This window comes from Pantoea sp. sgz302252 (genome assembly GCF_042610525.1).
Lineage (GTDB): Bacteria > Pseudomonadota > Gammaproteobacteria > Enterobacterales > Enterobacteriaceae > Erwinia.
In genome coordinates, this window is sequence record NZ_JBHDVM010000001.1 from 630,631 (window position 1) to 688,301 (window position 57,671).

General features: G+C 55.6%; 39 protein-coding genes and 1 riboswitch (2 of these 40 only partly in view). Of the genes, 21 read left to right on the plus strand and 18 right to left on the minus strand.

Annotated elements, in window-relative coordinates; translation table 11 throughout:
* Positions 1–1,126, plus strand: partial view of an AAA family ATPase gene (locus tag ACETPC_RS02875; RefSeq protein ID WP_380178393.1) — the 3' portion only. Its footprint begins 1,382 nt before the window's first position; 1,126 of the gene's 2,508 nt are visible here — the last part of the coding sequence; its start codon lies beyond the left edge, outside the window; the stop codon is at positions 1,124–1,126.
* 52 nt (positions 1,127–1,178) lie between these two features.
* Here ACETPC_RS02875 and ACETPC_RS02880 read toward each other — a convergent pair whose 3' ends face one another.
* From ACETPC_RS02880 to ltnD, 5 genes are all read right to left on the minus strand, one after another.
* Positions 1,179–2,531, minus strand: coding sequence for a GntP family transporter (locus tag ACETPC_RS02880; RefSeq protein WP_380178395.1), 1,353 nt, complete (start codon positions 2,529–2,531; stop codon positions 1,179–1,181).
* An 81-nt stretch (positions 2,532–2,612) separates the two neighbouring features.
* The gene (locus ACETPC_RS02885) at positions 2,613–3,398 is read right to left on the minus strand and encodes an HPr family phosphocarrier protein (protein ID WP_380178397.1); all 786 of its coding nucleotides are present in this window, start codon (positions 3,396–3,398) and stop codon (positions 2,613–2,615) included.
* Complete coding sequence (locus ACETPC_RS02890) at positions 3,398–4,024, minus strand: aldolase (RefSeq protein ID WP_380178399.1); 627 nt, start codon at positions 4,022–4,024, stop codon at positions 3,398–3,400. The genes ACETPC_RS02885 and ACETPC_RS02890 overlap by 1 nt, the downstream gene beginning before the upstream one ends.
* A complete protein-coding gene (otnK, locus tag ACETPC_RS02895; protein WP_380178401.1) occupies positions 4,021–5,286 on the minus strand; it encodes a 3-oxo-tetronate kinase in 1,266 nt (421 codons plus the stop codon). The genes ACETPC_RS02890 and otnK overlap by 4 nt, the downstream gene beginning before the upstream one ends.
* 2 nt (positions 5,287–5,288) lie before the next feature.
* A complete protein-coding gene (ltnD, locus tag ACETPC_RS02900; RefSeq protein WP_380178402.1) occupies positions 5,289–6,188 on the minus strand; it encodes an L-threonate dehydrogenase in 900 nt (299 codons plus the stop codon).
* Positions 6,189–6,444: 256 nt separating this feature from the next.
* Here ltnD and ygbI point away from each other — a divergent pair, with 256 nt between their 5' ends.
* From ygbI to mqo, 6 genes are all read left to right on the plus strand, one after another.
* A complete protein-coding gene (gene ygbI / locus ACETPC_RS02905; protein ID WP_380178404.1) occupies positions 6,445–7,206 on the plus strand; it encodes a DNA-binding transcriptional repressor YgbI in 762 nt (253 codons plus the stop codon).
* Between the two features lie 186 nt (positions 7,207–7,392).
* Positions 7,393–8,004 (plus strand): N-acetylmuramoyl-L-alanine amidase, encoded by a 612-nt coding sequence (locus tag ACETPC_RS02910; protein ID WP_380178405.1) that lies wholly within the window; start codon positions 7,393–7,395, stop codon positions 8,002–8,004.
* Positions 7,998–8,426, plus strand: a complete 429-nt coding sequence (locus ACETPC_RS02915) for a hypothetical protein (protein ID WP_380178407.1) — start codon at positions 7,998–8,000, stop codon at positions 8,424–8,426. The genes ACETPC_RS02910 and ACETPC_RS02915 overlap by 7 nt, the downstream gene beginning before the upstream one ends.
* A gap of 180 nt (positions 8,427–8,606) precedes the next feature.
* On the plus strand, positions 8,607–10,391 hold the full coding sequence (gene treZ / locus ACETPC_RS02920) for a malto-oligosyltrehalose trehalohydrolase (protein WP_380178409.1): 1,785 nt from the start codon (positions 8,607–8,609) through the stop codon (positions 10,389–10,391).
* Positions 10,388–12,901 carry a malto-oligosyltrehalose synthase gene (gene treY, locus ACETPC_RS02925; protein ID WP_380178411.1) on the plus strand — a complete coding sequence of 838 codons (2,514 nt, stop codon included), beginning with the start codon at positions 10,388–10,390 and terminating at the stop codon, positions 12,899–12,901. Before treZ ends, treY begins: the two co-directional genes overlap by 4 nt.
* 515 nt (positions 12,902–13,416) lie before the next feature.
* A complete protein-coding gene (gene mqo / locus ACETPC_RS02930) occupies positions 13,417–15,069 on the plus strand; it encodes a malate dehydrogenase (quinone) (protein ID WP_380178413.1) in 1,653 nt (550 codons plus the stop codon).
* A 263-nt stretch (positions 15,070–15,332) separates the two neighbouring features.
* On the opposite strand, the gene ACETPC_RS02935 is transcribed toward mqo, so the two are convergent.
* Together ACETPC_RS02935 and ACETPC_RS02940 are read right to left on the minus strand one after the other, a co-directional pair.
* Positions 15,333–18,185 (minus strand): RHS repeat-associated core domain-containing protein, encoded by a 2,853-nt coding sequence (locus ACETPC_RS02935; RefSeq protein ID WP_380178415.1) that lies wholly within the window; start codon positions 18,183–18,185, stop codon positions 15,333–15,335.
* Between the two features lie 262 nt (positions 18,186–18,447).
* A complete protein-coding gene (locus ACETPC_RS02940) occupies positions 18,448–20,622 on the minus strand; it encodes a TonB-dependent siderophore receptor (RefSeq protein ID WP_380178417.1) in 2,175 nt (724 codons plus the stop codon).
* Positions 20,623–20,902: 280 nt separating this feature from the next.
* On the opposite strand from ACETPC_RS02940, the gene fes reads away from it, so the two are divergent.
* From fes to ACETPC_RS02960, 4 genes are all read left to right on the plus strand, one after another.
* On the plus strand, positions 20,903–22,252 hold the full coding sequence (fes, locus tag ACETPC_RS02945; protein WP_380178419.1) for an enterochelin esterase: 1,350 nt from the start codon (positions 20,903–20,905) through the stop codon (positions 22,250–22,252).
* Positions 22,227–22,427 carry an MbtH family protein gene (locus tag ACETPC_RS02950; protein ID WP_380178421.1) on the plus strand — a complete coding sequence of 67 codons (201 nt, stop codon included), beginning with the start codon at positions 22,227–22,229 and terminating at the stop codon, positions 22,425–22,427. Before fes ends, ACETPC_RS02950 begins: the two co-directional genes overlap by 26 nt.
* Positions 22,428–22,448: 21 nt before the next feature.
* Positions 22,449–30,845 carry an amino acid adenylation domain-containing protein gene (locus ACETPC_RS02955; protein ID WP_380178423.1) on the plus strand — a complete coding sequence of 2,799 codons (8,397 nt, stop codon included), beginning with the start codon at positions 22,449–22,451 and terminating at the stop codon, positions 30,843–30,845.
* A 409-nt stretch (positions 30,846–31,254) separates the two neighbouring features.
* Entirely contained in the window at positions 31,255–31,746 is a 492-nt protein-coding gene (locus tag ACETPC_RS02960) for a hypothetical protein (protein WP_380178424.1), read from the plus strand.
* Between the two features lie 42 nt (positions 31,747–31,788).
* Here ACETPC_RS02960 and ACETPC_RS02965 read toward each other — a convergent pair whose 3' ends face one another.
* Positions 31,789–34,110, minus strand: coding sequence for an FdhF/YdeP family oxidoreductase (locus tag ACETPC_RS02965; protein WP_380178426.1), 2,322 nt, complete (start codon positions 34,108–34,110; stop codon positions 31,789–31,791).
* Between the two features lie 139 nt (positions 34,111–34,249).
* A riboswitch (TPP riboswitch) is annotated at positions 34,250–34,352 on the plus strand.
* A gap of 61 nt (positions 34,353–34,413) precedes the next feature.
* On the opposite strand from ACETPC_RS02965, the gene tenA reads away from it, so the two are divergent.
* The 5 genes from tenA (at position 34,414) to ACETPC_RS02990 (ending at position 38,827) form a co-directional block, all read left to right on the plus strand.
* Positions 34,414–35,091, plus strand: a complete 678-nt coding sequence (gene tenA, locus ACETPC_RS02970; RefSeq protein WP_380178428.1) for a thiaminase II — start codon at positions 34,414–34,416, stop codon at positions 35,089–35,091.
* The gene (locus ACETPC_RS02975) at positions 35,088–35,804 is read left to right on the plus strand and encodes an ABC transporter ATP-binding protein (RefSeq protein ID WP_380178430.1); all 717 of its coding nucleotides are present in this window, start codon (positions 35,088–35,090) and stop codon (positions 35,802–35,804) included. The genes tenA and ACETPC_RS02975 overlap by 4 nt, the downstream gene beginning before the upstream one ends.
* The gene (locus ACETPC_RS02980; RefSeq protein ID WP_380178432.1) at positions 35,801–36,550 is read left to right on the plus strand and encodes an ABC transporter permease; all 750 of its coding nucleotides are present in this window, start codon (positions 35,801–35,803) and stop codon (positions 36,548–36,550) included. The genes ACETPC_RS02975 and ACETPC_RS02980 overlap by 4 nt, the downstream gene beginning before the upstream one ends.
* 14 nt (positions 36,551–36,564) lie before the next feature.
* Positions 36,565–37,491, plus strand: a complete 927-nt coding sequence (locus ACETPC_RS02985) for an ABC transporter substrate-binding protein (protein WP_380178434.1) — start codon at positions 36,565–36,567, stop codon at positions 37,489–37,491.
* A gap of 115 nt (positions 37,492–37,606) precedes the next feature.
* On the plus strand, positions 37,607–38,827 hold the full coding sequence (locus ACETPC_RS02990; protein WP_380178436.1) for a diguanylate phosphodiesterase: 1,221 nt from the start codon (positions 37,607–37,609) through the stop codon (positions 38,825–38,827).
* A gap of 56 nt (positions 38,828–38,883) precedes the next feature.
* On the opposite strand, the gene ACETPC_RS02995 is transcribed toward ACETPC_RS02990, so the two are convergent.
* Complete coding sequence (locus tag ACETPC_RS02995) at positions 38,884–39,744, minus strand: DMT family transporter (RefSeq protein ID WP_380178438.1); 861 nt, start codon at positions 39,742–39,744, stop codon at positions 38,884–38,886.
* A 120-nt stretch (positions 39,745–39,864) separates the two neighbouring features.
* Here ACETPC_RS02995 and ACETPC_RS03000 point away from each other — a divergent pair, with 120 nt between their 5' ends.
* Positions 39,865–41,265, plus strand: a complete 1,401-nt coding sequence (locus ACETPC_RS03000; RefSeq protein ID WP_380178440.1) for a PLP-dependent aminotransferase family protein — start codon at positions 39,865–39,867, stop codon at positions 41,263–41,265.
* A gap of 114 nt (positions 41,266–41,379) precedes the next feature.
* Positions 41,380–42,018: a LysE family translocator gene (locus ACETPC_RS03005; protein WP_380178442.1), complete on the plus strand. Its 639-nt coding sequence runs from the start codon at positions 41,380–41,382 to the stop codon at positions 42,016–42,018.
* Between the two features lie 61 nt (positions 42,019–42,079).
* On the opposite strand, the gene ACETPC_RS03010 is transcribed toward ACETPC_RS03005, so the two are convergent.
* Both ACETPC_RS03010 and ACETPC_RS03015 read right to left on the minus strand, forming a co-directional pair.
* Positions 42,080–43,099, minus strand: coding sequence for an Rpn family recombination-promoting nuclease/putative transposase (locus ACETPC_RS03010; protein ID WP_380178444.1), 1,020 nt, complete (start codon positions 43,097–43,099; stop codon positions 42,080–42,082).
* A 147-nt stretch (positions 43,100–43,246) separates the two neighbouring features.
* Positions 43,247–44,023: an ABC transporter ATP-binding protein gene (locus ACETPC_RS03015; RefSeq protein WP_380178446.1), complete on the minus strand. Its 777-nt coding sequence runs from the start codon at positions 44,021–44,023 to the stop codon at positions 43,247–43,249.
* A 276-nt stretch (positions 44,024–44,299) separates the two neighbouring features.
* Between ACETPC_RS03015 and ACETPC_RS03020 the strand changes: the two genes are divergently transcribed.
* Both ACETPC_RS03020 and ACETPC_RS03025 read left to right on the plus strand, forming a co-directional pair.
* Positions 44,300–45,238: an ABC transporter permease gene (locus ACETPC_RS03020; protein ID WP_380178851.1), complete on the plus strand. Its 939-nt coding sequence runs from the start codon at positions 44,300–44,302 to the stop codon at positions 45,236–45,238.
* A 49-nt stretch (positions 45,239–45,287) separates the two neighbouring features.
* On the plus strand, positions 45,288–46,331 hold the full coding sequence (locus ACETPC_RS03025) for a PLP-dependent cysteine synthase family protein (protein WP_380178448.1): 1,044 nt from the start codon (positions 45,288–45,290) through the stop codon (positions 46,329–46,331).
* A 275-nt stretch (positions 46,332–46,606) separates the two neighbouring features.
* On the opposite strand, the gene ACETPC_RS03030 is transcribed toward ACETPC_RS03025, so the two are convergent.
* Positions 46,607–47,659: an ABC transporter substrate-binding protein gene (locus tag ACETPC_RS03030; RefSeq protein WP_380178853.1), complete on the minus strand. Its 1,053-nt coding sequence runs from the start codon at positions 47,657–47,659 to the stop codon at positions 46,607–46,609.
* A gap of 187 nt (positions 47,660–47,846) precedes the next feature.
* On the opposite strand from ACETPC_RS03030, the gene ACETPC_RS03035 reads away from it, so the two are divergent.
* Complete coding sequence (locus ACETPC_RS03035; protein WP_380178450.1) at positions 47,847–48,983, plus strand: acyl-CoA dehydrogenase family protein; 1,137 nt, start codon at positions 47,847–47,849, stop codon at positions 48,981–48,983.
* Here ACETPC_RS03035 and ACETPC_RS03040 read toward each other — a convergent pair.
* The 6 genes from ACETPC_RS03040 to ACETPC_RS03065 form a co-directional block, all read right to left on the minus strand.
* Positions 48,980–50,308, minus strand: coding sequence for an HlyD family type I secretion periplasmic adaptor subunit (locus ACETPC_RS03040; RefSeq protein ID WP_380178452.1), 1,329 nt, complete (start codon positions 50,306–50,308; stop codon positions 48,980–48,982). The two genes, ACETPC_RS03035 and ACETPC_RS03040, sit on opposite strands and share 4 nt — an antisense overlap.
* A complete protein-coding gene (locus ACETPC_RS03045; protein ID WP_380178454.1) occupies positions 50,305–52,410 on the minus strand; it encodes a type I secretion system permease/ATPase in 2,106 nt (701 codons plus the stop codon). Before ACETPC_RS03045 ends, ACETPC_RS03040 begins: the two co-directional genes overlap by 4 nt.
* A 602-nt stretch (positions 52,411–53,012) precedes the next feature.
* Positions 53,013–54,401, minus strand: a complete 1,389-nt coding sequence (locus tag ACETPC_RS03050) for a purine-cytosine permease family protein (RefSeq protein ID WP_380178456.1) — start codon at positions 54,399–54,401, stop codon at positions 53,013–53,015.
* Positions 54,402–54,557: 156 nt separating this feature from the next.
* Positions 54,558–56,024: an aldehyde dehydrogenase gene (locus ACETPC_RS03055; RefSeq protein WP_380178458.1), complete on the minus strand. Its 1,467-nt coding sequence runs from the start codon at positions 56,022–56,024 to the stop codon at positions 54,558–54,560.
* A gap of 11 nt (positions 56,025–56,035) precedes the next feature.
* Complete coding sequence (locus ACETPC_RS03060) at positions 56,036–57,073, minus strand: LLM class flavin-dependent oxidoreductase (RefSeq protein ID WP_380178460.1); 1,038 nt, start codon at positions 57,071–57,073, stop codon at positions 56,036–56,038.
* A gap of 8 nt (positions 57,074–57,081) precedes the next feature.
* Positions 57,082–57,671 carry the 3' portion of a flavin reductase gene (locus ACETPC_RS03065; RefSeq protein ID WP_380178462.1) on the minus strand. Its footprint extends 340 nt past the window's final position, so the window shows 590 of its 930 coding nt (coding positions 341–930); its start codon lies off the right edge, out of view; its stop codon occupies positions 57,082–57,084.

Below are 57,671 nucleotides of genomic sequence, written 5' to 3' on the forward strand. Positions count from 1 at the left end.
GGCAAAAGTGACAGTGTCACGTACTGCGCCCTATCTTTTCAACAGGCAACCTGTGGGCCTGCGAGAGCATCGCGCGCCCGGAAGCTGGCTCAGACTGGAACAGGTTAGCTGCAATACGCTTTCGCTATCTGAGGTTGCTTTTCCGCTGGAAAGAATGACCGTTATCACAGGCGTCTCAGGCGCGGGTAAATCGACGCTGCTGGCCCGCGTGCTGCCGGAGTTACTTGAAAAACTGGATAAAACGCGCGAGGACGAAGAAACCACCGAAGAAGACGAAGCTTTGCTGGTTCAGGGTAAAATCCGCTCCGGCGGCGACCAGCTTAATCGGCTGATCCGCATCGATCAGCGGCCTATCGGACGAACGCCGCGTTCGAACCTGGCAACCTATACCGGCTTTTTCGACACGGTGCGCAAGCTGTTTGCCGCAACCGATGAGGCAAAGCGCAGAGGCTATAACGCCAGCCGTTTTTCTTTTAATTTGCCTGCCGGACGCTGTGCCGCCTGTGAAGGTCAGGGACAAATTACTATCGAGCTGATGTTTATGCCGGAGGTCAGCGCGCCCTGCTCGGCATGCGGTGGCGCCCGCTATAACGACGATACGCTTAAGATTAAATGGCGGGATAAAACGATTGCCGACATTCTCGATCTGACGGTAGAGGAAGCCGCAGAAGTTTTCACAGATAATGACACCATTCAGCGCTCGTTAACCGCGCTTGCCTCGCTGGGCCTGGGCTATCTGAAACTGGGCCAGCCCGCGACGGAGCTATCCGGCGGCGAATGTCAGCGTATCAAGCTGGCCTGGGAGCTACAGCGTCCCCAGCGAGGCAATACGCTTTATCTGCTGGACGAGCCTTCCTCGGGACTGCACCCTTCCGATACGGACAGATTAATGGGCGTGCTGGATCAGCTCGTTCAGCGCGGCAATACCGTTATCATGGCGGAACATGATATGCGCATCGCCGCAGCAGTCGACTGGATCATTGATCTGGGGCCGGGTTCAGGCGTTAACGGCGGCAGAGTTGTGGCGGCGGGCACGCCAGAAGAAGTTAGCAGTGTGGCGGAGAGCCCGACCGCGCCTTATCTTGCTAAAGAGCTGGCAAAAAGGGCCGCCGCTTTGCAACAATAGCGCCGTGTACAGCAGGGAGAAGCTGGCTTCTCCCTGTTCATTTCCAAAAGGCTCAGATCAGCGCCCATACCAGCCAGGTCAGCGCGAAGCCGGTCAGGCCCATAATGGTGGTTAACACTGTCCAGGTTTTCAGGCCGTCGCCTACCGAAAGGCCAAGATAGCGCGTTACTACCCAGAAGCCAGCATCGTTTACATGCGACAGGCCAAGCCCGCCAAAACACGCTGCCAGCGTTACCAGTACGCGCTGCATATCGCCAGCGCCTGCTACGGCTGAGGTCAGCAGGCCACTGGTGGTCAGGATCGCCACTGTAGCGGAACCCTGCGACGCGCGCAGCGCCAGCGAAAGGATAAAAGCGGCCGGGATCAGCGGCAGGTGCAGCGTTTCCAGCGTTAGCGCCAGCGCTTTGCCCACGCCGGACTCTACCAGCACTTTACCAAAGGCGCCGCCTGCTCCGGCAACGAGGATTACGCTGGCGGATCCAGGAATAGCGCGGCCGGTCAGATCCTCCAGCTTCTCCTTGCTCCAGCCGCGACGCACGCCCAGCAGCCAGGCGGCAAGCGCCAGCGCGATCAGCAGCGCGATCGGTGGCGTACCTATAACCATCATCACCTGGCGCAGCAGGCTCTCTTCGCCCAGCAGCGAGTGCGCCAGCGTTCCCAGCACGATTAAGGCGATCGGCACCACAATCAGGCCGGAAATCATCAGCGCGCCCGGCGCGGCCGGTTCGTTCTTTTGCGTGCCTTCGGGCTTCGCCATTTGCAGACTTTCCAGCACTTCAACCGACAGCTGATAGTTCTGGCGGTTCATCGCCTTAGCCACAAAGTAGCCAACCACGCCGACGGGAATGGAAATCAGAATGCCCAGCATCATCAGCCAGCCCATATCGGTTTGCAGGATCCCCGCCGCAGCCGCCGGGCCGGGATGCGTTGGCAGCGCTACGTGCACAGTCAGCATCACGCCAGCCATTGGCAGACCAAACTTTATCGGCGAGACGCGGGCGACTTTAGTAAAACCGTAAATCAGCGGGATCACGATAATAAAACCGACTTCGAAAAAGACCGGAATACCGAGAATAAAGGCCGCCATGGTCAGCGCCGCCACGGTGCGTTTGATGCCCAGCGACTTGCTGAAGCGCTGCGCCAGCGATTCCGCGCCGCCCGAGGCTTCGATAACCGCGCCGAGCATGGCGCCCAGCACGATAATAATGGCGATATGGCCGAGCAGCCCGCCCATGCCGCTCATAATCACTTCCATGATTTTTTCAGACGGAATGCCGGTGGCGATAGCGACCAGCAGGCTCACAATCAACAGCGCGACAAAAGGATGGACTTTGGCTTTAATGACCAGCAGCAGCAAAATAACGATGCTGGCGGTCGCGATGGCTAACAGCATAGCGGTGGACATGGTGATCCTCAGATATTTTTATCGTTTTAAGAGACCTGGTGCAGGGAGAAGTACCGGCGCCCTAGCGCCGGGTAAAACGGGCTAGCGCTGTTTCGCCCAGGGTTTGAACCAGCCAAGCCCTGCCAGCGTGTTGTTGCGCGGAATATATTCGCAGCCTACCCAGCCGTCGTAGCCCACTTCGTCCAGCAGGTTAAACAGCCACGGATAGTTGATCTCGCCCTCGTCCGGCTCATGGCGATCCGGCGCAGAGGCGATCTGCACATGGCGATAGCGGCCCAGGTTAGCCCGGATCAGATGGCTCAGGTTGCCGTCCACCATTTGGGCATGAAACAGATCGAGCTGGGTAAAGACGTTGGGACGATCGATACGCTCCATCATCTCCAGCGTTTGATACTGGCTGGCATAGAGGTAGCCGGGTTTGATTTTTGGGCCGAGCGCCTCCAGCAAAATGTTGATGCCGTGCGGCGCAAAGCGATCCGCCGCATAGTGGATATTACTGATAAAGGTCTCGACGCAGGCCGCGCGATCCATGCCTTCCTGCACCACGCCAGCCATGATATGAACCTGGCTAACGTTCAGCGCCAGCGCATACTCAAGTGCGCTATCGATATCGGCGCGCGCGTCGGCTTCACGGCCCGGAATAGCCGTAACGCCCCATTCGCCAGCCTGCACATCGCGTGGGGCTGTATTAAACAGAACCAGCTTGAGATTATTTTCCTCCAGCAGCTGTTTAAGCTGTTCCGCCGGATACTCATAGGGAAAAAGAAACTCAACGGCTTCAAACCCGGCGTTGGCGGCCGCGGCGAACCGCTGCAAAAAAGGCACTTCGTTAAACTGGGTCGAGATATTGGCTGCAAACTTCGGCATTAGCGGTTCCTTAACTCTTCGACTTCGGCCTTGCTGAGGTAGCGGATCGCCCGATCGCCCAGCGTGAAGATCAGGCGCGCCGTCTCTTCCAGCTCTTCGGTATTGTCGGCTGCCTCGCGTAGCGATTTCCCTACTACGACCGAGCCGTGGTTAGCCAGCAGAAAACCGCGATAGCGGCCCGCCAGCGCGGCGAGATCTTCCGCCAGCCGCTGGTCGCCGGGCTTGTAATAAGGCACCACTGGTACATCACCGACGCGCATCACCACATAAGGCGTAAATGGCCGGATGCAGTTATGCGGATCCAAATCTTCCAGGCAGGAAAGCGCGGTCAGATAATGACTGTGCAGATGTACCACCGCTTTACATTCCGGATCGTTCAGATAAAGCGCACGATGGAAAGCGATCTCTTTCGAGGGCTTGTCGCCGGAAAGCCATTCGCCCTGCGGCGTAACTTTGGAGAGGCGCTCGGCATCCAGCTCGCCAAGACAAGAGCCGGTCGGCGTCGCCAACAGGTTGCCGTCTTCAAGCAGTACGGAAAGGTTGCCCGCAGAGCCGGTGGCGTAGCCGCGCTGGAAAAAAGAGGCACCCAGCTTCACCATCTCCTGGCGGGCCTGTTGTTCGGTCATTGGGAAAACTCCGTTTGTGCGCGGCGGAAGAACTGTTCATCGCCAAAGTTGCCTGATTTCAGCGCCAGCGACAGCGGCTGATGAATATCGCGTACCCAGGGCACGCCGGGCGAAATAGTCGGCCCGATATGGAAAGCGGTGACGTCCAGGCTTTGCGCCACCACGCCGGAGGTTTCACCGCCCGCCACGATAAAGCGCTGCCAGCCGCGGCTTTTCAGCTCGCGCGTGACGGCTGCAAAGAGTTCCTCAACGGCGGCGCTGCTGCGCTCTGCGCCGTACTCCTGCTGGATAGCCTGTAGCTGCTGTGCATCGGCCGTGGCGTAAAGCATCGGTGCCAGCGGCTGGCTGCTGTTGGCCGCAACCCAGTCGCAAAGCTGCTGCGCATAGCCACCCGCGTTTTCCAGGCAGAGCCTGACATCTACTTCCTGCGCGGGCGCAAGCTGGCGATAGGCGTTAACCTGTTTATTCGTCATCTGTGAACAGGAGCCGGAGATCACTACTGCCCGATCGCCACGCGGACGCCCTGCCGTTTCGGCTTCTTCACGTCCGGCTTCCGGTTGCGCCCATTGCCGCGCCAGCCCAATCGCCAGGCCGGAACCGCCGGTGACCAGACGCATATCGCGCAGCGCTTCGCCCTGGGTCAGCAGATGGCGTTCGCTGGTGGTATCCAGCACCACATAGTTGACGCCCTGCGTTTTCAGTTCGCTGAGCTTTTCACGCACGGCATCGGCGCCTTTATCCAGCGTGGCGGCGGAAATCAGCCCTGCTTTGCCCTGCGACTGACGTTCCATCAGCCTTAGCAAATTACTGTCGGTCATCGGCGTAACCGGATGGTGCCGCATGCCAGACTCTGACAGCAGCTGCTCGCCGACAAACAGATGGCCCAGATAAACGGTACGTCCGTTAACCGGCAGCGCCGGACAGATTACCGTCTGCGTTTCGCCAAGTGCTGCCAGCAGCGCATCCGTTACCGGGCCGATATTGCCCTTTTCAGTACTGTCGAAAGTCGAACAATATTTGAAGTAAAAGCGATCGCAGCCCTGTTCCTGAAGCCAGCGCAGCGCAGCCAGCGACTGGTCTACCGCCTGCCCAACCGGACAAGAGCGTGATTTCAGGCTAATAACGATTGCCTGCGCGGTAATGCCTTCCTGCTGCTGAGGCACGCCGTTGAACTGGATAGTGGCAAGGCCGTTTTGCGTCAGAAAGCTGGCGATATCGGTCGCGCCGGTAAAGTCATCGGCAACCACACCTAAACGAGCCATGTTCACTCCTTGCCCTGCGGCAGCGTAATACCGCTAAAGATTTTAATGACCGCGCTGTCGTCTTCGCGGCCATAACCGGCATTGCTGGCTTCGGTAAACATATTCAGCGCGGTAGAGGCTAACGGCAGCGGGAAATGCAGCGATTTAGCGGTCTCTGCAACCAGATTGAGATCCTTAACAAAAATATCGACCGCAGATTTCGGGCTGTAATCGCCGTCCACCACGTGGCGCATACGGTTTTCAAACATCCATGAGTTGCCCGCCGCGTTGGTAACAACCTCATACATAGTTTCCAGCGGGATACCTGCGCGCGCAGCCATCGCCATTGCCTCTGCGCCTACGGCGATATGCACGCCAGCCAGCAGCTGATGGATGATTTTTACCGTCGATCCCAGGCCGATTTCTTCGCCAACGCGATAGACCTTTGCCGCTACCGCATCCAGAACCGGCTGTAGGCGCTCAAAGGCCGCGTCGCTGCCGGAGGCCATCACCGTCATTTCACCGACGGCGGCTTTTGCTGCACCACCGGAAACCGGCGCATCCAGCATTAACAGCTGATGCTGCGCCAGCTTCTGCTCGATCTGCTGCGCATCCTGCGAAGAAATGGTGGACGACACCATGACCACGGTGCCGGGTTTAAGCTTCGCCGCCAGGCCGTTATCACCAAACAGAATGGCGTTTACCTGCTTAGCGTTAACCACCAGCAGCAGCACCGCTTCCAGCTGGTTGACGAAACCGTCGGCAGAAGTTTGCGCATCGCGGGCACCTGCCTGGCGCAGCTTTTCCAGCGCGGCAGGATTAAGATCGACGCCCCAGGTGTTCAGTCCGGCAGCTATACAGGAAGCGGCTGCACCCATGCCCATCGACCCTAACCCGATCACGCAAACGTTTTGAATTGGCACGCTGGCCTCCGTTGTTAAATTAAGTGATTATTTGTTCAATGTTGTTAATCGTGCCAGCTTATCGGCGGAATAAATGTGTTGGGCATCACAAATCTGGCGGAATGCACAAATCATCACATTTCTTCACAGTGCGCGTCGTGGCTGGATAGTTCATGGTTTTCCAGGGCAATATCCCTGTTAAAATTACGATTTCCTGTTCGCGCGGCGATCGCTTTCCATTACAATGTGAAAAATTGATAAATTCACAGGAGCAGAAGTGATCCCGGTTGAACGACATCAGCAAATCCTGGCAATGGTGGCCGAACGCGGCGTAGTGAGCTTTTCCGAACTGACCGAACGGCTTGGCGTCTCGCATATGACCATTCGTCGTGATGTACAAAAACTTGAAGAACAAGGCGCGCTGCTGGCGGTATCCGGCGGCGTCCGTTCGGCGGAACGGCTGGCTGCCGAGCCTTCGCACCTCACTAAAACCTCGCTCTATAACGCTGAGAAAAGCGCTATTGGCCGCCTTGCCGCGCAGCATATTCCACGCAACAGCTGTATTTACATCGATGCGGGCACCACTACGCTGGCGCTGGCGCGTGAGCTGTTGGAGCGCGACGATCTGCTGGTCGTCACCAACGATTTTATGGTGACGAACTTGTTGATGGAGAGCAGCCATTGCCGGGTTATCCACACTGGCGGTACGGTGTGCCGCGAAAATCGCTCCTGCGTGGGCGAAAGCGCGTCGCGCAGCCTGCGTCATCTGGCTATTGATATCGCTTTTATTTCCGCTTCCTGCTGGGGGCCGCGCGGGTTGTTTACGCCGGATGAAGACAAGGTTACGGTCAAACAGACGGTATGCGACGTAAGCAGCAAGCGCGTGCTGCTGAGCGACAGCTCCAAGTACAACAAAATCGCTACTTTTATGGCGCTGCCGCTGGAGAGTTTCGCTACCATCATTACCGATAGCGGGCTTGGTCTGGCCGCGCAGGAGGCGTTAAGCGAAGGCAACTGGCAGCTGCTGCTGGCGGAGTAAGACCAGCCAGCCTTTTACGATTCGGGGATGGGCGAATATCTGATATTTTTGCCCGGATCGTAATAATTCAGAGTGGATATTGTCATTATGGCAACGATGGGGTATCACTCTCTTTTGCGATCGGGCATCAGAGCAGGCCCGGCCTCATTGCAATCCGGAAATTTCGCTTATACAAGGATGAATATAATGCTGCTTCTCGATCAAAATGGCATGGTGAAATCATCACGCATCACTAAAAAGAGATACACAAATATAGAGCGGGGCAAGCTGGAAAAAGTTAATGGTATCGTGGTCCATCAAACCTATTCAAAAACGGCGGAAAGCGCTTTTAATAGTTACCAAAGCAAAGGCGCAACGGGCGCCCATTTCCTGATTGATAAGGACGGAACTATTTATCAAACCGCCTCGCTGAGCAAAACAACCTGGCATGTGGGGCAAATGAAATCCCGCTGCTATCTGGAAAAAAAATGCAGCGCTGCCGATCTCACGACCATCATTAATCTGGAAAAGTCCTGGAAAAATTATAAAAAGATTTCCGATCTGGAAAAAGGCAAAGCCTTCCCCGACCGCTTTCCGGCTAACGTCGACAGCATTGGCATTGAGATAGTGGGCATGGCCTGGCCGGAAGAGAATAAAAAAGAAGAAGTTTATGAAGAAGTTAATGAAGCGCAAAATAGTGCGCTGCAATGGCTGATCGGCGAACTGACCGCAACGCTTGCGGTAGCCCGCTCTGAAATCTACCGGCATCCGGAAATAGCCAGAAAAAACTCCACGGAAGCGAGAACGGCAAAATGGTAACTAAAAAATATCTGGCTATAGCCCTGGCTTTTATTTGCTGGCCAGGGATGACGGCGCTGGTAAATCATATTGAAATAACCGAATCGGGCATAGCTTATGAGGGAAGGAATCAGACCGAGCAGGAAGGATGCAAACTCTTTAAACCCAGCGAACAAGAAGTTGCCGACTACTTTTCTCAGGCTGCCAGCATGAAAGAAGGTGGACAGGCCGGGAAAAAATACTTTTCGCCCTGCATAACCACAGGCAAGGTCGCTTTTGCGGATGACCGCTCGGGCAGCTTTACTCTGCAGTCGAGCGGCTTTGCCTCCGTAACCTTCGGCGATAAAGAAGTTACCTATTTTTTCCGCAAAAACAATCCGTGGGTTGACCCTTTCCAGTGTAGTTATGCCATGGGCGACGAAGCCGAACCGGGCTGTGAGTAACCCGCACGCCAGGTCAGTGACTGGTCACCGCCTGGCGGCAATGCTGAAATCCCTCATTTTTCACCCTTTTCCGCTGTCGCAGCGCCCTTCGCTTTCCACGCCATAGTCTATGATTTAAAGCCTGTATCGCCCCACGCGATGTCATCGATTGCTCACCGCAGTGCTAAACGAGGCTATTGAATGGAATCCAGAACATTTAGTAAAACCTGGGGGGCTGAATACGTGGCCGCCGGAACGGTTCGTTTTCGTCTTTGGGCAACCGGGCAGCAGAGCGTAACGCTCAGGCTTGCCGGTAAAGATATAGCGATGTCTGCCAGCGGTGATGGCTGGTTTGAAACAGAAGCCAGCGATGTTGCGCCCGGCGCGGAATATAACTTTGTGCTTGCCGACGGGATGGTAGTGCCCGATCCGGCCGCTCGCGCACAGAAAGCGGATGTAAACGGCCCTTCTCTGGTTATCGATCCTGAACAATATAGCTGGCAGAACGCCTGGCGCGGCCGTCCGTGGATTGAAACCGTGGTCTATGAGATGCATATCGGCACCTTTACGCCAGAAGGCACTTTCCGCGCCGCTATTGAGAAACTGCCTTATCTTGCCGAGCTGGGCGTAACCATGCTGGAAGTGCTGCCCGTTTCGCAATTCGGCGGCAATCGTGGCTGGGGCTACGATGGCGTGCTGCTTTACGCGCCGCATGCCGCCTACGGTACGCCGGATGATTTCAAAGCCTTTATCGACGCGGCACACGGCTACGGTTTATCGGTGGTGCTGGATATCGTGCTCAACCACTTCGGCCCGGAAGGCAACTATTTGCCGCTGCTCTCGCCCGACTTCTTTCACAAGGAGCGCCATACGCCCTGGGGCGCAGGTATTGCCTACGATGTGCAGCCTGCCCGCGACTATATAGTAGAAGCGCCGCTTTACTGGCTGCGGGAGTACAATCTGGACGGCCTGCGCTTCGACGCCATCGATCAGATCGAAGACAGCTCGGAAAAGCATGCGCTGATTGAAATTGCCGAGCGCATTCGGGCGGAAATCACCGACCGGCCGGTTCATCTCACTACTGAAGACAGCCGTAACGTTATCTTTCTGCATCCGCGCGAAGCAGACGGCAGCGTGCCGCTGTTTACCGGTGAATGGAACGATGATTTCCATAATGCCATCCACGTTTTCGCTACTGGTGAAACTCACGCCTACTATCAGGATTTCGCCCGCGAACCGGAGAAGCTGATAGCCCGTATTCTGACGGAAGGCTTCGCTTATCAGGGTGAAGTCTCGGCACAGTCCGGCAAAGCGCGCGGCGTTAAAAGTTCGGGCCAGCCGCCGGTTGCCTTTGTCGATTTTATTCAGAATCATGACCAGACCGGCAACCGCGCCCAGGGCGACCGGCTGATCCAGCTGGCCGGAGCCGACCGTACTAAAGTGCTGCTGGCTACGCTGCTCTGCTCGCCGCATATTCCGCTGCTTTTTATGGGCGAAGAGTATGGCGAAACCAATCCTTTTCTCTTCTTCACTGATTTTCACGGCGAGCTGGCGAAAGCGGTGCGCGAAGGCCGCGCCCGCGAGTTTCAGGGGCACGCGGGCCACGAAGATGAAAGCGTACCCGATCCAAACGCTGCGAGTACCTTTGCAGCGTCAAAGCTGGACTGGAACAAAACGCACGAACAGCAAGGCAAAACCTGGCTCGCCTTTACCAGAGCGTTGCTGGCGCTGAGGCAGCGCCATATAGTGCCGCTGCTGGCCACGGCTGGCGGCAACAGCGGCAAAGTGCTGCAAACCGCACCGGGCTTTATCGCCGTTAGCTGGACTTTCCCTCAGGGCACGCTGTCGCTGGCGCTGAATATTGGCGAAAAAACCCAGCCGCTGCCGGAAATGCAGGGAGAAACGATTTTTAGCTGGCCGCAGGCGGCAGCCGATTTGCCGCAGCATGCCATTGTTGTTCGCCTTGCTCCAGGAGACGCAGCGTGAATATTCCAGCTTCTACCTACCGTATTCAGTTCCGCAACGGCATGACTTTCGATCGCGCCGCTGCGCTCGTTCCCTATTTGCAACAGCTTGGCATCAGTCATCTTTACGCCTCGCCAATTTTTACCGCGCTTTCTGGCTCAACGCATGGCTATGACGTTACCAACGCCAATGAAATCGATCCGGCCATTGGCGGGCGTGAAGGCTTCGATCGCCTGGTGAAAAAATTACAGGAAGCCGGACTGGGATTAATTATCGATATCGTACCAAACCACATGGCTTCCTCGCTGGAAAATGCCTGGTGGCGCGACGTGGTAGAAAATGGCGAGCAAAGCCGTTACGCCCGTCATTTTGATATCGACTGGTCGCGCCGCCTGACGCTACCTTTTTTGGGGGATGACTTTGACCAGGAGCTGGCAAACGGCGCTATCGCCGTTAAGCCCGATCCGCACAGCGGCAAGCCAACGCTGGCTTACTATGAGAGCTTTTATCCGCTGGCGCCTGCTACCTGGCAAGATCGGCAGGAAGCCGTGCTGCAACTTACCGATAAAGCAAAAATCGCCGAGCTGCATGAGCGCCAGCCTTATCGCCTGATGTCCTGGCGGGATGCGCCGCGCGACCTCTCTTTCCGGCGCTTCTTCGAAATCACCGGGCTGGCTGGCGTGCGGGTAGAAGATCAGGCGGTTTTCGATGAGTCGCACCGGCTGATCCTCGAACTGGTGCACAGTGGCGCTGTACAGGGATTACGTGTCGATCATGTGGATGGTTTGGCCGATCCCAAAGGCTATCTGGAACGCCTGCGCCAGCAGGCCGGGCCGGAATGCTATATCACGGTAGAAAAAATTCTGGCTAAGGGCGAGCATCTGCCTGCCGACTGGCCGATTTCCGGCACCACGGGCTATGAATTTATCGCCTCGCTTTCGGAAGCACTGGTGGACGGCAGGCATCTGCGCCAGCTGCGTCAGGCCTATGAATCGCTGCTGGGCAAGCCTGTTGATGTACCAAAAGAACTGCGGGCCGCCAAAATGTTGATGGCGACCCGCAATTTTGCTGGTGAAGCAACAAGGCTGCTACAGCTTGCCGTGACGATCGCCGCCGCCGACAACGAGCCGCTGGCGGAAGAGGCGTTGCTGAAGGCGCTGCGGGAGCTGCTGGTCGCCTTCCCGGTTTATCGTACCTATGGCACTACCGAAGGCTTGCCGCCAGAAGATGCCGATCTGCTGCTGAAAGTAGCGGATGAGGTAAGCCAGGGCGATAAAGCGCCGGATCCGGAAGCGCTGGCTTTTCTGACGCGCATTCTTGCCGGCGAAGTTTCCGCCGCCGCGCTGGCGGATGCCGCCAGCTTCCGCACCCGCTTCCAGCAGCTGACCGGCCCGCTGATGGCGAAATCGGTGGAGGATACGCTGTTTTTCCGTCTGCATATGGCGCTGGCGCTGAATGAAGTCGGCGCGGAGCCGATGCCGGAAAGCTTTTCGCCAGAGCGTTTTCACCAGGAGATGCAGGAGCGGCTGGAGCGCCAGCCGGATGCCCTTTCCGGCACTTCCACGCATGATACCAAACGCGGCGAAGATGCCCGCGCGCGTCTCTACACGCTGAGCGAAGCGCCGGAAAGCTGGGCAGAATGCGTTGCACGCTGGCGGCTAAGTAATCAGGCGCAGGTCGTAACGCTGGAGGATGGCCCGGCACCGAAGCCCGCCGTGGAGTGGATGCTGTACCAGGCGCTGGCGGGCGCCTGGCCGACCACGCTGAAGCCGGAAGATGCCACAGGCCTGAAGGCGCTGGAAGAGCGCTTTACCGGCTTTGTCGAAAAGGCGCTGCGCGAGGCGAAACTGCGCACCGACTGGGCCGACAGCAACGAAACCTACGAAAATGCCGTACTGGACTATGTTCGGCATCTGCTCTCGCCCGACAATCAGGCTTTCCTCCAGGATTTTGTCGCTTCGCTCCAGCCTTTTATCCGCGCGGGTCTGGTCAATAGCCTGACGCAGACGGCCATTAAGCTGACTGCGCCTGGCGTGCCGGATATCTATCAGGGCAGTGAAACCCTGGATCTGAGCCTGGTGGATCCCGATAACCGCCGTGAACCGGACTTTGCCGCGCTGCAACAGCTGCTGCATTCTTCCGCTCAGGCAGATTTTGCTGACGAAGCGCACTGGCTGGATGGAAGACTTAAGCAGCGACTGATTGCGGCTGTGCTGCCGCTGCGTCAGCAGTTGCCGGATCTGTTCCGTCAGGGTGATTACCTGCCGCTGAGCGCCACTGGTCAGCAGGCGGAAAACGTACTCGCTTTCGCGCGAATCAGTGAGTCAGCGGCGCTGATTGTTGTCACGCCTCGCCTTGTGTTGCAGAGATTGCAGCAGGAAAATTGGGCGACGGCAGAAATCGCGCTGCCGGAAAACCTGGACGGGCGTCGCTATCTGAATGTGCTGAGCGGCGAAGAACTGGTTATTGAAAACGGATTGCACCTTACCGAAGAGAACAGGCTTGCGCCGATGATCCTGTTAAGCCGCTAAAGCTAAAGCACAAGGATGTGCTGAGGTTGATGACAAACCCCAGGTCGCGTTTAAATCAGTGACAGAGCAGCAGAGGCAGATCGAAACACGGACACGCCGTAAATACTTCCATGTAGGCTCGGTTGGCGCGTCCATGCGCCAAACGGTCCGCTTATCCGCTCAGCCTCTGCCGCCATAAAGCTGCGGAGTTACTGTAAAAAAAACAGATGTTCACCTGGGCTTTTTTAGCTTTGTCAGCAGTCTGAGCACAAGGATGTGCTATGCCTGGTTACGCAGCCTTAACCCTACAGTTAACACTGGTATCACCTCTTTCCTGCCTGAATAAGCCGCCCGAAGCGTTTTCTAAACCGTTCCATAACAAGTGACATGGTTTTGCTTGGCTATTTGTAACTAAATTAACTTAAATATGACATTTTTTAGTTTTGTAACTAAAAACACATACAATTGAGGGTAACAATATTTTAATATTTACAACCACTTTTTAACTAATGTCAAATCCCGACTAGTGACCTGCCATGAATAAATCAAAAAAGCTTCTTACATCGCTTTCGCTGTCCACTTTACTGATTTCTTCAGCGCTCCACGCTGAAACTACACCAGAGAAAACCGACGTCCTGCTGATCGGCGGCGGCATCATGAGCGCCTCGCTGGGCACCATGCTGGAAGACGTACAGCCAGACTGGAAACAGATCATGGTTGAGAAACTTGACGGCGTCGCGCTTGAGTCCTCTAACGGCTGGAACAACGCCGGTACCGGCCACTCCGCCAACATGGAGCTGAACTACACGCCTGAGCGTGCAGACGGCACCATTGACGTCAGCAAAGCGCTGGAAATCAACGAAGCCTTTATGATTTCCCGCCAGTTCTGGACTTCCCAGGTGAAAAATGGCGTGCTGAATAACCCGCACTCCTTTATCAATTCTACGCCGCACATGAGCTTTGTCTGGGGCGACGCTAACGTTGAATACCTGAGCAAGCGCTATGCCGCGCTGCAGAAAACTACCCTGTTCCAGGGCATGAAATTCTCTACCGATCAGGATCAGATCAAACAGTGGGCGCCGCTGATTATTGAAGGCCGCGATCCTAAGCAGAAAGTAGCTGCAACCTGGACGCCGGTCGGCACCGACGTCAACTACGGTGAAATCACCCGTCAGCTGACCGCCAGCCTGCAGAAAAACAGCAACTTCAAGCTGGAAACTTCTTCTGAAGTCACCGATTTCAAACGTAACGGTGATAACTCCTGGCACGTAACCATTAAAGACGTAAAAAGCGGCAACGAGCGCGCTGTTGATGCGAAATATGTCTTTATCGGCGCTGGCGGCGGCGCGCTGAAGCTGCTACAGAAAACCGGTATTCCGGAAGCTGACAACTATGCAGGCTTCCCGGTTGGCGGTTCTTTCCTGGTTACTGAAAACCCGGCGATCACCAGCCGTCACCTGCAAAAAGTTTACGGTCAGGCTTCCGTAGGTGCGCCGCCGATGTCCGTTCCGCATATCGATGCGCGTAACCTGGACGGCAAGCGCGTGGTGCTGTTTGGGCCATTCGCTACCTTCTCTACCAAGTTCCTGAAAAACGGTTCGCTGTTCGATCTGCTGAGCACCACCACCACCAGCAACTTTATGCCGATGACCCACGTTGGTATGGATAACTTTGACCTGGTGAAATACCTGATTGGTCAGGTAATGCTGAGCGACGATGACCGTTTTGCCGCGCTGAAAGAGTACTACCCTGACGCGAAGAAAGAAGACTGGAAACTGATCCAGGCTGGTCAGCGCGTACAGATCATCAAGAAAGACGCGGATAAAGGCGGCGTGCTGAAGCTGGGTACGGAAATCGTGACCGATCAGCAGAAAACCGTTGCGGCTCTGCTGGGCGCATCGCCAGGTGCTTCTACCGCTGCGCCTATTGCCATCAACGTGATGAAGAAACTGTTCCCGGAGCAGTTCAACTCGCCAGAATGGCAGGAGAAGATCCACAAGGTCGTTCCTACCTATGGCCAGACGCTGAACGGCAATACCGAGCTGACCCAGCATGTTTGGGATGACACTGCGGCCACGCTGCAGCTGACCAAGCCGCCGGTAATCAATATGCCTGCCCAGGAGCCTGCGCAGTCTACCATCACCGGCCAGGCTGAGAAAACTCCAGCCCAGCACGATATGGCGCTGTAAGTTCCCCATAAGAAGCTAATGATCATAAAGCCTGCCATCGTGCAGGCTTTTTTTATAAGGCCGATTTAGCTTAATACGTTATGGCGGCTCGACAACAATCCTTAAGCATGTCCCTGCTGCAGCACAAAAATAATGGCAGATTTCACAGGGCTGCCGCAACCAGACATTTTATAAAGAAGCTGCTTCTGATTAAAAAGCCGCCTTAAATATCATTGACCCACCAGTTAACTGGTGGGAATGTTTCCTTCCTTACTTAACTCATATTACACAGAACGCATGGGACTAAATGATATTTTCCCTTTTAATGTTTTTAGTATATCAATGTTATTTATTGTGCTCATTATTTTATCTAAGTCATGAGCAGGTATCACATCTTCAGAAAGAACATTATCTATATCATCACCAGTTAAAGCCTCATTGAGCTTTAAGCGCACCAAATCCTTAATCCTGACTAACTCCCCAGGTGAGCTGGCCGCTTCCAAATAGCCATCTTCATAATCAGCGTGTAAGCTTTTCAGCACCTCATTCAAATGAGTGTCATGAGGATTCTTAATTCCAATTGCATCATAAAAATCAACATTTACAATTGAGTTTTCAATGGAAAGGTGCGTCCTGAAATCAGAGCTTCCAAATAATTCCCCAACGCTGAACTCTTCTTTTATAACCACATCGGCATCCAAATACAGCCCGCCATATTCATATAGCGCTAACAGCCTGGATAAGTCAGAAAGGGATTTTTCCTTACCTTTTGTTTCACTTGCCTCGATTTTTGAAAAGATACCACTGATATTGCCGAAAGATTCATCACCCTCTTTTGATTTTATATTCTTAAGTTCATTCCAGTCAATGACCTCAAGATTTTTAAACTCACCAGTCAAGTTAATAAAATGCTTGCTTGCTCTATCATCACTCCACAACTTCACTTGATTACGCGGGTTTTTATTAATTGTATTTAATATATTATCATATATGTGATTAGGGATTTCCCCATGGTAAAAAATATGAATTATTAATGGCTCATGCCGATCCGGGGACAATCCATCTTCATCCTTCAGCGTAACAGGATTATTTCTACAGAACCGGAACAGATTCAGCCCGTCCACTCTGCCCGCCGGATCCGCGCTCAGCCAGCGGCCCGACCACGGCTGGTAGTACCTATAGCCATAGTAGTATAGCCCCGTCGTGTCACGCTCCTTGCCCGAGTAGCGCACCGTTTTATACTTCACTTCGGTCCGGCTGCGCGCTGTCAGGATCGCCGTCCCGCCGTACGGGTAATACTCCTCCGTGCTGATAACCCTCCCATCACCATCCAACTCCAGGCCGCTGCTGGCCGTGAGATTATCGTAGCTGTAACGTAGCTGATCGCCGGTCATTTCGTCCGGCCTGCCTGTTATCCAGTGCAGCACCCGCACCTGCGCCCGGCCCGCTTCGCCCGCCGTAATCACCTCCAGGCCTTCCGTCTCAGTGTAACCGTTATGGGTGGAGCGCAGCTCCAGACCCGGCAGGTACAGCACCCGCTGCGTCTGCGTGCCGGCTCCGGTTTTCTGCACGCTGACCTTCAGCACACGCTGGCTGCCGCTGTCATAACGGTAGCTTTCTCTGTCGTCCGCACTATCGTCGCGTACCACCGGCGTCACCTTCAACAGCTCGTTACGCGGCGTCCAGAGCAGGCTCTGCCCAGGTTGTAGCTGTTTCTGCTGGCCACCCGCCGTGAAAAGCGCGTCCACGTCTGCGGGGTTTTCCGTCAGCGTGCTCAGTACCCCCCGGTTGCTGCGGTCACTAATAATGATTCTGGTTGTGTAGCCGCTACCCGTTGCAGGTGTATGGCGCACTTGCGTCAGGTTGCCTGCTTTGTCGTAGTGATAGGTGCGGGTGTATTTTGTGTATGCGGCGCTGTCGGTGGGATGGGGAACGGTGGCAGAAGGCAGATGACTGCTCTGCTGGCCTGCGCCAGCCATCTCGCGCCCGGTAGCGCTGACTAGCTGGTACAGGCTGTCATATATGTACGTGTTCTCCGGTACCACTTTCTGATTACGCCAGAATCGGGTCTCTTCCGCATCGTTATTAATTTTTAATACATTGCCCACCGGGTCGTACTCATAGCGTAAGTCCTGTAGCACTCTCGCTCCTGAAGGATGTCCGGCAGGACGTTCCGTTTTAATCCTGATCAGGCGCTGCGTCTCTGCTTCATATGTGTATGTGGTCACCACGCCGTTGCCGTGCACCTCGCGCAGTTTCTGTCCGGCGGCTGAATACGTCAGGGAGGCTACGATAATCTGCTCTATACCGCCCTTCAGGGTCAGCCAGCTGCCCGATAGCAGGCCCGCCACGTCGTATGCCACGCGCTGCCGGTTGCCTTTCGCATCGGTAATGGTCAGCGCCGCGCTGGTGGCGTCCACAGTAGTCAGAGTGGTATGCCCTTCGCCCTCCTCGGCGAGAAGAGTGTTCCAGGCAGACACATCCTCGCCCTGCCAGTCTGTCCCGGCCGCCGGGTTGTCTGCATCCTTCAGCAGGCGGCGGGTAACGGCGAGCGGTACGCCGGTAAGCGCCACGCTGCCCGTCTGCATCAGGCCGGCGGTGTCGTAGTGGCTGACGCAGGTACCTGCCAGGTTCAGAACCTTCTCTTCTGCAGCGTTGCCAGCATACATGAAGCGCTCCGTAATGCGGGCGGCCTCACCGTTAAGCTGCTCCGTGATGCTTACCGGACGGCCCTGCAGCGCTGCGTCCTCATACTGCCATGTACGGGTCACGGCCTGGCTTCTGTCCTCCGTGCCGTCGTCTACGGTACTGATGTTACTGACCGCGATAAAGAGGCGTCCTGCGGCGTCGTTCAGCGCTACTGTGGTTCCGGCATCGGTGCTGACTGCGCGCAGGACGCTGCCGGACAGGTCTTTGAGATAAGTGAAGTTAGCCCGTCCGACCTCAGACAGCCGTGGGTCAGTGCTCTGTATTAGAAAGCCGCGGGCGTCGTACTGATGGCGGGTGATGCGCACGCTGGTCACTTCAGGAGCATCCGGGCGGCGGTGGTACGCGATATCGCGTGCTGTCAGACCACGGTTATCGAGGATTTTGACTGAAGGGGTTTTACTGTTAACAGCAAATTCTGTATTACACATGGAATTCTCCTTTTTTAACGTTCAAAAGAGAATAACAGATGCTTTGACGGGGCTAATTAAATCTAATTTAAACTGTAGGGTTAATAAAATGCTCGCATGTATATAACGACCGTTTCTGAACTCCCCATCTATATAAATGACAAAATGCCGGTGCAGGCGGACGCAAAAAGCGCCATCCATGGCCCGTAGTGTTTTGTGCAGCCACGGGCCGGTTAATCAGCAGTCTGAAACCGGCATTGAGCCATTTTTTACAACTAAGCGGCTACCAGCTATAACTCACCGAACCCACAATAGTGCGGCCGCTGCCGTAGAAGCAGGCGGAGGTATTGCTGCACGAGGAAACGTAATGCTTGTCCGAGATATTATTCACGTTCAACTGCACGGTTGTGCCGCGCAATGCAGGCAGCGCTTCGTCCAGTTCGTACTTCGCCATCGCGTCATACAGCGTGTAGTGCGGCACTCGCATTTGGCCCACGTAGTCGCCTGCCGCCGTGCCGGTGTAGCGAACGCCGGTTCCCAGCGTCAGCCCTTTCAGTGCGCCGTCCAGGAAACTGTAGCTGCCCCAGCCGGAAGCGGCATGGCGCGGAATGTTCGGCGGCGTATTGCCGGTCTGCCCTGCAATGTTGCTGGCCTTGGTAACTGAGTCGGTATAGGTATAGGCCAGGATCGCTGCAATCTCTGGCGTTAACTGGGAGTGGAGTTCGGTTTCCACGCCTTTGGAACGCACTTTGCCGATCTGCTCGTTATAGCCGGTGACGCTGTTATATGAGCTGATGTTTTTCTGATTGATATGGAAAGCGGAAAGCGTCAGCACGGTATCCGAGCCGGTTGGCTGAAATTTGATCCCCGCTTCGGCCTGCTCGCCTGTGGTTGGCTTAAAGGGATCGCTGCCAGGCGCCCCGCTGTTCAGGTTCGGCTCAAACGAGGTGCTATAGCTGATATAGGGCGAAATGCCGTTATCAAAAGCGTAAAGCAGACCCGCGCGGCCGGTTAGCTTGTTGTCGTTCTGCTGAATATCGGTTGCCGCCACGTGATCCTGGGTGCGCACTTCCGTCCAGTCGTTGCGGCCGGAAAGCAGCAGATTCCAGTTTTCCCACTCCAGCTGATCCTGCAAATAAACGCCGATCTGATCCAGTTTGGTTTGCGTGCTGGTGGTCAGCGAAAAGTTGCTTTCATTAACGCTGACGCGCGTCGGGTTTGTCCAGTCGAGGGTATAACGCGCCGTATTGTTATCGCGCCATAATTTGCTGTCGATGTCGCTCCATTTATAGTCCAGCCCGGCCAACATAGTGTGCCCAATCTGGCCGGTTGCGAACTGCGCTTTTAGCTGATTATCAAGGCCCAGCTCTTCTGTCTGAACTTTATCATGCTGTGGCCGACGGTTAATTGAATGGTCGTTGTTACGGTTATTCGCCGTGGTAAAGACCAGATACTTATAGGATTCGTCAATATTGGTGTAGCGCAGGTTCTGCTGGAAGCTGAACACATCGTCAAAGGTGTGCTCAAAGATATAGCCGATCGAAGCCTGCTTGCGCTTCGACTCATGATAGCTGGGATCGCTGACGTTAAAGTCATAGGGAATATAGCCAGCGCTGGTGCCGTAAAGCGTGCCCTGCGCCGGTAAAAAATTGCGGTATCCCGCTTCCGGCTCGTCCTGATAGCTGGTCAGCAGCGTAAAGCTGGTATCAATGTTCGGCATCCAGGTCAGCGCTGGCGCAATTGCTACGCGCTGCTGCTTCTCGCCCCGTACAAATTCATGTTTGGTGCTGGCCGTGCCGTTCAGGCGATAAAACAGCGTGTTGTCATCGTTGAGCTTGCCGCCCAGATCGAATGCCGCTTCGCCATAATGCTTATTGCCGCCGCTGAGCTGCACTTTATGCAGGCTTTGCGCCGTTGGCCGCTTGCTGGTCATGCTCACCAGTCCGCCGGGACTGACCTGGCCGTAGAGCACGGAAGCCGGGCCGTGGATCATTTCTACACGTTCCAGCAGCCAGGGATCGATCTGTCCCGATCCGCCGCCGCTGCGAGCGGAAAGCCCGTAGGTTAATCCATCCAGCACTTTAGGCGCGTAGCGGAAGCCGCGGCTGATGATCTCATCGTTACGGTTGGAGTTGCCGCGATAGTTGGTGACGACGCCGCTGGAATAGCTCAGCGCATCCGCCACTGACGGCACGGCCTGGTCGTCCATTTGCTGACGCGTTACTACGGAGATTGACTGCGGCGTTTTGCGTAGCGGCGTGGCCGTTTTGGTACCGGAGGCGCTCTCTTTCGCCACAAGGCCCTGTCCCGGCGCGGTAACGCTTTCCTGCGCTTCCGCACTTACGGTAATCGTCTGTTCCGCCCCTGTCGCCGCGCAGGCGGCCAGCATCAACGCAATCTGCAAAGCGGATTTTTTGAAAGGTAAGGTTGCTAATGTTTTCACTGGATTTCTGGTCATGATAGCCATCTCATTTAACTGCCCTGTCAATAAATTCCGCTAATAGATGACGCGTCCGTCTGGCGCTTATCGCGGAGTGTAAAGTGCCTCTTTCAGAAGAATCGCCTGCCTTAACGCAAATATTCGCTCCGGTTACCTGATATTTCCGAAAGTAAAAAAGCGGAAAAAATCATATTGCAAATGTAAATAGTTATCAATAGCATTCACATTAAGATTTATTTTGTAATGACTATGGAGAAACCGGGGTTATTTGTCACCAGGTATTTCCGGGGATAGAAAAATGTTACAGCAGACCTTACCGGCAGGCAGCGTTGAACGCTGGCTGACCGCAAAAGATGTGGGAAAGGCTTCCTGGTGGCGGAAAATCGAGGATACAGGAACGCCGCTAATGGAACAGGCTGAGGATCGGCGGATAGTCATGCATTTTTTATGGCGCGATCCCGAAGGTGACGAGCGTTTTTCATCAACGCAGCGCGTTTATATTGAGATCGGCGGCGTAGTAAATCATCACAGCCCCGATCCAGAAAGTCTGCAACGGCTGCCCGGTACTGACGTCTGGCACTGGTCAGTGGAAATTGAAAACGACTGGCGTGGCAGCTACTGCCTGATCCCTGTCAGCGAGTTACCGCCAGACTTTAGCGGCGATGCCGAAGCTCAACGTCTGCAGCAGCGTGCCTGGTGGATCTCGCTGATGCCGCTGGCCATTGCCGATCCGCTTAATCCGCTGCGCCCTTTCTTAAACAGCCGCCGCTTTAGCCGCAGCGCGGCGCAAATGCCGAACGCGCCCGTTTGTGATGTATGGCAACGCTGGGATCGCGGCGAAGCTCTGGCGGAACCTGCACCTCCCCAATTGCTGGCATGGCACAGCACGCTGCTGAAAAACCAGCGGCGGGTCTGGCTGTGGGCCAGCGGCGCGAGCCGGCAGCCAGAGCAAAGGCCGTTAATCCTGGTGCTGGACGGGCAAAACTGGGTGCAGGGCCAGCCTGTTTTCGCCGCGCTGGAAAGCGAAACCGCTGCGGGTCGCCTGCCGCCCGCCTGCTGGCTGTTTATCGATGTGATAGATGGCCGCCACCGCGAGGCGGAGCTGCCCTGTAATCCGCTGTTCTGGCAGGCGGTAACAGAGGAGCTGATCCCGCTGGCGGCACAGCAGCAGCCTTTCAGCTCGTTGGCGGAGCGAACTCTGGTCGCCGGGCAGAGCTATGGCGGCCTGGCGGCGCTCTACGCCGGGCTGCATTTCCCACAGCGCTTTGGCCGCGTGCTGACGCAGTCCGGCTCATTCTGGTGGCCCAACCTGAATTTTATTCACGATTTCGCCGGGCGCGAACAGCACCAGCCTGGCCTGCTGCAGCGGTTGCTCGCTCAGGGAGAATTGCCAGCCGGAAAGCTGCGTATCTTCCAGGAAGCCGGCCGCCGCGAGCGCAATATCGCTTTTGTTAACCAGCAGCTGGCGCCTGCCTTGCAGGCGGCGGGACATCAGCTGCATTTTCGACTTTTTTCGGGCGGCCATGACGGGCTGTGCTGGCGCGATGGTCTGATTGAAGGCTGCCGCTGGCTGCTGGCCGACCTGGTGCCCTTTTCCCCCTCTTTACCTTCCGGAGACGTGCATGATCGAACAACAGAATCCTTTTGACGACGAGACGCTGGCCTTTCGCGTGCTGATTAACGAGCGGGAACAATACAGCCTGTGGCCCGCTTTCGCGCCAGTCCCTGCGGGCTGGCAAAGCGTCGCCGGGCCAATGCCGCGTGCTCAGGCCATCGACTATATCGAAACGCACTGGCTTGCCATGCAGCCTGCCGCCGTCTGACCATTACAAGGAAGCATTATCTTGACCGATCTTATTTCACCTGAGCTGCAGGCGCAGCAGGCGTGGCCGCTGGTCGCCGCCCAGCCGGGCATCTGGATTGCTGACCAGATCGCGGCACGCCGCAATATTTTTGCCGTCGCCCACTATTGCGAGCTGCATGGCGATATCGATCGCGCTGCGATGGACAAAGCTATTCGCCACACGCTGCAGGAAGCGGATACCGTCCGGGCAAAATTTGGCCTTGCGGAAGACGGCACGCCGGTACAGTGGTTTGCAACGCAAGCAGCCATTATTGCGCCGGAATGGTATGACTTTAGCCAGCGTCCACAGGCAAAACAGCGCGCTATAGCGCTGATGCAGGAAGATCTGGCCGCCGAACTGCCTGCAGAAGGAAGCCGCCCGCTTTACCGCCACGTTTTGATCCGCATTAGCGACGATGGCTGGCTATGGTATCAGCGCTATCACCATTTAGTGGTGGACGGTTTCAGTTTTGAAGCCCTGACCGACCGTATAGCCTCGCTTTACCAAACTTTCCGCCAGGGCCAGGCGGCCTCGCCTTCGCCTTTTACGCCTTTTACTGCCGTGGTGGAAGAATACCAACAGTGGCAGGGTTCTGAGCGCTGGCAGCGGGCGGCGGAACACTGGCAGCGTTATACGCAGGATTTACCGGATGCGATTACGCTGGCCCGCAGGGAAAATAGTTTTGCGGCAAGCAGTGCGCCGATCAAGCAGCAAATCAGCCTGGATGTTGCCGCGCTGCGCCAACTTCCGGAGCTGCGCGAAGTGGCGGAAGGCGAAATCGCCAGCGCGTTGCTGATCGCTTTCCTGTCACGCTGTAGCGGTCGTCGTCGGCTTTCAGCCGGTTTTCCCTTTATGCGCCGTATGGGCTCGAGCGCGCTAAGTGCGCTGGGGCCGGTGGTTAACGTTCTGCCGCTGATCTTAAACGTAGAGGAAGGTATGACGCTGCCTGTGCTGGTAGCGCAGTTGCAGAACGAAATCAAAAAAGCACGCCGTTTCCAGCGTTACGAGGCGGAGGATTTACGCCGCGACCTCGGTTTGGTGGGCAGCGGAAAAAAACTTTATGGGCCAGCGATTAACGTCAAGGTCTATCATAAACCGCTGATGTTCGACGGCATTGCCGCCCAAACCCATACTCTCGCCATGGGGCCGGTGGAAGATCTGGAATTTGAAGTCGGCTTTCGCAACGGCCAGCTACAGCTTACGCTGGTCGCTAACCCGGCACGCTACAGTCAGGAGGATTTGCAGCGTCATAGCGAGCGAATTGACTGGATGCTGCGTCAGCTTTGCGCTCAGCCTCAGCTCGCGCTGGATGAGCTTTCGCTGCTGCCCCTATCGGAACAGGCGCTGATCGACAGTGTTAACAGCACTCAGATGACGCTACCTGCGGAGACTTTGCAGCAGGCAATCCTGGCTCAGGCCGCCCTGACGCCGGAAGCGATCGCGCTGAGCGATAGTGACTTTCAGCTCAGCTACCGGGAAATGGTGCGCCAGGCTGAGATCCTCGCCGATCGGCTGATCGAAGCGGGCGTAAAACCTGGCAATATCGTTGCCGTTGCCCTGCCGCGCTCGGCGCGTCTGAGCCTTGCGCTGACCGCTATTCTTTTAGCTGGCGGCGCGTGGCTGCCGCTGGACACTGGCTATCCCGACGAGCGGCTGGCGCTGATGGTCGAAGATGCGCAGCCCGCACTGGTGATTACCGAAACGGCGCTGGCGGAACGCTTTGCTTCGCTCGGCTCATTACTGATGTTTGATCAACTGGAAGAAGGCGCGGTTAAAACTCGTCATGCATTGCCGCAGGCTGATGCCGAGCGCCCTGCTTACGTTCTTTATACCTCCGGCTCCACCGGCAAGCCTAAAGGCGTTATTGTCGGCCAGCGCGCCATCGTTAACCGTCTGCGCTGGATGCAGCACGAATATTCGCTGACCGCCAGCGATGTGGTGCTGCAAAAAACGCCGTGCAGCTTCGACGTGTCGGTCTGGGAGTTCTTCTGGCCGCTGATAACCGGCGCGCAGCTTTTTATGGCGCCGCCGGAAGCACATCGCGATCCGCAGACGCTGTGGCAGTTAATTGACGATCACCGTATTACCACGCTGCACTTTGTGCCCTCGATGCTGGCCGCTTTTGTCGGTCATGTGCAGCAGAAAAATATCTGCCCAACGCTGAAGCGCGTCTTTTGCAGCGGCGAGGCGCTCTCCTGCGAGCTGGCGCGAAACTGGCAGCAAATCTGCGCGGCCCCGCTGCATAACCTCTACGGCCCGACCGAAGCCGCCGTGGACGTCACTTATCAGCCTGCAACTGGCGAAGCGCTGGAAACCTTTACCGGGCCGGGCGTGCCGATCGGCCTGCCGGTCTGGAACACGCAGCTGCATATCCTTGATGCCCTGCTACGGCCGGTGCCGGTTGGCGTGGCGGGCGATCTCTATCTGGCAGGCGTACAGCTGGCGGATGGCTACCTGCACCGTGCCGATTTAACGGCGCAGCGCTTTGTCGCCTCGCCGTTCGCGCCGGGCGAACGCATGTACCGCACCGGCGATATTGCCTGCTGGAACGAAAATGGCGCGGTTGAGTATCTGGGCCGCAGCGACGACCAGCTGAAAATTCGCGGCCAGCGCATTGAGCCGGGCGAGATCGAACAGGCGCTACAGGCATTGCCGGGCGTAAGCGTGGCGGTGGTGGCGGCAAAAGCGCTGACGCAGAGCCAGACCGGCGCAGATAACCGCCAGCTGCTGGCGTGGCTGATCGCCGAACCTGGCGTGCAGCTGGATACCGAACAGGTAAAAGCGCAGCTGGCGGAAAGACTTCCGGCACATATGCAGCCGGTGAGCTATATGCTGATCGACGAGCTGCCGCTGAGCGCCAACGGCAAGCTGGATCGCAAGGCCCTGCCGCTGCCGAAGCTGGCACAGCGCGAAGGCCGCGCACCGCAGAGTGAACACGAAAAGCGGGTAGCTGATTTCTTCGTTCAGCTGCTCGGCTGCGAACAGGCTTATCTGGAAGATGATTTTTTTGCCCTGGGCGGCGACAGTATTTCCGCTATGGGCCTGAGCACGGCGGCGCGGCGCGCGGGTTACCAGCTGCGTCCGCGCGATATCTTTGCCGAGCGTAGTGTGGCGCGCATTGCCCGCGCTATGTTGCCATTGGCGGAACAGAGTGCTGTGCCTCGCGTGCCGCAACAAGGCGCAGTTAATGGACTGCCTGTGCTGCACTGGTTCAGTGACCAGGCGGGAATTAACGCCCGGTTTGTACATGGCGTATTTGTTGCTGTTCCGCCTGAGCTGACGCAGCAGGCGCTGGATGAGGCGCTACGCCAGCTCAGCGAGGCGCATCCTGTTTTACGCGCATTTACCCGCGATGGCGAGCTGATAGTAGGTGAAACGCATAGCGCGCCTTTACACAGTCGAACAGTAGCCTTTACCCAGGATAGAGAAATTGCCGCAGAGTTGGCTTTCTCGGAAGATGCCGCGCGAATCGATCCCGCTGCGGGCATTTTAATGCAGGCGACGTTACTTCAACAGGATCGGCAAAGCCGCGCGCTGGTGCTTACACTGCATCACCTTGCTACAGATGGCGTTTCCTGGCGCGTGCTGCTGGAGGAGTTGCGGCTGGCGCTGACCGAAAACGTGACGCCGTCACCAGAAGAGGTATCGCTGCACGACTGGTCAGCCTGGCAGCTTTCTTCTCTGGCCCAGCGCCAGGCTGAGCTGCCTTTCTGGCAAAAAATGTTGCAGGAACCTGTTCCACTGCTGGGCCAGCGCGCTCTGAGCGCAAAAGAGACGTACGGTCAGGCCCGGCACAAGCGCTCTTTGTTTAATGAAGAGCAAACCCATGCGTTGCTGAACGTGCTACCGCAGCAATATCGTGCAACTACGGAAGAGCTGCTGTTGACGCTGCTTTCCGTTGCGTTGAAACAGCATTTTGCTGCATCACGGCTGCGTTTTACTCTTGAATCGCACGGTCGTGCCGAACCTGAGGCGTGGTGCGATCTCTCGCGCACGCTGGGTTGGCTGACCAGCATCTATCCGGTGGCGATTACGCTACCGCAAACCGGTTCCCAGGCTGAAAACGTGCGTGCCGTGAAAGAGATTTTGCGGGCGATACCCGATCGCGGCATCGGCTATGGGCAGCTACGCTGGCTGGATGCCCGCTCGCCATTAGTGACACTGTCACGTAAGCATGCACCGGAAGTGCTGTTTAACTATCTGGGACGCTTCAGCCAAAGCGAAGCGCTGTGGACGCCGCTGCGTAGCGCCAGCCTCTTCCGTGACGCTTTCGCCGTGATCAAAGATGAGCAAATGCCGCTGCTGCATGCGCTGGAGCTTAATATCTTTGTTGACGAGCAGCCGCAGCACGCTTCGCTGGCGCTGAACTGGAGCTGGGCGGCGGAAATCTTTAGCGACACGGATATTGCAGAGCTGCATCAGCTGATGGCCGGGGCCGTTAATGAACTAATGACATTTGCCACGGCACAGCCGCAGCAGGCACAGGATACTCTGGTCGCTGCGGAGGTCGGGCTGGAAGATAATGCGCTGCTGCGTAAGCTGATCGCTCGTCACGGTCTGTTGACCAAAGCACTCCCGCTGCTGCCGCTGCAAAAAGGATTATTGTTCCATGCTCAGACCAGCGACCAGAAAGGGAGCTATAACACGCTCACCAGTTTGACCCTCAGCGGCGATATTCGTCGGGAACAGATTCAGGCCGCGCTGAATGCAGTAGTGCGCCACCATCCGCAGCTGGCCGCTCGCTTTGACAGCGAACTCTGCGTGGAGCCTGTGCAGCTGCTGCCGTTGCTGAACGAAGGCGATCACTGGCTACTGGAAGAGCATTGCCTGCCGCCGCTGTCGCCGGAAGAAGAGGCCGCCGAATTGATCAGGCTGGAAAAGCAGGCGCTAAGACGCGATCTTTTCAACCAGTCGGTCATGCTGCATGCCCTGCTTATCCGCCACGGCGAACGCGCGACGCTGCTTTTAAATGCGCATCACCTGGTAGTGGATGGCTGGTCGACGCCGGTTATCGTTCAGGATCTGCTTACCGTGCTGTGGCGCGGTGAGCAGGCACTGGCCGCTCACGATTACGATTACGCCGCAATAGTTCGCCACCTGGCCGCCCGAGATGCCGGACAGGCGCAGTCAATGTGGCAGAAGAGCCTGCAGGATGTGCGGCCTACGCTGCTGTTTGAACAGCCAGCAACAGACGAAGTGCATGAAATCCGTATGCGGCTGTCCTCTGAGCTTGAGCAAGGGTTGGCACAGCTTTGCCGCAGCCGCGGCCTGACGTTGAATACCCTGATGCAGGGTGTTTGGGGCATGCAGCTGGCGATAAGTTGCGGACAAACGGACGTGGTGTTTGGCTCGCCGGTTTCCGGACGCTTTGGGCAAACCGACGGATTAGATCAGCATGTCGGCCTCTTCAGCAATACGCTGCCTGTTCGCCTGCGTTTTGATGCAGAAAGCTCGCTTCCGGAGCAGCTTGCTGAGCATCAGAAACAGCAAATTCAGCTGATTGAGCAGGATTGCCTGGGACTGGCGGAGATTCAGCAGCTGGCGGGACGCGGCACGCTGTTCGATACCTTACTGGTAGTAGAAAACTATCCTGATAACCAGTCGCTGCTGCGTCAGGAAGCGGGACTTCGCTGCGAGGCTATCCATAACCGCGGCTATACTCATTACCCGTTAACGCTGCTGGTGCTGCCGCATGACGGCCTGACATTAATCATGGAATATCGTGACAGTGTCACTAATGCTCAAGGTTTTGCTGACAGGCTGTTACTGCTGCTTGAGCAGCTGGTGAGTCAACCCGATCTGCCGCTGGCGCAATGGCAATTACAGACTTTGCAAGAACAGGCGCTGATTACCGCCGCCAATAAAACTGATATCGCTTTACCAACGGAAACGCTGCAACAGGCGATTCTGGCGCAGGCCGTCCTGACGCCGGATGCGATCGCGCTGAGCGATAGTGACTTTCAGCTCAGCTATCGGGAAATGGTGCGCCAGGCTGAAATCCTTGCAGCGCGTCTGATTGAGGCGGGCGTTAAACCTGGCGATATTGTTGCCGTGGCCCTGCCACGCTCGGTACGCCTGAGCCTTGCCCTGACCGCGATCCTGCTGGCTGGCGGCGCATGGCTGCCGCTGGACACCGGCTATCCCGATGAGCGGCTGGCGCTGATGGTCGAAGATGCGCAGCCCGCGCTGGTGATTACCGAAACGGCGCTGGCGGAACGCTTTGCCTCGCTCGGTAAACTGCTGGCATTCGATGCACTGGCGGATGAAACCACATTGCCGTCTGACTCGTTGCCGCAGGCGGATGCCGATCGCCCTGCTTACATTCTTTATACCTCCGGCTCCACCGGCAAGCCCAAAGGCGTTATTGTCGGCCAGCGCGCCATCGTAAACCGTCTGCGCTGGATGCAGCACGAATATTCGCTGACCGCCAGCGATGTGGTGCTGCAAAAAACGCCGTGCAGCTTCGACGTGTCGGTCTGGGAGTTCTTCTGGCCGCTGATAACCGGCGCGCAGCTTTTTATGGCGCCGCCGGAAGCGCACCGCGATCCGCAGACGCTGTGGCAATTGATAGACGATCACCGTATCACCACGCTGCACTTTGTGCCCTCGATGCTGGCCGCTTTTGTCGGCCACGTGCAGCAACAAAATATCTGCCCAACGCTGAAGCGCGTCTTTTGCAGCGGCGAGGCGCTTTCCTGCGAGCTGGCACGGGACTGGCAACAGATCTGTGCGGCACCGCTGCATAACCTGTATGGCCCGACCGAAGCCGCCGTGGACGTCACTTATCAGCCTGCAACTGGCGAAGCGCTGGAAACCTTTACCGGGCCGGGCGTGCCGATCGGCCTGCCGGTCTGGAACACGCAGCTGCATATCCTCGATGCCATGTTGCGGCCTGTACCGGTTGGCGTGGCGGGCGATCTCTATCTGGCAGGTGTACAGTTGGCGGATGGTTATCTGCACCGTGCCGATCTGACGGCGCAGCGCTTTGTCGCCTCGCCGTTCGCGCCGGGCGAGCGCATGTACCGCACCGGCGATATTGCCTGCTGGAATGAGAACGGCGCGGTTGAATATCTGGGCCGCAGCGATGACCAGCTGAAAATTCGCGGTCAGCGCATTGAGCCGGGCGAGATCGAACAGGCGCTACAGGCATTGCCGGGCGTAAGCGTGGCGGTGGTCGCGGCAAAAGCGCTGACCCAGAGCCAGGCAGGTGTCGATAACCGCCAGCTGTTGGCATGGCTGATCGCCGAACCAGGCGCACAGCTGGATACCGAACAGGTAAAAGCGCAGCTGGCGGAAAGACTGCCGGCACACATGCAGCCGGTCAGCTATATGCTGCTCGAGGAGCTGCCGCTGAGCGCCAACGGCAAGCTGGATCGCAAGGCCCTGCCGCTGCCGCAGCTGGCGCAGCGTGAAGGCCGCGAGCCGCAGAGCGATAGCGAGAAGCTTGTCGCCGACTTGTTCTGCCATCTGCTAAGCCGCGAGCAGGTCTTTGCCGACGATGATTTCTTTGCGCTGGGTGGTCACTCGCTGCTGGCGATGCAGTTGGCAGCAGAGCTACGGCGCAGGGAGCGTCCGCTGGCGATAGGACAAATTATGGCAGCACGCAGCGTAGCGCAGCTGGCCGCCCTTCTCGACGGCGACGGCACGGCTGTAGACGCTGGCAATGGCGAAGTGCTGCCGCTGCGTTCAGGGTCGGGCCCAACGCTGTTCTGTTTGCATCCTGCTTCCGGCTTCGCCTGGCAGTACAACAGTCTGCTGCGCTATCTGGACGGCGGCTATCCGGTTATCGGTCTACAATCGCCGCGTCCGGATGGCGTAATCGCCTTCTGCGAAAGCGTAGAGGCAATGTGTGAGCGCCATCTGGCAACCATCCGCGAATTGCAGCCGCACGGGCCTTACCGGCTGCTGGGTTACTCGCTGGGCGGATCGCTGGCACAGGGAATAGCCGTCAGGTTGCTGCAGGCGGGCGAAACGGTGACATTCCTGGGGCTGCTGGATACTTACCCGGCTGAAGGTCAGGAGTGGCGCACGCCGGACGAGCAGGAAGCGAAAGAAGAAGTAGCGCGCGAACAGGCGCAGTTTATGGCGGCGAGCGAAGCGGAAAGTGATCCGCATCTGCTGGCGGAAAAAGCGGCGATGTTCAATACCATTGTGGCTAACTATAAAGATGCGGTTGCCCGTCTCTCTGTAGCGACCACGCCACGCTATTCCGGCCGGGCCACGCTATTTATGGCGGAAAAAACTGTGCCTGCCGATATGGACGTACGCGCCACCTGGGCGCCGTTTGTCGACGAGCTGGAAATCTGGCCGCTGGCATGCGAACACGCGGATATTCTTTCCACTGACTCGCTGGTCAAGCTTGGGCCATTGATCAACAGTTTGCTCAAACATTGCTGATAAAGCGCGCCACGGAGGGCGCGCTATTCGTAAGCGGCGAAAGCGTCTGCGAACCTGGCCTTGTTGCCTGAGTGCCGGCCATGCTGGGGTGTGAACCTCAGTTTTTATCCATCAGGTGAAATAATAATTCCGTCTTAAAAATGTTAGCGGTGATTATGTTTTTTCTCGGGGCTATTCTGGTTTTTATACTCAATTTAATTAATTTTGGCCTGCGTGTTATCGGAGATTTGATGGTTTTATCTTTAGTGTGCATGCTGTTTTGTTGCATAGGATTTAATAAAGGAATGCTGATTTTTATGCCGGTTGGTTTTTTCTCTGCAGGAACTTCGCTATTTTTTAATATCTATACCAGACTCTATTATTCCAGACGATATCGGCCATTCTGGCTGGCTAACCCTCAGGAGCAAATATGTCCGACATTAAACTCACTTCAGGCTATGGTTATATAGATGATAAAAATGGCGTGGTACAGTCAGGAATGCGGCAACCCCTGACCGACTTTTTTAATTTTTTCTTGTCTACCTGCCGCACCTACAGTATTTATGATATTGACCTTGCAGATTTTTATTTTGAATATCCGCGAGATAGCGGCCAGCCAATGCGATGGGATTATGTGGATCGTTCCCATATGGAGTATATATTTAATGAGATATTATATGAAAATAAAGAGGTTGTGGATGTGCAATGGATATTCAATCACCCACGTAGCTCACCCAACCCAATAAACTATCATATAATCATTAAATTTGCTGACGGCACCATCTATGAAGACTGGATGTATAATATTATTGCTCTTGCGCCGAGCGGGCAATTTCGGGTTAATATCAGCTTTGCACCTTATATTGGCCGGAACAGTCATCTGCACAGAAGAGCAGCGCTGTCGCAGACTGCTAAAGACTAATGACAATGATGCAACAGGAGAGGCCGAAGCCTCTCCTGACCCTTAGCGCAGCGTGCCGGAAGTTTCTAAGGCTTCGGCATGCTCCAGCTCTACAGGAATGCTTTTATAGGCCGGAATGCCGCTTTCGGTATCGAAACTGTCCAGCGGCACCAGCACGTTAGCTTCCGGATAATAGGCAGCGACCGAGCCTGGCGCCATATCGTAAACCACTACGGTGAGGTTATCTAACCGCCGCGAAGTCCGATTGCCCTCAGGATCCAGCGCCACCATATTTACCTTATCGCCCACGCGCACTTTGCGCTTCTCCGCTTCATCCGCCGAAATAAACAGCACGTCTCGTCTGCCGGTTACGCCGCGATAGCGGTCGTTTAAGCCGTACAGCGTGGTGTTGTACTGATCGTGGCTGCGCAGCGTAGTCAGCACCAGATCGTGACATTTCAGCGATCGCGGATCCTCATTAATGCCCTGCATCACTTTGAATTGCGCCTTACCGGAAGGCGTCAGCCACTTGCGCTCTGAGGCGGCGTTGTAAAGCCGGAAGCCGCCGGGCTGGAGGATTTTGCGGTTAAAATCCTGAAACGCCGGGAAAACGCCTTCGATAGCCTGGCGAATAAAGCTATAGTCGCCGATCATTCTGTCCCAGTTAACTTTAGTGGCGGGTAGCGTTGCCTTAGCCAGCCCGGCCACGATTGCCGGTTCCGATTTCAGCCAGGGCGAAGCGGGTTTCAGCGTCCCGCGCGAGGCATGCACCATCGACATTGAATCCTCTACGGTGACGCTTTGCTCGCCCGAAGCCTGCTTATCGATTTCAGTACGGCCCAATACCGGCAGCAGATAGTTGTGTTTACCTAACAGCAGATGCGAACGGTTGAGTTTGGTCGCCATATGCACCACCAGATCCAGCTTGCGCATCGCTTCAAAGGTCTGCTGCGGATCGGAGATCGCCTCTGCAAGGTTGCCGCCCAGGCAGAGCAAAGCTTTAGACTGCCCATCACGGATGGCCTGAATAGCCTGCACCGCGCCGTGACCGTGCTTCTGCGGCGGCTTAAAGCCAAACACTTTTTCCAGGTTATCGAGCAGCGACTGCGGCGGGATTTCAGTGATGCCGACGGTGCGATCGCCCTGCACGTTGGAATGGCCGCGCAGCGGGCAAATCCCGGCGCCCTTTTTACCGATATTGCCGCGCATCAGCAGCAGATTGGCAATCTGCTGGACATTCTGCGTGCCGTACTGGTGCTGGGTAATGCCCATGCCATAACAGATAATCGTTTTTTCAGCGGCGGCATAGAGATGCGCGATATTCTGGATCTCTTCAAACGTCATGCCGGAGACTTTCAGAATATGCGGCCATTCGGTGGCGTCCAGATCGGCCTTCAGCGCTGCATAGCCTTCGGTATGCTCGTTAATAAAGCTTTCATCCAGCACGCCAGCTTTACCGGCTTCCAGCGCGCGATCGTGCATGGCGAGCAAACATTTCATCACGCCTTTCAGCATTGCGGCATCGCCGCCCACGCGCACTTTATAGTAGGTGGAAGCCAGCGTGGTAGAGCTAAGCGACAGCATTTCCACAGGGCTTTGCGGCGAGGTAAAACGTTCCAGCCCTCTTTCCCGCAGCGGGTTAATAGCAACTATGGTCGCACCACGCTTCGAAACTTCGCGCAGCGTGCCTAACATACGTGGATGATTGGTGCCGGGATTGTGACCAATGCAAAGCACCAGGTCGCAGTGATCGAAGTCTTCCAGCTCGACGGTGCCTTTGCCAATGCCGATAGACTGGGGCAAACCGACGCTGGTTGGTTCATGACACATATTGGAACAATCAGGAAAATTATTGGTGCCGTATTCGCGTGCAAACAACTGCCAGAGAAAAGCTGCTTCGTTAGAAGCGCGGCCCGAAGTGTAAAACTCTACGCTATCCGGATCTTCATAGCTTTGCAGCTTTTCACCAATTTCACGGAAGGCAGTTTCCCATTCGATGGGCTGATAGGTATCGGTAGCCGCATCATATTTCATCGGGTGAGTCAGCCGCCCTTCGCCTTCCAGCTCAAAAGCATTGCGCTGCCACAGTTCGCTGACGGTGTGGGCAGAGAAAAACTCTGGCGTGGTGCGCTTGCTGGTTGCTTCCCACGAGACGGCTTTCGCGCCGTTTTCGCAAAACTCAAAGGAAGAGCCATGCTGGGGATCGGGCCAGGCGCAGCCAGGGCAGTCAAAGCCCTGCGGCTGGTTAACCTTAAACAGCGCAATCACATCCTGCTTCACTGACATCTGGCCGCGCAGCGCGTCGGCAACCGCTTTTAATGCGCCCCAGCCGCCCGCTGAACCGCCGTAAGGCGCTATGCCGATCGTTTTATTTTTTTGTTTCATACGACTCCACATCACATTGCAAACCAGCTTTTAGCTTAGAACAGCGCTTTTTGTCCGTGCTTTTTTTTGCTTACAGAATGTTAACAAGCGGCCCGACTTTAGCGCTTCGTTGTAAATCAAAAGTAAATGCCGTATAAGGATCCGCACCGAGGGGTGTCCTGTTACGGGCTGAGATGGCGCAAGCCGAACCCTTTGAACCTGATCTGGGTCATGCCAGCGAAGGGACGGACGGGCCGCCCGCGACGCGACCCGACAATACCTGTTCCCCGCCTGACCGGATCTCCATTGTTACCAGGAGGTTCTGTGTTTAACGGTTTTTACGCGCGGCTACGCCAGCAGGCTGGCGACGACTGGCAGCATTATGTTAACCATGCTTTTGTTCGCCAGCTGGCCAGCGGCACCTTGCCCGCTCCGGCTTTCCGCCGCTACCTTATCCAGGATTACCTTTTCCTGATCCACTTTGCCCGCGCCTATGCGCTGCTGGTCAGTAAATTCCAGACGCTGCCGGAAATGCGTGCGGCCACCTCTTCACTTAACGCTATCGTCAACGAACTGCCGCTGCATATTCGCTATTGCGCTGAATGGGGATTGACGGAAAGGCAGCTAGCGGATGAAGCCGAAGCGCCGGAAACGCTGAACTACACTCGCTACGTGTTGGATATTGGTCATTCAGGCGACACGCTTGATCTGTTGACCGCGCTGATGCCTTGCGTGGCAGGCTATGCTGAAATCGGTATCGGCCTGTTAAAAGATCCTCATACACGACTGAGCGGCAACCCTTATGCGCCGTGGATTGAAAATTATGGCGATCCGGTTTATCTCAGCGGCGTTGAGGCCTCGCTGACGCTATTTGAAAAACTGGCGCTAACGCGCGGTGGCGAAAGCCGCTTTGCGGAACTGGCCGAAATTTTTACTACCGCGACAAGGCTGGAGGCGGCGTTCTGGCAGATGGGGCTGAACGCTGCGGCAACGCCATCATGATCCCTGATATCGAAATTAATAACCTCAGCCTGCGCTTTGACGGGCGCGAACTCTTTGCGCCGCTGAGCTTTACCCTGACTGCTGGCCGCTTCGTGTCCTTGCTCGGCCCCAGCGGCGTCGGAAAAAGCAGCCTGCTGAAAGTCATTGCCGGTCTGCTGCCGCCAGCTTCCGGCACCGTTACCGCCAGCGATAGTCTGCCGCTGGCGGATCGTATTACCTGGATGGGCCAGACCGATTTGCTCTATCCGTGGCTCAATATTATCGACAATATTGCGCTCGGCTCGCGATTGCGCGGCGAGCAAAAAGATCGGCTGTGGGCGGAGCAGCTGCTTGAACGAGTTGGGCTGCAAGGCTACGCGAAGGCGCTTCCTGCCACGCTTTCCGGCGGGATGCGGCAGCGTGCCGCGCTGGCCAGAACGCTCTACGAGCGCCGTCCGGTGGTGCTGATGGATGAGCCTTTTTCCGCTCTGGACGCCATTACCCGCGCGCAGATCCAGGAGCTGGCTGCCGAACTGCTGGCGGATCGTACCGTACTGCTGGTGACGCATGATCCCGCTGAGGCTTGCCGTCTGAGCCATAACCTGCTGATCCTTTCAGCTACGGGCCTTAGCGATCTGCCGATGCCGTGTGGCCCGCTACCGCGTCCATCCGACGATCCCGAGCTGCTGCTGACTCAGGCAAAATTAATGCAACGGCTGCAGGTGACGGTATGACTATTGCTGCTTTGCGTCGTGGCGCCATCGTCTTTGCTGGATTGTTTCTCTTCTGGCAGCTGCTGGCCGCAGCCAATACTATTCCCGCTTTCCTGCTGCCCTCGCCTGCCGCCGTGGCTCTGGCTATCCGTGATAACTTCAGCTACCTCGCTTATCACACCATGATTACCGTTACGGAAATCGGCTGCGGCCTTGTCGCGGGCGTGCTGCTTGGCGCTTCGCTGGCGCTGCTGATGATTTTTTCTCCCCGACTCCAGCGTTGGCTGATGCCGCTGGTGCTGACCAGCCAGGCAATACCGGTATTCGCGCTGGCGCCGCTGCTGGTGCTGTGGTTCGGCTTCGGCATGAGCGCCAAAGTGGTTATGGCTGTACTGGTGATCTTTTTCCCTGTTACCTCCGCCTTCTTTGATGGATTACGTCGGGTCGATAACGGCTATCTGGATCTGGCCCGGACCATGGGCGCGACCTCTGCCGCACAGCTACGACACGTCCGGCTGATGGCCGCGCTGCCCGCTTTTGGCTCCGGGTTAAGAATGGCCGCTGCCGTGGCGCCTATTGGCGCAATTATCGGTGAATGGGTTGGTTCCGCCGAAGGCCTGGGCTTTGTGATGCTGAACGCGAACGCGCGGATGCAGAGCGATCTCTGCTTTGCGGCGCTTTTTGTACTGGTGTTAATGACCGTTGCGCTTTGGTCGGGCACGGACTGGCTGCTGCGCCGCCTGATCCGCTGGTCGCCGGAAAATTAACTTTGGAGAGAAAAATGAAAAAAATAGTGCTTGCCGCTATGCTTGCCGCCGCTTTTTCTGCTCAGGCGGAAGAAAAGCTGACGCTGATGCTGGATTGGTATGTTAACCCCGATCACGCGCCGATTATGGTGGCGCAGCAGATTGGCGCTTTTAAAGCTCAGGGCCTGGATGTTGATATCATCCCGCCTTCCGATCCGGCGTTGCCGCCAAGGCTGGTCGCGGCAAAACAGGTCGATTTGGCCGTAACCTATCAGCCTCAGCTGCATTTTTTCGCCGACCAGGGCTTGCCGCTGGTGCGGGTCGCTACCTTGATCGCTTCGCCGCTTAATACAATTATCACGCTGGATAAAAATATCCACACGCCTGCGGATCTGGCAGGGAAATCGGTGGGATATTCCGTTAGCGGCATTGAGCAGGCTACGCTGGCTACCATGCTGGCGCATGAACACCAGCAGATGGCTAAGGTGAAGCTGGTCAACGTTAATTTTCAGCTTACCAGCGCCCTGCTGACCGGCAAAGTGGATGCCGTTATCGGCGGCTATCGCAATATCGAAGCGCTCGAAGTCAGTCTTCAGGGCAAAGATCCCGTGGTGTTCAACGTCGAAGACTATGGCGTACCGGCCTATGACGAACTGATTATCGTGGCCAATCGCGCCAGTATCGGCAAGCCAGCCATTAAAAAGTTCCTGACCGCGTTAAAACAGGGCGAGGATTATTTGCAGGCTCATCCGCAGGAGAGCTGGCAAGCCTTTGTTAAAACCCATCCGGAATTGAATACCAAACTTAACCAGCAAGCCTGGATGAAAACGCTGCCGCTGTTCGCCTATGACCCGGCCCACCTGGATCGCCAGCGCTATAGCCAGTATGAAAGCTTTCTTTTTAATAACAAACTGATTAAAAAAATAACGCCGGTTAACGACTATGCAACCGAAATTGAGTAGACTCCTGTCTCAGCGTTATATACTGAGTTTCTTATTGATTTCAAATTGCGCTGGACAACACCGCAAAGGCATCTGGTAAGGTATGCATAACATAGCGAAAAATCTGGGATCCTCCATGCTGTCAACTATCATTTATCGTAGCCACATTTCTGACGACGTGGCTTTCAAAACGCTTGGTAATCTGGCGGAAAAAGCCAATCAGACCAACGAAGCTCACAGCGTGACGGGCATCCTGCTGTTCAATGGCACCCATTTTTTCCAGGTGCTGGAAGGCCCGGAAGAGGCCGTGCTCGCTATTTATGAAGGCATCTGCAGGGATCCGCGCCATCATAATCTGGTGGAACTAATGCGTGACTATGCGCCAGCCAGACGTTTCGGTAACGTTGGCATGGAGCTGTTCGATCTGCGCGAGTACGATCGGGAAATAGTCCTGCAGGCTGTGCTGGACAAAGGCACCTCAAAATATCAGCTGACTTATGACGATCGCGCCCTGCAGTTTCTGCGCGTATTTGTCGAAGCCACCGAGCGCGAAAACTACTTTGAAATCCCACCGGGCGACTCCTGGGAGTTTATCGTCGATAACGAAGAAACCCCCGTGCGCCCGACAATCCGTCCCGCCACGGACGAATACAGCTTCGCTTTCCAGCCGATCATCGACCCGCTTTCTCGCCAAATCGTTTCGCTGGAAGCGGTAATGCGTCCGACCTCAGGCGCATCGGTTTCCGACTATTTCGCCGGGATGCCGCGCAATGAGATGTACGAAGTCGATCTCAAATCCAAACAGCACGTTTTCGCTATGGCGAAACAGCTGGGCATTGACGGTCTGACCCTGTCAATCAACCTGCTGCCGATGTCACTGGCGATAGTGCCGGATGCGGTCGATTTTCTGCTGCAGGCGATCGAGGCTAACGGCCTGGTGCCGGAACAGATTGTGGTCGAGGTAACGGAAAACGGCGCGCTTTCCCGCGTTGACGAATTTGAAGCGGCGATCAAAAAGCTCAAGGCTTCCGGTATCAGCCTGGCTATTGACGGCTTTGGCGCCGGTTCCGCCGGACTGGTGCTGCTGACGCAGTTCCAGCCCGACAAAATCAAAATCGACGGCAACATCATTGCCGATATCCACAAAAGCGGCCCGAAACAGGCCATTGTGCAGGCAATTTTGAAATTCTGCTCTTCCCTGCAGATTGCCGTGATTGCCGAAGGCGTCAATAAACCCGAAGAGTGGATGTGGCTGGAGTCAGCCGGCGTCTGCAACTTCCAGGGCGCCCTCTTTGCGCCGTCCACGTTGAATACCCTGCCAGTGGTAGCCTGGCCGGAAAAGCTTGAAGTGTTTTAAGGTATGACTTCGACCGGCAACATCGCGTTGCCGGTTAATTCTGTTTTCTCTCTGCTTCAGCCAAACCTTTTCGCGCCTGCGACGCAGCACAACGCGCCGAAAGTTGAAACGACCATTGCCCCACTAATGCTTTCATTTAACAACAGAGCAGCGAAACCGAAACCGATAAAAGGTTGCAAAAGCTGTAGTTGCCCGACCGCAGCTGTTCCGCCTTTCGCTAAACCTCTATACCAAAATATAAATCCGATAAGCATGCTAAACAGCGCGACATAGCCTAACCCAACCCACGCGAATAAACTGACTGAATTAAAAGAGGTTGGCCTACTTAGCACGGCTGTCGGTAGCGTGACGGGCAATGAAAGGCACAGCGACCAGGCTATGGTTTGCCATCCGCCTAACCTGCGCGCCAGACTGGCACCTTCCGCATAACCGGCCGCGCACAGTATGACTGCTGCAACCATTAGCAAATCTTGCCACCCAGCCTGGTTTTCCTTTGCAGCCAGCGCGTAGCCGGTGACGATAATGCCGCCCGCAAGTGAAAACAGCCAAAAAGCAGGTTGCGGCCTGCGCTCGCCGCGAATTACGGCAAAAATGGCAGTACAGAGCGGCAGTAGTCCGACGTACATGAGCGAATGGGCAGCGGAAATCTTTTGTAGGGCAAGCGCCGTGAGTAACGGAAAACCGATAACGACGCCAGCAGCGACCATTATCAGTGAAAACAGGTCGGCCTGCCGTGGTCGTTGTGGTTGCCAGAGCGCCAACAACAAAAGTGCCGCAACTGCTGCAAGTGTAGCGCGAGCCGAAGTCAGAAATAACGGCGAAAAGTTCGCTATCGCCAGGCGTGTTGCCGGTAGCGATCCGGCAAAGATTACAACGCCAGTAAGACCACTTAGCCAGCCGTTCGTTTTACTGTTCATTACGCCTCCGGTTAGGTTTCATACAGTAAATCATTGGCAGGCCAGGTTAGGCCAGATACAATCCAGTACAATTATTTGGAACTGTATTGATTAAAAAAACAATACAGTTATGAGGTGATTATGCCGAGTAGCCAGACACGTACTGCCTTTGTGATGGCTCAAGTCCGTAGCCAGATAGCCGCCCGTACTTATCTTCCTGGTACACGGCTGCCTTCAGTACGTCAGCAAGCACGGCTTTGTAATGTATCCGTATCTACCGTAGTAGAAGCTTATGAAAGGCTGGCTGCTGATAATTTAATTGTGGCCAGACCTGGAGCAGGTTTCTTCGTTTGCGGGCCGGTTGCGCCATTAGATCTCACGCAACACTTTTCGGCTAAGGAACGCGAAGTCGATCCTTTATGGATATCAAGACAGGCGCTGACAGCGGATCCGCAGCTATTGAAACCAGGATGCGGCTGGTTGCCATCCTCCTGGATGTATGAAGATGGTGTGCGTAAAGCATTACGCAAAGCGACGCGCGCAGAAAGCTCACTGTTAACCGATTATGCGTCGCCTTACGGACATGAAGATTTGCGGCAATTCTTACAGCGCAGACTGGCGAAAACAGGGGTTTCTGCGGCCACTGATCAAATCATGCTTACAGAATCGGGAACTCAGGCTATAGATTTACTCTGTCGTTTTTTACTGCAGCCAGGCGATTGCGTGCTGGTGGACGACCCTTGTTATTTTAATTTCCATGCGCTGCTTCGCGCCCACCCCGTTAAGATTATCGGCGTGCCTTATACTCCAAATGGCCCTGACTTAGTGGCTTTCGCTCAGCTGATACAGACTTATTCGCCGCGAATTTATATCACTAATTCCGGTATACATAATCCTACGGGCGTCTCCCTAACGCCATTTATGACGCATCAACTGCTCAAAATCGCGGAAGCTGCCGAATTAGTTATCATTGAAGATGATATTTTTGCCGATTTCGAAACCAACCCTGCTCCCAGAATTGCCGCTTATGACGGTCTGCGTAATGTGATTCAAATCGGCAGTTTTTCTAAAACTATTTCTGCATCTGTACGTTGTGGCTATATTGCCGCGCGACGTGAGTGGACAGATGGCCTGGTTGATTTAAAAATCGCTACCAGCTTTGGCGGCGGCCAGCTTGCTGCAATGCTGTTGCTGAACGTTTTAACCGGAAGCGGCTATCGGCGGCATATGGAATCTGTGCGCCTACGGCTGGCGGTGGCGATGCAGGCCACGCTGGAAAAGCTTGCCCCGCTCGATATTTTACCCTGGCACAAGCCGCAGGCCGGCATGTTTCTTTGGTGCCAGTTGCCGACGGGTATTGATGCCGCCGCGCTTTCGCGCGCCTGCCTGAAAGAGAATATAGTACTCGCTCCAGGCAATGCTTTTAGTGAATCAGGAACTGCTTCAGCATTTTTGCGTTTCAACGTATCGCAATGCAATGACGAACGCATTTTCTCTGTTCTGGAACGTGCGCTTAAAGAGCCTGCCAGTTTAGAGTTATAAGCGATTTGTCCATTAACTCTTTCTCCTGACTAAAAATTTTATTATTGTTGATTAAATGTAAAAATACCGCCCGGTTGCGGCAATGACGATTTTTAAACGACAAGGAGCGCTTTTGTGCTGCAATTTTCCAGCGGGTTCTTTCTTAGCCTCTCTCTCTGCCTGGATATCGGCATCGCCAATATCGCCATGATGACGCTGGCTATGCAGCGCGGCTATTTTTCCGGCTTCTGGCTGGGGATCGGTACCTGCGTAGGCGATCTGGCCTATGCGCTGCTGGCGCTGGCAGGCATGACAGTCCTGCTGCAATTCGCTCCGGTGCGCTGGGTGCTATGGATCGGCGGCGGTGCCATGCTGCTGTGGTTTGCGGTGAAAATGACCTTGGCGGCATTCCGCCGTCATAGCGAACTACACACGGATGAGTTGCAGCAACCTCGCCCGCTTTCCAGAGAATTTGGTCGCGGCATTCTGCTGGCTATGTCATCCCCATCGGCTATTTTGTGGTTCGCTACGGTTGGCGGCGCAATAATTGCACGAATGGGCGCACACAGCGCTGCGGCTTCCGGCTGGTTTCTGTCGGGGTTCTTTCTGGCTGGCGTGGTCTGGACCGGCGTTTTATGCCTGGTAGGCAGCTTCGGCGGCAAACTGCTGGGCGCTCGCCTGCTAAGATACTCTTATATGGCCTCTGCCGTTATCTTTAGCTATTTCGCCGTTTACGTGATTGTTTCTGGCTATCGCGAGTTTATTGCCGTCTGAGGCTGGTCGGCAATCGTTAACGCCGCGATTGCCGACGGCAATTAATCGTGTTTACGCGCGATCAATGTTTGATTTGCTGAAGCTCTTCTGGCGACAGCCCGGTCATTTCCATAATGGCCTGATGCTCAAAGCCTCGGCTTAGCATATTGCGGGCAATTATCAGGCGGGCCTCATGCTCGCCATCCTGGCGTCCCTGAGTTCGCCCTTCTTCAATGCCTTGCTGAAGTCCTTTTTCAATGCCTTGCTGAAGTCCCTTTTCAACACCTTGCTTAAGGCCTTTTTCAATGCCTTGTTGGATACCAAGCTGCAATCCATGCGCCATACCCATCTGTTCAAGTCTTTTTGCAATTGTCATCAGTTCATCCTTATGCTGCGGCAACGCCTGTGCCAGTTTCTGAAGAAACGCGTCTATATCAGGCGTGTCCCCTGCCTGAATCATATAGTTTATCAACGCGGCCTGCTGTTGTCTGCTGAGATCGCCCGACCGCATCAACTTTACAATATTGTTGAACAGGTCGCACAGGCTGCGGATACGGATATTTTTTTGCAGCAGCGTTAACAGGGCTACGCTGCCATGCTGCAGGATCTCCTCATCCGGTATAACGGTAATATCCACCAGCGGGAAATCGCCGCCGTAAAGCTTTTTCGCCAGTTCCGGCTCGCTGAACAGCTCCAGCCAGTTCATGCTGTAGGGATAAGGCGAGCGGCTGCCTTGATAAAATAGTATCGGTATCACCAGCGGCAAAGTTTTATGACCCGCCTCCAGATGCCGCTGCATCGCGGCAACTGAGTAACGTAGCAGCCGAAAAGGCATTATTTTGTCCGGCGAACTCTGATGTTCGATCAAAATATAGGCGTAGCCATCGCCTTTGGTGGTTTTAAGTGAATAAAGCACATCGCTATAGCAGGTTCGTAAGTCGTCTTCGACAAAGCTGCCGGATTCGAGCCTTAGCGTTGAGAGATCGCAAATTTTTTGCAGTTCTTTGGGAAGGTGCAGCGCCAGAAATTCCTGAGCGAGCACCTCATCGCACAGAAACGTTTTGAAAACCGAATCGTGCGGAGTGGGCGTACTGTTTTGCATAGTGGGCCATCCTGTGCCTCTGTTAGTGAAAAGAGACCCATGCTGGCACAGGAAAAAGAGAAAATAAAGATATTTAATTTATAAAAATCAAGGCGTTACGATAAGTCGTTACCTGTACATGTACTCTTGTTTTAGTGTCTGTCGTCTTCAGGCGGCAACGCTTTCCGTCCCTAATAGCGCCAGTACCTGGCTACGTAGCGCAATTAGTTCCGGGTCGTCGCGGCGGCGTGGATAAGCCTGGCTGACTTCAATAATATCTAGTATACGGGCAGGACGAGGACTGAATATCACTACGCGGTTCGCCATGATTAATGCTTCCTCTACATCGTGCGTCACCATAAGCGTAGTGAAATTTTTTTCCTGCCAAAGATCGACGATCTCTTGCTGCATACGTAGACGCGTTAGCGAGTCAAGCTTACCCAAAGGCTCATCGAGGATCAGCAGGCGCGGATGATTGATCAAAGCTCTTGCCAGCGCTGCACGCTGTGCCATACCGCCGGAGAGCTGGTGCGGCCAGGCGCGAGCAAAAGTTTTCAGGCCCACGCGCTCCAGCATGGCGTTAATGCTTGCTGATGCCGTTTGTTTATTTTCGCCGCTGATTTGCAGCCCCAGACCAACATTGTCGTATACGGTGCGCCAGGGATAGAGCGTAGGATCCTGGAATACCACCACGCGTGAAGGATGCGGTGAGGTAATCGTCTGGCCCTCTTCCGTAAGCGAGCCGCTGGCGGGCTGCTCAAGCCCGGCCAGCAGGCGCAACAGCGTTGATTTCCCGCAGCCGGATGGACCAAGCAAGGCGACAAACTCTCCCGCTTTGACCTGCAAGTGAATATTTTCCAGTACGGCCAGATCGCTGCCCTCCAGGGAAAAGTGATGGCTGACGTTTTCAATATTAATAGCAACGCCGATGGCGGTATTATTCATTGTTAATCTCCGAAGCTGACTGTTCAGTTATAAATATCACGCGCCAGCCAGCGTAAATATACGAATAACGGCAACAAACTTGTCCGATTCGCATAAAGAAATAGCGCATGAACTCATGCGCAATTGTTATTTGGCGGCATATAAACGCTTTGCGATAGTGCTGAGCACGGGCGCAACCGCCTGCAATTAACGGAACTAAAGGTGACGAGCATGACCAGTGAAATTCTGACGTTGCGGCGTAGCGCCGCTCCGCGTCGCATCGAGCCTGCGCTGTGGATGGCCGCGCTTTTATGGTGGGCCCTGGTGGCGCTGATGATAGCGATACCAGATAAACCGCAAGGGTTTGCTGCGCCGCGCTTCGTCGGGCAAACCCATGCGCTGTTTTTCGGACTGGCGGCGTTGCTGAGCCTGTTAACGCTGGCAGCCAGCGCCTCGCCCGCATTACGCCTGTGGCAGCCGTTAAAACGTAGCGGCCGCTGGCTGATTGCGCTGGCGCTGCTGCTTGGCATTTGGGAGTACGTTACTGCCAAGCTGGCGCTGCTGCCCGCGCCCTTCTTCGCGCCGCCGCGCGCGCTGGTGGAAGCTTACGCCACCGACTGGCCGCGTCTGCTGGACAGCGTACTGAACTCGCTGCGTCTGCTGGCGTTTGGTTTCTTATTCGGCAGCGTAACCGGCTTTGTTACGGGCGTGGCAATAGGCTGGTCGCGTGGTCTGGGCTACTGGGTGCATCCTGTGCTGCGATTTCTTGGCCCGGTTCCCTCGACTGCGCTGTTGCCGCTGTCGCTGTATTTCTTTCCCTCAAGTTTTTCTGCCGCAATATTTCTGATTGCGCTGGCCACCTGGTTTCCGGTGACGGTACTGACCTGGTCCGGCGTTTCCAGCGTTGATACCCGCTACTACGATGTAGCGCGCACGCTGGGCGCTAAACCGCTGTTTCTGGTGTTGCGCGTGGCGGTGCCTGCCTCACTGCCGCAGCTGTTCGTTGGCTTATTTATGGGGCTTGGCGCCTCGTTCTCGGTGCTGGTTGCGGCGGAAATGATGGGGGTGAAATCGGGCCTTGGCTGGTACCTCCAGTGGGCGCAAGGCTGGGCGGCCTACGCCAATATGTACGCTGCGCTGATCGTCATGGCGTTGCTGTTCTCCTCTCTGATTACGCTGTTGTTTGTGATACGCGATCGCACGCTCGCCTGGCAGCGCAACGCCGTGAAATGGTAGTTTTCCGATCCTGCGGGCTGCGGCCCGCGCTTTCCCTGAGGTAGTGCTTATGGCTGCATTTATTTACGGCTCTATTACCGAACTAACGGGCCGTACGCCGTTACTGCGCCTGGCGCGCTTCGGCAAAGGACTCAAGGCGGATTTAATTGGCAAACTGGAGCTTTTTAATCCTAACCACAGCGTTAAAGATCGTATCGCCCTGGCGATGATTGAGCAGGCGGAGCGCGACGGGCTGATCAAACCCGGTGATATTATCGCCGAAACTACCAGCGGCAATACCGGCATCGGCGTAGCCGCTTTCGCCGCCGCTAAAGGCTATCGCTTTCGCGTTTATATCAATGATTTTGTCAGCGTAGAGCGCAGTAAAATCATCCAGGCCTATGGCGCGGAAGTCGTGCCTTTTAGCACCGTGCCCGGCTTCGCTGACTATTACGAAGCCAGCGATGGTGATTTTGTAGCCGCTACGCGCTGGCTGGTAGCGCAGGTAAAGGAAGCAGAGCCGCACGTACATTTTTTGCAGCAGCTGCAAAATCCAGCTAATCCGCAGATTCACGAACGCACTACCGGGCCAGAGATTTGGCGCGATACCGATGGTAGGCTGGATATTTTTGTTGCTTCGGTCGGCACCGGCGGCACGCTTTCCGGCACCGGGCGCTATTTAAAAGAGCAAAATCCGGCAATCCGCGTGGTGGCAGTTGAGCCAGGCGCGGGATCGCAGCCGAGCGATCGCCGTCCTGAGCCGCTGGAGATTACCGGCGTCCACGCCTTCAGCGAACAGCCGCCGGAGCGTATTCCGCCTAATCTGGATCATCAGGTTTACGATGAAGTCATTGCCGTGGAAACCTGGCAGGCCTATCAGGCCGCGCGGGAATTTGCCTTAGCGGAAGGCGTACTGGTGGGCGATTCATCTGGCGCCGTGCTTTATGCCGCGCGGCAGCTGGCGGCAAGACCGGAAAACCAGGGCGCGCGTATCGTACTGCTTTTAGCCGACGGCGGCGCGAACTATCTCAGCACCGAGCTTTTTAATCATCACCTGCCAGCGGAAACCTTAAAAAATGCCACGGCGGTACAAACTTCCCAACCGTTTCTGTAAAAGTAGCGGCAGCTTTAGCTGCCGCTTTAGATTGATGGCAAACCCCTGGTCGCGTTTAAACTAGTGGCAGAGCAGCAGAGGCAGATCGGAACACGGACACGCCGTGAATACGGTCCCTGTAGGCTCGGTTGGCGCGTCCATGCGCCAAACGGTCCGCTTATCCGCTCAGCCTCTGCCGCTAAAAACTGCTGCGTTGCTGCAAAAAAACAAAGGCTCACCTGAGCTTTTTTAACTTTCTCAGCAGTCTGTAGCGGCGGCGTTGGCTGCCGCTTCCCTCACACCAACACGTCGGAGGTAATGCCTTTGGCAAACAGCAGCGGATCCGTTTCCGGCCGCAGTACGTTAATCGCTTTTAAATCCCGTGCGTAAATATCAATCTCCTTTACAAAGGCCTCGCCCGTTGAATAGTGGCCGTGCGTATGGGTTTTTAGCACGCTGGCGATCTCTTGCGGATTAGTATTTAGCGCCTTGCTGTTAAACGCGTCAGCGATAATTTCTGGATGCTTTGCCGCGTAAGCGTGCGCCTGCAAAATTGCATGGGTGATGGCCGCCGCCACGTTTGGCTGGTCACGGATCAGGCTGCCGCGCGCGCCGATAACGCAGCAGCTCAGGTTTGCATAGGTATCGGACAGATTGGTCGCCACTTCACGGTAGCCAGGCTGCTGTGTTAGCCGCCACATCACCGGATCGGAGCCGCTCGCCGCCTGAATTTCTCCTTTTTTTAGCACCATCGGCAGCAAATCCTGCGGAAAAACGCGCCAGCTAACATCGGTGTTGGGATCCAGCCCGTGGCGCTTTAACAGCAGCGAAAAGAAGTTTTTATCCGCACCCGCCATATCCGTAACGCCAATGGTTTTGCCCTTCAATGCCTCCAGCGAAGCCGGGCCGCTATCCAGCGTGACCAGCCGCATACAGCCGCCGTGCGTGCCTGCCGTTAATTTGACGTCAAAGCCTTGTTCCAGCGCTTTTAGCCAGCGCAGCGCCATGCCGACCGCCGCTTCCGCTTTGCCGGTGGCTATCGCCTCCAGCAGCAGCTCGGTAGAGTTGCCGAAATTAACGAATTCGACCTCCAGATTATGCGCTTTAAAGAACTGATGCTGGTCGGCCACAATCACCGGCGCCAGGCAAATGGCATTGAGGTTAACGGCCAGACGCACTTTCGTCGGTTGCGCCAGCGCCCACTTTCCTGCACCGCCCGCTAAAATATCCGGCGGCATCGCCATGCCCGGCATGGTTTCTGCCAGCAGCGAAGAGGAAAAAGCGCTGGCGGCTAAAGCCGCAGCGGAATAATGCAAAAACTGACGGCGCGATAAATGCGGATTATTCAGCAAAATAATCTCCCCAAAAATAAGATGAATTTTATACAGGTGCGGAAATAAAGAAGAAAACAGAGTAAGCGTTATTCCGTGTTGCAACCAGCGCGAACGCTATGCCTGTTTTGCATGAGGTTATCCGCTTTATTGCTTTTACTTCACCAGGCTAAAAATAAACAATGGAATAAAAAGAGGATTGAATATGGCCTGTACGCGATTTCTGAATGAACTCCTCCCGGCTATTAGCCAGGCGCTGGCAAAAAGCGCAGCCGAAGTCGATCGGCAAGGCGCTTTTCCACAGGATAATTTTGCTCTGCTTCATCAGCATGGTCTGTTGAGTCGCGCCCTGCCCGCTTCCGCTGGCGGCTTTGGCGGCGATCTGGCCGAATGCCGCGCCATTATTGCCGCCGTAGCGCAAAGCGAGCCTTCCACAGCGCTGATCCTGACCATGCAATATTTAAACTCCCGTCGGCTTGGTATCGACTCTAACTGGCCTGAAGCCGTGCGCGAACGCGTAGCGCAAAGCATGCGGGAAGATGGCGCGCTGATTAACGCGTTACGGGTTGAGCCGGAACTGGGCACGCCAGCGCGCGGAGGGCTACCTAAAACTTTGGCGCGGCGTGAGGCAGAAGGTTGGCGGATCAGCGGCGAAAAGATCTATTCTACCGGCAGCGTCGGGCTGAGCTGGTTTCTGGTCTGGGCGCGCAGCGACGATGCCGATCCGCTGGTCGGCAGTTTTTTGGTGCCAGCTTCTGCGCTGGGGATCCGCATTGAAGAAGAGTGGGATCACCTTGGCATGCGCGCTACCTGCAGCCATCGCGTAGTGTTGGAAGATGTCTGGATCCCGGCAGAAAACGCAGTTGCCGTCAGCCGCTGGAGCGAACCACGTTCCGCTGCCGACGAAGAAGAGAGTCTGTGGATCGCCGTGCTGCTTTCTACCCTCTATGATGCGGTGGCACGAGCGGCACATCAGTGGTTTATCGGTTTTTTGCAGCAGCGCGTTCCGGCCAATCTGGGGCAGCCGTTGGCAAGCCTGCCGCGCTTTCAGGAAATTGTCGGCCGTATTGAAACGCTGCTGTTTACCAGTCAGACTCTGCTGGATAGCGCTCAGGCGGGCCAGCTGGCAGCAGGTGACACGGCGAAGCTAAAACAGGTAGTTGTAGAAAACGCCATCCGCAGCGTGGAGCTGATGGTGGCACAGATTGGCAATCACGCGCTGACGCGTAGCAATCCTTTAGAGCGCCATTTGCGCAATGTGCTGTGCGGCCGTATCCATACGCCGCAGGACGACGCTGTTTTTGCCATGGCGGGCAAAGCGGCGCTGGCGCGCCGTCTTTAACGCTGCTTGCCCACGCCGTCCAATGCCTCCAGCATCGGGCTAAGCAGATAGCTCAGGATGGTTCGCCTGCCGGTTTTTATTTCGGCCGTTACCTGCATGCCTGGCTCCAGCGCTTTCTCCTGACCTTCAACCAGCAAGGTGCGCTTGTTCAGCGCGATAACGGCCCGATAAACCAGCCCCAGGTCGCGATCCTCAATAGCGTCGGCGGCCACATGCTGCAGTTCGCCTTCGACCCAGCCATAGCGGGTAAAATCAAAGGTGCTGATTTTGACCGTTACCGCCTGGCCGGGCTGCAGGAAGCCGACATCCTGATTACGCACCATCACTTCCGCCATGAGCGGTCCGTTATCAGGCACAATTTTCAGCATCTCCTGCGGCGGCTCCACCGCGCCGCCCGTGTCGCGAAAAAGCAGAGACTCTACCGTTCCTGCCACCGGCGCCCGCAGCGTATAATGCTTTATCTGCGACGCCAGCTGACGCAGCTGACTGGCAAGTATGCGATTCTCTTCCGTCCGTTCGCTGATTTGCTGCAACAGCTCGCTTATTTTGCTCGCGTCTCCGGCGCGCATTTCTGCATCCACGTTAGCTATATTGCCCCGGACTTCCTCAATGCCTGCATTGGCCGTTTCAACCGTATGCGAAGCTTCCAGAAATTTTTTACGGATTTCCAGCAGGCTGTCGCGGCTGGTAAGCTGGCGCTCGTGCAATTTTTGTAGAGCCTGATATTGTTCGCGGAACAGGGGCAGCTGTTCCGTAGCCAGCTTTTTTTGCGCCTCATAATTCGTTAACTGGGCCTGCAATACTGTTTTACGGGTAGCATAGACTTCTTTTGCGCGACGATCGTTTTCTATTTCTGCCCTGAGTTTGGTCAGGATCTGGGTAGCCAGTTCTTTATCTTCACTAAGAAAAGAGTCCGGCAGCTCAGCGAGAACAGCCTGCCCACGATAGTGCTGCACCAGCTTTTCCAGCCGCGCTATATGAAAACGGTTGAGGCACTGGCGAAGGCGATTTTCCGCCGCCTGCTCTTCCAGATAACGGCCATTGAGCTTTATCAACGCCTGCCCCGGTTCTACGTGCATGCCTTCGCGCACCAGAACCTCTGCGACTTCAGCCGTTACCACGGCGTTAACCGGCCGTGAAAGCTCGCTGACCACCACCTTGCCCTGAGTGACGGCCACGATATCTACTTTGCCGCAGGCCGCCCAGATGACCACTGCGGTCAGCAGGATAATAATGCTCCACAGAATAAATCGTCCGGCTGGTGAAGGCGGGGTTTCCTCTATCTCAAGCACTGCCGGTAAGAATTCGCGATAGTCTTTACTCATGCGGCTTCTCCGTTCTGTAGCGCATAGAGACGGGCGTAAAGCCCGTTTTTTCGCAGGAGTAATTCATGCGGGCCTTGCTCGGTGATATTGCCTGATTCCATTGCGATAATGCGGTCGGCTCGTCGTACGGCAGAGAGCCGGTGGGCAATGATAAACACGGTGCGGTTTCGGCAAATTTCCGCCATGTTTTTCTGGATCACCTGCTCAGATTCATAATCGAGCGCGCTGGTTGCCTCGTCAAAAATCAAAATGGCCGGTTTGGTAATCAAGGCTCTGGCAATGCCAATACGCTGCTTCTGGCCGCCGGAAAGCTGGCTGCCGTGCTCGCCGACCGGCGTATCATAGCCCTGAGGCAGCAGGCTGATAAAATCATGCGCGCCGGCAAGAATCGCCGCTTCCGTCACCTGTTCAATCGAAGCGTCCGGCACGGCCAGCGCTATATTGTCCCGAATGGAGCCGGAAAAAAGCTGCGTTTCCTGAAGAACGACGCCAACCTGACGTCGGAGCCAGCACGGATCCGTATGGGCGATATCCGTGCCATCAATAAAAATCTGGCCGGAGACGGGAAGATAAAGGCGCTGGATCAGCCGCGCCAGCGTGCTCTTGCCTGAACCTGAACGGCCGACGATACCGATCACTTCGCCGGGAAGAACGGATAAGTTGATCTTGTCCAGGACTGGCCGATCGCCTGGACGATAGGAGAAACAAATATTCGCAAAGCGAACGGCACCTTTGATGGTAGCCAAAGTAATGCCGCTGTCCGGCTGTTTTTCGGGCGGGACATTTAAAATATCGCCCAGTCGCCTGACCGAAACCGATACCTGCTGAATATCCTGCCAAAGCTGAACCAGCCGCAGCACCGGCGCGGTAACCTGACCGGCAAACATATTGAAGGCGATCAGCGCGCCCACCGTCAGTTCTCCGGCAATAACCTGCTGCGCCCCGTACCAAAGGATGGCGACGCTGGTTACGCGGCTGATAAAGCGGGAAAGCTGGCTGGCGATATTGCCCATATTGCGGGTGCGAAAACAGCTGCTGACAAAAGCCGCTATCTGTTCATCCCAGCGGCGGGACATGTGATGCTCCACCGACATCGCTTTGACCGGTTCGATAGCCGTCACGCTTTCGACCAGAAAGGCCTGATTCTGCGCGCCCTGACGAAACTGCTCGTCCAGCCGCTGGCGCAGCGGTCTGGTAATTACCACCGACAGCAGAATATAGGGCACCAGCGAAGCCAGTACGATCAGGGTTAGTGGCAGGCTGTAAAAAGCCATCACAATAAAAAAAACGAGGGTAAACAGCAGATCGAGACACAGCGTCAGGGCGCTGCCGGTTAAAAACTCCCGCACTGTTTTCAGTTCATGAACCCGGGCTACCGTGACGCCAGCCTGTCGCCCCCGAAACCAGGCGAGCGGTAAGGCCAGCAGATGTCGATAAAGCAACGAGCTCAGCATAGCGTCAATGCGTTGGGAGGTATGGGCCAGCTGATAATTTCGTAAGCCGTCCAGCACAACTTCCGCCAGCGTGATGCAAAGCATTCCCAGCGCCAGCACATCCAGCGTGGTGAGGCTTTGATGCGTCAAAACCTTGTCCACAACCACCTGAAAAAAAAGCGGCATCACCAGCGCCAGCAGCTGAATAAAAAACGAGGCCAGCAAGACCTCGCCAACCAGCTTGCGGTATCGCATAAACGCCTGCAAAAACCAGCGAAGGTTAAACTCCTGCGCCAGCCGCTCCGCCGAAAAACGACGGGTAAACAGGAAGCCGCTGACTCTGCGGTTTTCCGGTACCGGGACAGTTTCCGGTCGGGACGCATCCGGAGACTGAACAAGCCACTGACCGTTTTTAGCCGCCAGCAGGACCACATATCCCCTGTCCGGCAGATCAACCAGGGCGGGCAAAGGCAGCCGCGCCGAAGTTTTAAGTCTGGCATGATATCGGCAGCGCAACCCGCTATGCCGCGCGGCGCGCGGCAGTTGCAGGTTTATGTCATGGTTCGCATCCGTTCTGAATTGTTCACGCAGCGCAGGGATATTGACAGCGATGCCGTGAAAACCGGCAATCAGCGCCAGTCCCTGCCATAAACCATTTTCCTGGGACATCCTTTTCCTCTGTTAATAGCCAGCAGCGGCCTTAAAGTTTTACTTCTTTTACCTGGTTTATTATCAATAATGAAACAGATTTTAATCCTCTAAAGCTGTTTGTCTACGGTTTTATTAGGGAATTTACGGCTCAATTTATCTATTTTGATAATAAAATCCAGAAGAGCCCCGGGTGATAGTTTAATAAATTAAGAGCCTGGCGTTTGACTGGTTGAGTTATGCCAGGCTTGGTAGAATAATTGTTTTTCCATCTAAATATGCCTAAAGTTTCCGAATGAAAAGTTTCATCAAGGCTGAAGGGTATATTTTAGGCTTACCTTTGCGTAAAGCGAATCGAATCAGAAAGATATTACCGGAGTCTACCGACAAAAAGCATTTATGCTATCAAAGATACGAGGGGTGATAATTGCTTAGATACAGGCTTTGACGCTTTTAAGGAGATTTCAGGGTAATTTGGGTGGGTTAAACTATATATTCATATCCCGCACTCTGGATGATTGCCAGGTGAAGTATTAAAGCGAGCACAGAGCAGTAGCCATTGGCAGTCTGCTCTGGTTATGTCCACAAGGCTTTAAGCACCATCCAGGGTTATAAGGGCGGAATTACGCCTTGCTTTGACTCGCCTCCGCCAGCGTCAGCCGGTGCTTACGATGAAACAGTGGATAAGCGATACTGGTGACCACCAAACTGATAATCCAGGAGATATCCACGCCGGGGATCAGCTTGGCGTAAGGGCCGGAGAAAAACGCATTCTCCACAAAAGGCACCTGCACGATGATACCGAAAAAGTAGACCAGCAGCGCCTGGGTATTCAGCAGCCCATAGCAGCCGCCGTCGGCGCGGAATATCGCCGTTACGTCATAGCGCTGCTTGTTGACATAATAGAAGTCGATCAGATTGATTACGCTCCAGGGGATCAGCACGGAGATCAGTGCCAGAATCAAGTTAATAAAGAAAGAAACAAAATTCTGTGAGGCAATCAGCGCGACCATAACGCTGGCCAGCAGCACTAACGCCGAGCCGATCACTCGCACCGCCGCGCCCGGCGTCCAGTTGGGCCGAAAGGTCTGAACGGCGGTAATCAATGACAGCACCGCGCCATACAGATTCATCGAGTTATGGCAGATAATATTGATTAAAAACAACACCATTAACACCGGCCCTAATCCGCCTGTAGCATGGCGCACGGCCATCATCGCGTCGCTGGCTGGCGCAATAGCCACCGCCATCATACCGAACACGAACGCCAAAATAGTGCCGCCGCACGCGCCCAGATAAGTGGCAATAAAAGGCCGTGCGATGCCGACATTAGCGGGAAGATAGCGGGAGTAATCAGAGGTATAAGGCGAAAAGCTAATCTGCCATACCGCGCCAATACAGAAAGTGCCGAACCAACCCGCCGCGCTGAAGCTGCCGCGCAGCCAGAAGTCCGCTGGCAGCGGCTGCGACAGCATCAGCGCCAGTCCTGCAATTAAAGCCAGCCCCATCACCCAGGCTCCAACTTTGTTAATTTTATGGATAAAGTGATAGCCGATCATCCCAATCAGCGTGGCGAGGATAGCGCCCACAATAGTCGCTACCGGCACAGGAATAGCGGGCATCACGTTATTGATGACCCGGCCAGAAAGCGAAATATTAGAGATAAAAAAGCCGAGATAAATAACGGTAGTGAAGCTGATTACCAGCAGCGAGCCGTAACGGCCGAACTGGGCTCGGCTTTGTACCATTTGCGGAATACCCGTTTTCGGCCCTTGCGCAGAGGTTAACGCCAGAAATAAACCGCCGAAGAGATGACCGGCAATAATAGCGGTCAGCGCTGAAATAACATTGAGATGAAAAGTTTCTGTGGCTATCGCGCCGCTGACAATTGCCAGCGGTGCGATATTAGTACAGAACCACAGGGTAAAAAGGCTGCGGGATTTGCCGTGGCGTTCCGACTCCGGCACATAATCCACGGATTTATTTTCAATAATTGGGTTTTGCGTGCTCACTTTCCCCTCCGATAATCGACATGGTGTTTAAGCGTTAAGGACTTTCTGAAAAAAAAGCGCAGCCATCCCGACGAAAGGGTTTTCGTCATCTCAACTAGAGTTGGCGGTAAAGCTCCAGGCGGGCTTTGCCGATTCGGCGAACCGGCAAAGCGTTACTCAGCGCATGATAAAGGGATCGTCTATCGGTTCATCGCTGGTGCGCAGCCAGACAGTTTTAGTGGTGGTATATTCCAGCGCGGCGTCGATGCCGCCTTCGCGGCCGAAACCAGACTTGCCGTAGCCGCCGAACGGCGCCATTGGCGAAACCACGCGATAAGTATTCAGCCAGACGACGCCGCTGCGTAGCCTGCGCGTAACACGGTGGGCGCGCGTCAGGTTCTGCGTAAAGACGCCTGCCGCCAGGCCATATTCCGTATTGTTAGCCAGGCTAATAGCCTCGGCTTCGTCTTTAAACGTCAGCACGGAGAGAACCGGGCCAAATAGCTCGCGCGTGACGCTTTCCGCCCGCGGCGTTTCGCTACAGTCCAGGATAGTCGGCGGATAGTAAAAGCCAGGCTTGTCTACAGGTTGATGGCCGATAATCAGCCTTGCGCCCTGCTCCAGGCTGCGGTTTACGACTTCCTCAATAGTACGCTTTTGCTGTTCGGTACAAAGCGGCCCGAACTGGGTTTCCGGCTGCTGCGGACAGCCAATAGCGATGCCGCGCACCTTGCTGAGCAGTTTTTCGATAAAAGCTTCTTTGATCTCTTCGGCCACCAGCAGCCTTGAGCCAGCCACGCAGCTCTGCCCGGAAGCGGAGAAGATAGCGGCGACCTGGGCATTCGCCGCGCTCTCCAGATCAGCATCGGCAAAGACAATAAACGGTGACTTACCACCCAGCTCCAGCGAAGTGCTGGCGAGGTTCTCGGCGCTGTTGCGGATAATATGCCGCGCGGTCTCCGGGCCGCCAGTAAAGGCGATGTGATCGACCAGCGGATGTGTGGTCAGCGTCGTGCCGCACTCTTCGCCGAAGCCGGTAATAATGTTACAGACGCCAGGCGGAAAACCCGCTTCGTGGATCAGTTCGGCAAAAGCCAGCAGCGGCGCGGGCGCGGTTTCTGCCGCTTTCACGACCAGCGTGCAGCCTGCCGCGATCGCCGGGCCGATTTTTACCGCTGAGAGAAAAAGCTGGCTGTTCCAGGGCACGATGGCCGCCACCACGCCGACAGGCTCTCTTTTAATCCAGGTTTCCATATCGGCTTTATCGATGCTCAGCGTCGCGCCATCCATTTTATCGGCAAGGCCCGCGTAGAAACGATAATATTCGGCGACATAAGCGATCTGCGCACGGGTTTCACGGATGATTTTTCCGGTATCCAGCGTCTCCAGACGCGCCAGCCGGTCGGCATTTTTCTCAATCAAATCCGCCAGCCGCAGCAGCATTTTCCCACGCGCGCCTGCGGTTGTTGCGCGCCAGCTATCAGATTCGAAAGCGCGCGCTGCGGCTTCTACCGCGCGGTTGACCTCTTCACGGCGCGCTTCTGCGATAGTCGCCCAGGGTGCCGCCGTGGCCGGATTCAGCGAACTGAACTGCGCCGCGCCGTCGGTAAACTGGCCGTCGATATAGAGTTTAAAAGAGTCCATAGCCTCTCCGCTTAGTGAAATTCGGGAACGACGTGGCGGATAAAACGCTCCAGCGACGCCTTTTTGCGCTCAAAGGTCATGCCGCTGTCCAGCCACAGGGCGTATTCGTCATAGCCCATCGCCTCGTAGTTTTTCAGCTTCGCTATCACCTCATCGGCATTGCCGATCGCCAGGTTTTTGCGCATGCCTTCCACGCTGTAATAGCCGTTGGCGGCGATCTCTTCCTCGCTCAGCGGTTTGATCAAACCCTGCGCAACGGGTCGCTCGTTTTTAAACCAGGCGCCAAAGTAGTTATAGAAGCGGTTAAGCTCTTCGGCGGCCCGCTGCGCGTCGGCAGCGTCTTCCGCTATATAGCCGTGCTGGAGCAGCATGATTTTCAGCGGTTTCTCTGGCGAATACTCTTTGCAGGCAGTCTGGAAACAGTCAATCAGGCGCGTAATCTCTTCTTCACCCTGATGCAGCGGCGTAACCTGCACGTTGCAGCCGTTTTTCACTGCGAATTCGTGGCTGTTAGGATCGCGCGCGGCAACCCAGATCGGCGGATGTGGCTGCTGTTTCGGCTTTGGTGCTGAGGTCGTGGCCGGGAAAGACCAGAACTCGCCCTGATGCGCGTAATCACCTTCCCACAGCGCTTTTACCGCTGGCACCAGCTCGCGCATACGCTGCCCGGCTTCCCAGGCGGTCATGCCAGGCATCAGCCGCTCATATTCATAGGAGTAAGCGCCGCGTGCGATGCCCAGCTCCAGTCGCCCTTTGGTGACCAGATCGGTCATGGCCGCTTCACCTGCCAGACGGATTGGATGGGTAAAGGGCGCGATAATAGTGCCGGTGCCCAGCCGCACGTGGCTGGTGCGATGGGCAATATCCACGAGATTAATAAAAGGATTGGGCGCAATGGTAAAGTTCATGCCGTGATGCTCGCCCGTCCAGATGGCGTGCAGGCCGCCTTTATCGGCGATTTCGCACAGCGTCATCATCTCTTCGTAAAGTTTCTCCTGCGCATCGTCCGCAGAAACCCTTTCCATATGCAGGAACAGTGACAGTTTCATCGTGCCTCCTAACTGGCTTTCAGGGCGAAGTGTCTGACCGATCCCTGGCATTCGTCGCCGTAATAGAGACCGTAATTGCCAACCGCGTTTTCACTCACAAAGCGGTTCATCAGCGATTTCAGCGCGGAATCTGCGATCGGCAGCGCCTGTAGCTGATTCAGGCTATACCACTGTGCCTGCCGGACGTCGGGCAGCGGGCTACCGGTCGGCTGCGCGCAGAGGAAAACAATATGCTGCTGGTTTTTCTGGCGATCTTCCCAGATGGAGTAAACAAAACCGGGGCTGGCCTCAATAGCCAGGTCGCCAATCAGTTTATTCAGCGTCTCGCTGACGCTGCTCTGGTTTACCCGACGCGACGGCAAGCTGTAGCTGCCCTCTTTTTCCACCATCAGCGCCTGACCGGCGGATTCGATCAGCGCGCTAACCACAACATCCGGCCCGCCGATCAGGGATTCTGCATTCTGGTAAGGCGTAAAGTAGACGCCGCGATAGTAGCCAAGCCCGGCAGTTCCGCAGGAAGAAAAAGCCTCGACTTTACCAATCAGGATCGCATGATCTCCGGCATCCACTACCTGATGCAGCGAGCAGTCGAACCAGG

Bases quoted from the DNA above. Each gene is read 5' to 3' on its own strand.
- ACETPC_RS02980 (WP_380178432.1), top strand. From the start codon at position 35,801: ATGACTATTGCTGCTTTGCGTCGTGGCGCCATCGTCTTTGCTGGATTG.
- ACETPC_RS03020 (WP_380178851.1), top strand. From the start codon at position 44,300: ATGGCCGCGCTTTTATGGTGGGCCCTGGTGGCGCTGATGATAGCGATA.
- ACETPC_RS03040 (WP_380178452.1), bottom strand. From the start codon at position 50,308: ATGAGTAAAGACTATCGCGAATTCTTACCGGCAGTGCTTGAGATAGAG.
- ACETPC_RS02985 (WP_380178434.1), top strand. From the start codon at position 36,565: ATGAAAAAAATAGTGCTTGCCGCTATGCTTGCCGCCGCTTTTTCTGCT.
- ACETPC_RS02975 (WP_380178430.1), top strand. From the start codon at position 35,088: ATGATCCCTGATATCGAAATTAATAACCTCAGCCTGCGCTTTGACGGG.
- ACETPC_RS02995 (WP_380178438.1), bottom strand. From the start codon at position 39,744: ATGAACAGTAAAACGAACGGCTGGCTAAGTGGTCTTACTGGCGTTGTA.
- fes (WP_380178419.1), top strand. From the start codon at position 20,903: ATGTTACAGCAGACCTTACCGGCAGGCAGCGTTGAACGCTGGCTGACC.
- ACETPC_RS03010 (WP_380178444.1), bottom strand. From the start codon at position 43,099: ATGCAAAACAGTACGCCCACTCCGCACGATTCGGTTTTCAAAACGTTT.
- ACETPC_RS02965 (WP_380178426.1), bottom strand. From the start codon at position 34,110: ATGAAACAAAAAAATAAAACGATCGGCATAGCGCCTTACGGCGGTTCA.
- ACETPC_RS02910 (WP_380178405.1), top strand. From the start codon at position 7,393: ATGCTGCTTCTCGATCAAAATGGCATGGTGAAATCATCACGCATCACT.
- ACETPC_RS03000 (WP_380178440.1), top strand. From the start codon at position 39,865: ATGCCGAGTAGCCAGACACGTACTGCCTTTGTGATGGCTCAAGTCCGT.
- treZ (WP_380178409.1), top strand. From the start codon at position 8,607: ATGGAATCCAGAACATTTAGTAAAACCTGGGGGGCTGAATACGTGGCC.
- mqo (WP_380178413.1), top strand. From the start codon at position 13,417: ATGAATAAATCAAAAAAGCTTCTTACATCGCTTTCGCTGTCCACTTTA.
- ACETPC_RS02890 (WP_380178399.1), bottom strand. From the start codon at position 4,024: ATGACCGAACAACAGGCCCGCCAGGAGATGGTGAAGCTGGGTGCCTCT.
- otnK (WP_380178401.1), bottom strand. From the start codon at position 5,286: ATGGCTCGTTTAGGTGTGGTTGCCGATGACTTTACCGGCGCGACCGAT.
- ACETPC_RS02915 (WP_380178407.1), top strand. From the start codon at position 7,998: ATGGTAACTAAAAAATATCTGGCTATAGCCCTGGCTTTTATTTGCTGG.
- ACETPC_RS03045 (WP_380178454.1), bottom strand. From the start codon at position 52,410: ATGTCCCAGGAAAATGGTTTATGGCAGGGACTGGCGCTGATTGCCGGT.
- ACETPC_RS02935 (WP_380178415.1), bottom strand. From the start codon at position 18,185: ATGTGTAATACAGAATTTGCTGTTAACAGTAAAACCCCTTCAGTCAAA.
- ACETPC_RS03035 (WP_380178450.1), top strand. From the start codon at position 47,847: ATGGCCTGTACGCGATTTCTGAATGAACTCCTCCCGGCTATTAGCCAG.
- ACETPC_RS02990 (WP_380178436.1), top strand. From the start codon at position 37,607: ATGCTGTCAACTATCATTTATCGTAGCCACATTTCTGACGACGTGGCT.
- ACETPC_RS02950 (WP_380178421.1), top strand. From the start codon at position 22,227: ATGATCGAACAACAGAATCCTTTTGACGACGAGACGCTGGCCTTTCGC.
- ACETPC_RS02885 (WP_380178397.1), bottom strand. From the start codon at position 3,398: ATGCCGAAGTTTGCAGCCAATATCTCGACCCAGTTTAACGAAGTGCCT.
- ACETPC_RS03060 (WP_380178460.1), bottom strand. From the start codon at position 57,073: ATGAAACTGTCACTGTTCCTGCATATGGAAAGGGTTTCTGCGGACGAT.
- ACETPC_RS03015 (WP_380178446.1), bottom strand. From the start codon at position 44,023: ATGAATAATACCGCCATCGGCGTTGCTATTAATATTGAAAACGTCAGC.
- ACETPC_RS03055 (WP_380178458.1), bottom strand. From the start codon at position 56,024: ATGGACTCTTTTAAACTCTATATCGACGGCCAGTTTACCGACGGCGCG.
- ACETPC_RS03025 (WP_380178448.1), top strand. From the start codon at position 45,288: ATGGCTGCATTTATTTACGGCTCTATTACCGAACTAACGGGCCGTACG.
- ACETPC_RS02960 (WP_380178424.1), top strand. From the start codon at position 31,255: ATGTCCGACATTAAACTCACTTCAGGCTATGGTTATATAGATGATAAA.
- ACETPC_RS02940 (WP_380178417.1), bottom strand. From the start codon at position 20,622: ATGACCAGAAATCCAGTGAAAACATTAGCAACCTTACCTTTCAAAAAA.
- ACETPC_RS02880 (WP_380178395.1), bottom strand. From the start codon at position 2,531: ATGTCCACCGCTATGCTGTTAGCCATCGCGACCGCCAGCATCGTTATT.